This window comes from Streptomyces sp. NPDC091649 (assembly GCF_044756785.1).
In the GTDB taxonomy this organism is placed as follows: domain Bacteria; phylum Actinomycetota; class Actinomycetes; order Streptomycetales; family Streptomycetaceae; genus Streptomyces.
In genome coordinates this window covers 115,343-173,013 of sequence record NZ_JBIVTR010000002.1, presented here as the reverse complement: position 1 = coordinate 173,013, position 57,671 = coordinate 115,343, and the positions used below count along the sequence as shown (strand labels likewise).

43 protein-coding genes, 2 tRNA genes and 1 pseudogene (2 of these 46 running past the window's edge) are annotated in these 57,671 nt (G+C 70.7%); 40 read left to right on the top strand and 6 right to left on the bottom strand.

The window, feature by feature from the left end; all coding sequences use genetic code 11:
• A protein-coding gene (locus tag ACIQMU_RS06020) for an acyltransferase family protein (protein ID WP_402688283.1) crosses the window boundary here: on the bottom strand, window positions 1–925 show its 5' portion. 242 nt of this gene lie to the left of the window's left edge; 925 of the gene's 1,167 nt are visible here — the first part of the coding sequence; the start codon lies at window positions 923–925; the stop codon falls past the left edge of the window.
• A 501-nt stretch (window positions 926–1,426) separates the two neighbouring features.
• Here ACIQMU_RS06020 and ACIQMU_RS06015 point away from each other — a divergent pair.
• A complete protein-coding gene (locus tag ACIQMU_RS06015; RefSeq protein WP_032790970.1) occupies window positions 1,427–1,621 on the top strand; it encodes a hypothetical protein in 195 nt (64 codons plus the stop codon).
• A gap of 121 nt (window positions 1,622–1,742) precedes the next feature.
• Here the strand turns inward: ACIQMU_RS06015 and ACIQMU_RS06010 are convergent.
• Window positions 1,743–1,816, bottom strand: a tRNA-Gly gene (locus ACIQMU_RS06010).
• A 177-nt stretch (window positions 1,817–1,993) separates the two neighbouring features.
• Here ACIQMU_RS06010 and ACIQMU_RS06005 point away from each other — a divergent pair.
• The 5 genes from ACIQMU_RS06005 to clpX all read left to right on the top strand — a co-directional run bounded on the left by ACIQMU_RS06005 (window position 1,994) and on the right by clpX (window position 6,743).
• Window positions 1,994–2,070 (top strand) — tRNA-Pro (locus tag ACIQMU_RS06005).
• Between the two features lie 150 nt (window positions 2,071–2,220).
• Window positions 2,221–3,618 (top strand): trigger factor, encoded by a 1,398-nt coding sequence (gene tig / locus ACIQMU_RS06000; RefSeq protein ID WP_352241505.1) that lies wholly within the window; start codon window positions 2,221–2,223, stop codon window positions 3,616–3,618.
• Between the two features lie 298 nt (window positions 3,619–3,916).
• The gene (locus tag ACIQMU_RS05995) at window positions 3,917–4,522 is read left to right on the top strand and encodes an ATP-dependent Clp protease proteolytic subunit (protein ID WP_030077754.1); all 606 of its coding nucleotides are present in this window, start codon (window positions 3,917–3,919) and stop codon (window positions 4,520–4,522) included.
• Between the two features lie 82 nt (window positions 4,523–4,604).
• Window positions 4,605–5,288: an ATP-dependent Clp protease proteolytic subunit gene (locus tag ACIQMU_RS05990; protein WP_352241504.1), complete on the top strand. Its 684-nt coding sequence runs from the start codon at window positions 4,605–4,607 to the stop codon at window positions 5,286–5,288.
• A 156-nt stretch (window positions 5,289–5,444) separates the two neighbouring features.
• Window positions 5,445–6,743, top strand: a complete 1,299-nt coding sequence (clpX, locus tag ACIQMU_RS05985; RefSeq protein ID WP_352241503.1) for an ATP-dependent Clp protease ATP-binding subunit ClpX — start codon at window positions 5,445–5,447, stop codon at window positions 6,741–6,743.
• A 73-nt stretch (window positions 6,744–6,816) separates the two neighbouring features.
• Here clpX and ACIQMU_RS05980 read toward each other — a convergent pair whose 3' ends face one another.
• On the bottom strand, window positions 6,817–7,815 hold the full coding sequence (locus tag ACIQMU_RS05980) for a hypothetical protein (protein ID WP_352241501.1): 999 nt from the start codon (window positions 7,813–7,815) through the stop codon (window positions 6,817–6,819).
• 300 nt (window positions 7,816–8,115) lie between these two features.
• Here ACIQMU_RS05980 and ACIQMU_RS05975 point away from each other — a divergent pair, with 300 nt between their 5' ends.
• The 19 genes and pseudogenes from ACIQMU_RS05975 (at window position 8,116) to ACIQMU_RS05885 (ending at window position 37,140) form a co-directional block, all read left to right on the top strand.
• A complete protein-coding gene (locus ACIQMU_RS05975; protein WP_402688282.1) occupies window positions 8,116–10,737 on the top strand; it encodes a valine--tRNA ligase in 2,622 nt (873 codons plus the stop codon).
• 124 nt (window positions 10,738–10,861) lie between these two features.
• Window positions 10,862–12,385 (top strand): folylpolyglutamate synthase/dihydrofolate synthase family protein, encoded by a 1,524-nt coding sequence (locus tag ACIQMU_RS05970; protein ID WP_352241499.1) that lies wholly within the window; start codon window positions 10,862–10,864, stop codon window positions 12,383–12,385.
• Between the two features lie 8 nt (window positions 12,386–12,393).
• A complete protein-coding gene (locus tag ACIQMU_RS05965) occupies window positions 12,394–12,747 on the top strand; it encodes a DUF4233 domain-containing protein (protein WP_352241498.1) in 354 nt (117 codons plus the stop codon).
• 204 nt (window positions 12,748–12,951) lie between these two features.
• Complete coding sequence (gene ndk / locus ACIQMU_RS05960; RefSeq protein WP_096631747.1) at window positions 12,952–13,365, top strand: nucleoside-diphosphate kinase; 414 nt, start codon at window positions 12,952–12,954, stop codon at window positions 13,363–13,365.
• 288 nt (window positions 13,366–13,653) lie between these two features.
• On the top strand, window positions 13,654–14,673 hold the full coding sequence (locus ACIQMU_RS05955; protein WP_352241497.1) for a rod shape-determining protein: 1,020 nt from the start codon (window positions 13,654–13,656) through the stop codon (window positions 14,671–14,673).
• A 181-nt stretch (window positions 14,674–14,854) separates the two neighbouring features.
• On the top strand, window positions 14,855–15,907 hold the full coding sequence (gene mreC, locus ACIQMU_RS05950; protein WP_352241496.1) for a rod shape-determining protein MreC: 1,053 nt from the start codon (window positions 14,855–14,857) through the stop codon (window positions 15,905–15,907).
• 11 nt (window positions 15,908–15,918) lie between these two features.
• A complete protein-coding gene (gene mreD / locus ACIQMU_RS05945; RefSeq protein ID WP_352241495.1) occupies window positions 15,919–16,584 on the top strand; it encodes a rod shape-determining protein MreD in 666 nt (221 codons plus the stop codon).
• Window positions 16,585–16,618: 34 nt separating this feature from the next.
• Window positions 16,619–18,841 carry a penicillin-binding protein 2 gene (mrdA, locus tag ACIQMU_RS05940; protein WP_352241494.1) on the top strand — a complete coding sequence of 741 codons (2,223 nt, stop codon included), beginning with the start codon at window positions 16,619–16,621 and terminating at the stop codon, window positions 18,839–18,841.
• The gene (gene rodA / locus ACIQMU_RS05935; protein ID WP_352241493.1) at window positions 18,841–20,034 is read left to right on the top strand and encodes a rod shape-determining protein RodA; all 1,194 of its coding nucleotides are present in this window, start codon (window positions 18,841–18,843) and stop codon (window positions 20,032–20,034) included. Before mrdA ends, rodA begins: the two co-directional genes overlap by 1 nt.
• A 29-nt stretch (window positions 20,035–20,063) precedes the next feature.
• Window positions 20,064–21,605 carry a CHAD domain-containing protein gene (locus ACIQMU_RS05930; RefSeq protein WP_402688281.1) on the top strand — a complete coding sequence of 514 codons (1,542 nt, stop codon included), beginning with the start codon at window positions 20,064–20,066 and terminating at the stop codon, window positions 21,603–21,605.
• A gap of 51 nt (window positions 21,606–21,656) precedes the next feature.
• Window positions 21,657–23,585 (top strand): TIGR03960 family B12-binding radical SAM protein, encoded by a 1,929-nt coding sequence (locus ACIQMU_RS05925; protein ID WP_352241491.1) that lies wholly within the window; start codon window positions 21,657–21,659, stop codon window positions 23,583–23,585.
• Window positions 23,586–23,661: 76 nt separating this feature from the next.
• Window positions 23,662–24,776, top strand: a pseudogene (locus ACIQMU_RS05920) (hypothetical protein).
• Between the two features lie 123 nt (window positions 24,777–24,899).
• Window positions 24,900–25,721 (top strand): TIGR03936 family radical SAM-associated protein, encoded by an 822-nt coding sequence (locus tag ACIQMU_RS05915; RefSeq protein ID WP_352241490.1) that lies wholly within the window; start codon window positions 24,900–24,902, stop codon window positions 25,719–25,721.
• A gap of 228 nt (window positions 25,722–25,949) precedes the next feature.
• Window positions 25,950–30,188, top strand: a complete 4,239-nt coding sequence (locus ACIQMU_RS05910; protein WP_402688280.1) for an Rne/Rng family ribonuclease — start codon at window positions 25,950–25,952, stop codon at window positions 30,186–30,188.
• A gap of 328 nt (window positions 30,189–30,516) precedes the next feature.
• Window positions 30,517–31,635: a DegT/DnrJ/EryC1/StrS family aminotransferase gene (locus tag ACIQMU_RS05905; protein ID WP_352241488.1), complete on the top strand. Its 1,119-nt coding sequence runs from the start codon at window positions 30,517–30,519 to the stop codon at window positions 31,633–31,635.
• Complete coding sequence (locus ACIQMU_RS05900; RefSeq protein ID WP_352241487.1) at window positions 31,632–32,657, top strand: Gfo/Idh/MocA family oxidoreductase; 1,026 nt, start codon at window positions 31,632–31,634, stop codon at window positions 32,655–32,657. Before ACIQMU_RS05905 ends, ACIQMU_RS05900 begins: the two co-directional genes overlap by 4 nt.
• Window positions 32,654–34,267 (top strand): glycosyltransferase family A protein, encoded by a 1,614-nt coding sequence (locus ACIQMU_RS05895; protein WP_352241486.1) that lies wholly within the window; start codon window positions 32,654–32,656, stop codon window positions 34,265–34,267. The genes ACIQMU_RS05900 and ACIQMU_RS05895 overlap by 4 nt, the downstream gene beginning before the upstream one ends.
• Before the next feature lie 4 nt (window positions 34,268–34,271).
• Window positions 34,272–35,555 (top strand): nucleotide sugar dehydrogenase, encoded by a 1,284-nt coding sequence (locus ACIQMU_RS05890; RefSeq protein WP_352241485.1) that lies wholly within the window; start codon window positions 34,272–34,274, stop codon window positions 35,553–35,555.
• A gap of 28 nt (window positions 35,556–35,583) precedes the next feature.
• Complete coding sequence (locus tag ACIQMU_RS05885; protein WP_352241484.1) at window positions 35,584–37,140, top strand: glycosyltransferase family 4 protein; 1,557 nt, start codon at window positions 35,584–35,586, stop codon at window positions 37,138–37,140.
• Between the two features lie 86 nt (window positions 37,141–37,226).
• Here the strand turns inward: ACIQMU_RS05885 and wecB are convergent, their stop codons facing one another.
• Window positions 37,227–38,321: a non-hydrolyzing UDP-N-acetylglucosamine 2-epimerase gene (gene wecB / locus ACIQMU_RS05880; RefSeq protein ID WP_352241483.1), complete on the bottom strand. Its 1,095-nt coding sequence runs from the start codon at window positions 38,319–38,321 to the stop codon at window positions 37,227–37,229.
• Window positions 38,322–38,790: 469 nt separating this feature from the next.
• Window positions 38,791–39,393 (bottom strand): acyltransferase, encoded by a 603-nt coding sequence (locus ACIQMU_RS05875; RefSeq protein WP_352241482.1) that lies wholly within the window; start codon window positions 39,391–39,393, stop codon window positions 38,791–38,793.
• Window positions 39,394–39,692: 299 nt separating this feature from the next.
• Here ACIQMU_RS05875 and rplU point away from each other — a divergent pair, with 299 nt between their 5' ends.
• From rplU to ACIQMU_RS05815, 12 genes are all read left to right on the top strand, one after another.
• The gene (gene rplU, locus ACIQMU_RS05870) at window positions 39,693–40,013 is read left to right on the top strand and encodes a 50S ribosomal protein L21 (protein ID WP_003969204.1); all 321 of its coding nucleotides are present in this window, start codon (window positions 39,693–39,695) and stop codon (window positions 40,011–40,013) included.
• Window positions 40,014–40,027: 14 nt separating this feature from the next.
• Window positions 40,028–40,285, top strand: a complete 258-nt coding sequence (gene rpmA / locus ACIQMU_RS05865) for a 50S ribosomal protein L27 (RefSeq protein ID WP_006124388.1) — start codon at window positions 40,028–40,030, stop codon at window positions 40,283–40,285.
• Window positions 40,286–40,430: 145 nt separating this feature from the next.
• Window positions 40,431–41,867 (top strand): GTPase ObgE, encoded by a 1,437-nt coding sequence (gene obgE, locus ACIQMU_RS05860; RefSeq protein WP_352241481.1) that lies wholly within the window; start codon window positions 40,431–40,433, stop codon window positions 41,865–41,867.
• A gap of 310 nt (window positions 41,868–42,177) precedes the next feature.
• On the top strand, window positions 42,178–43,677 hold the full coding sequence (locus ACIQMU_RS05855; protein WP_402688279.1) for an SDR family NAD(P)-dependent oxidoreductase: 1,500 nt from the start codon (window positions 42,178–42,180) through the stop codon (window positions 43,675–43,677).
• Window positions 43,678–43,902: 225 nt separating this feature from the next.
• Window positions 43,903–46,026, top strand: a complete 2,124-nt coding sequence (locus ACIQMU_RS05850; RefSeq protein ID WP_402688417.1) for a hypothetical protein — start codon at window positions 43,903–43,905, stop codon at window positions 46,024–46,026.
• 177 nt (window positions 46,027–46,203) lie between these two features.
• Window positions 46,204–47,442 carry a glycosyltransferase family A protein gene (locus ACIQMU_RS05845; RefSeq protein ID WP_352241479.1) on the top strand — a complete coding sequence of 413 codons (1,239 nt, stop codon included), beginning with the start codon at window positions 46,204–46,206 and terminating at the stop codon, window positions 47,440–47,442.
• A 181-nt stretch (window positions 47,443–47,623) separates the two neighbouring features.
• Entirely contained in the window at window positions 47,624–50,392 is a 2,769-nt protein-coding gene (locus ACIQMU_RS05840; protein WP_402688278.1) for a CDP-glycerol glycerophosphotransferase family protein, read from the top strand.
• 243 nt (window positions 50,393–50,635) lie between these two features.
• On the top strand, window positions 50,636–51,763 hold the full coding sequence (gene proB, locus ACIQMU_RS05835) for a glutamate 5-kinase (RefSeq protein WP_352241535.1): 1,128 nt from the start codon (window positions 50,636–50,638) through the stop codon (window positions 51,761–51,763).
• A 128-nt stretch (window positions 51,764–51,891) separates the two neighbouring features.
• On the top strand, window positions 51,892–52,383 hold the full coding sequence (locus ACIQMU_RS05830) for a hypothetical protein (protein ID WP_352241477.1): 492 nt from the start codon (window positions 51,892–51,894) through the stop codon (window positions 52,381–52,383).
• A 103-nt stretch (window positions 52,384–52,486) separates the two neighbouring features.
• Complete coding sequence (locus ACIQMU_RS05825; protein ID WP_352241476.1) at window positions 52,487–53,770, top strand: glutamate-5-semialdehyde dehydrogenase; 1,284 nt, start codon at window positions 52,487–52,489, stop codon at window positions 53,768–53,770.
• A 244-nt stretch (window positions 53,771–54,014) separates the two neighbouring features.
• On the top strand, window positions 54,015–54,605 hold the full coding sequence (locus tag ACIQMU_RS05820; protein ID WP_402688277.1) for a hypothetical protein: 591 nt from the start codon (window positions 54,015–54,017) through the stop codon (window positions 54,603–54,605).
• Window positions 54,606–54,830: 225 nt separating this feature from the next.
• Window positions 54,831–55,967, top strand: coding sequence for a hypothetical protein (locus ACIQMU_RS05815; RefSeq protein WP_352241473.1), 1,137 nt, complete (start codon window positions 54,831–54,833; stop codon window positions 55,965–55,967).
• Here ACIQMU_RS05815 and ACIQMU_RS05810 read toward each other — a convergent pair.
• Complete coding sequence (locus ACIQMU_RS05810) at window positions 55,891–57,048, bottom strand: M48 family metallopeptidase (RefSeq protein ID WP_402688276.1); 1,158 nt, start codon at window positions 57,046–57,048, stop codon at window positions 55,891–55,893. The two genes, ACIQMU_RS05815 and ACIQMU_RS05810, sit on opposite strands and share 77 nt — an antisense overlap.
• A 112-nt stretch (window positions 57,049–57,160) precedes the next feature.
• On the opposite strand from ACIQMU_RS05810, the gene ACIQMU_RS05805 reads away from it, so the two are divergent.
• The 3 genes from ACIQMU_RS05805 to nadD all read left to right on the top strand — a co-directional run.
• Window positions 57,161–57,313 carry a hypothetical protein gene (locus tag ACIQMU_RS05805; protein WP_032786343.1) on the top strand — a complete coding sequence of 51 codons (153 nt, stop codon included), beginning with the start codon at window positions 57,161–57,163 and terminating at the stop codon, window positions 57,311–57,313.
• 84 nt (window positions 57,314–57,397) lie between these two features.
• Window positions 57,398–57,559 carry a hypothetical protein gene (locus tag ACIQMU_RS05800; protein WP_352241471.1) on the top strand — a complete coding sequence of 54 codons (162 nt, stop codon included), beginning with the start codon at window positions 57,398–57,400 and terminating at the stop codon, window positions 57,557–57,559.
• A 37-nt stretch (window positions 57,560–57,596) separates the two neighbouring features.
• A protein-coding gene (nadD, locus tag ACIQMU_RS05795) for a nicotinate-nucleotide adenylyltransferase (RefSeq protein ID WP_352241470.1) crosses the window boundary here: on the top strand, window positions 57,597–57,671 show its start. The gene runs 543 nt beyond the window's last position; the window shows 75 of its 618 coding nt (coding positions 1–75); its start codon is at window positions 57,597–57,599; the stop codon falls past the right edge of the window.

Below are 57,671 nucleotides of genomic sequence, written 5' to 3'. Positions count from 1 at the left end.
CCGTGAACCACCGGGTCCCGCCGGGCGCCCAGGCCAGGAAGCCGATCGTGAGCGCCAGGGCGCAGCCGAACATCGCGAGCGTCATCACCGCGCCCGACCACCACGGGGCGCCCATCTCCTGCGCGCTGTTGGCGCGGTAGAGCCAGCCGAGCTGCATGCGCGGGGCGATCCAGTACGCGAAGAGCAGTGCGCCGGCGAACAGCGGCAGGGACAGCAGCCGTACCTCGCGCCGCCTGACCAGCTGGAAGTGCTCGGGCTTCAGCAGCAGGCCGAGCACGAAGAACGGCAGGAACTGCAGCACCCGCTGGAGATCGAGGTCGTCGCCGATGTCGGGGGAGACGGAGGCGAGCGCGGCGACGGCTAGGGCCACCGGCAGCGGATGACGCAGCGTGCGCCAGATCGGCGTGGTCACCCGCCAGATGAACAGGGCGATCAGGAACCAGGTGAGAAAGAACGGGTCGACCAGGCTGATCGCCATGTCGGGCGAATCGTCCGCGTACCGCTTGAAGAGCGAATAGGCCGTCTCGAACAGCACGTACGGCACCGCGACCGAGGTGATCAGCCGTTTCACCTTGGGCGCCGTCATGTCGAACGACCGGGAGAAGTATCCGGAGACGAGGATGAAGGCCGGCATGTGGAACGCGTACACGATCATGTACAGCGCCCGGGTGGCGCGGCTGCCGTCCATCACGGGTTCCCAGGCGTGCGCCACCGCGACGAGGACGATGGCCAGATACTTCACATTGTCGAAGTAGGGATCGCGCTTCCTCGCCGCCGCCGGGGCCGGAGCGGGGGACCCCGGCGCACCGGGCTCGGCGACGGAACGGGGCGCGGTGGCGGTCGGCGCCTGCTCGCGTCCGGGCTCCGGCTCCCGGGTCGCCGGGGGGAGCGGGGCCCTCTGAAATGCGCTCGGAGCTTGGAACATCTAAGGCACCTTAGACCGCCCGATTGCCTCACGTAAAACTCCTTGGGTATATCGCTTGTTCCCCTCTATTCGAATGTGAAACCGTCGAAAACTGCCCGTTATGGCACCTTTGATCCCGCTCAATTGGGGCGTATCGCCAAGGTGTTGACCGGAGTGAATTACACCGCATTCACGTCTCCCGTGAGCTGTGAATGATGTGTGGGGGTGCGGAAAAGATCACTGCGGCGGATTTCCGGACGCAGGAAATCCACAGCGGACGCACAGAAAGAGCGCCGACGGTGGGAGGTCGCGCACTCGCCTCGCGCGGGGTCGGCGCGCGTCGCCCCCGGTGGTTGCCGCGACGGCGGAGTCCGCCCGTGAAGGATGGCGGGATCCCGTCACTCCGTTCCATCACCCGGCCACACCCACGGGGGAGTTGGTGGCACGATGGGGGGCGACGGGGCGCGCGGCGGTGCACGCTTCCGGGCCGGCAAGGCGGACCGACCGAGGGTGTGATCAGACGTGGCTATTTCACTGTCTATGGTGCTGCTGTTCGCGGTCATCCTCGTGGTGATGATCCGTGGCGGCTCCATCAAGGCCGGTCCCGCGATCGTCGCCGCGCTGTTCGGCTTCTTCCTGGCATCGACCGGCATGGCTCCGTCGATCAACAGGTTCATGAACTCGATAGCCGACACCATCAACCAGATCAGCTTCTGAAGCGCCGCCCGGTCACCCGGGCGGGGCGCCGGCTTCCCGGGCGCGTCCCGGTTCTCCACCACACCGCCAACGCGCGAGGGCCGGGCCGGAGAGACATCCTCCGGCCCGGCCCTCGACGCCGTGGAGCGGGCGACGGGAATCGAACCCGCGTAGCTAGTTTGGAAGACTAGGGCTCTACCATTGAGCTACGCCCGCATGCGTCGCACCGCAGGTCCGTGGACCGCGGCACGAAGAGCATCGTAGCGGGTCGACGGAGGTCCCCGCACACCCGCTGGTGCCGGGCGCGTGACCGGACCACTCCGGACCCGGGGAACCGCTGGGGAAAGCGGCGGACCCACGGCTCCCGTGCATGTACCCTACGTGTCGCACCGACGGGGTGTGGCGCAGCTTGGTAGCGCGTCCGCTTTGGGAGCGGAAGGTCGTCGGTTCGAATCCGGCCACCCCGACCACCAGCAAGATCGCATTGTGGGAGTCCTCCCCCTTGCCGTTACTATGCAAAATGCGTGCCCGTGTGTCTGATGTACCGGGCTCGGTCCGCGAAGCCGCCATTCGGCGGCCGAGCAGAACCCCAAGAAGTCAGCCACCAAGGAGACCGAACCGTGAAGAGCGCCGTGGAGACCCTGAACCCGACCCGGGTTCGGCTCAGCATTGAGGTGCCCTTCGAGGAGCTCAAGGACAGCCTCGACGCGGCGTACAAGAAGATCAACCAGCAGGTCACGGTGAAGGGCTTCCGCAAGGGCAAGATCCCCGCCCGGGTCATCGACCAGCGGTTCGGCCGCGGTGCGGTGCTGGAGGAGGCCGTCAACGACGCCCTCCCGAAGTTCTACACCGAGGCGGTCAACGAGGGTGAGCTGAACGTCCTCGGCCAGCCCGAGGTCGACATCACCGAGCTGAAGGACGGCGAACTGCTGGCCTTCACCGCCGAGGTTGACGTACGCCCCGAGATCGAGATCCCGGACTACTCCGGCATCGAGGTCACCGTCGACGCCCTTGAGGTCACCGACGAAGAGGTCGAGAAGGCCGTGGAGCAGCTCCGCGAGCGCTTCGCCGCCACCAACCCGGTCGAGCGCGCCGCCGCCGACGGCGACGTCGTCACGATCGACCTGGAGGCCAAGGTCGACGGCGAGGTCCTGGAGGACGGCGTGGCCGCCGGTGTCTCGTACACCATCGGCTCCGGCGAGCTCCTCGACGGCATCGACGAGGCCGTGACCGGCCTGGAGGCCGGTGGCGAGGCCACCTTCACCTCCGAGCTGAAGGGCGGCTCCGCCGAGGGCAAGGCCGCGGAGGTCACCGTCAAGGTCACGTCCGTCGCCGCCCGTGAGCTCCCCGAGCTGGACGACGACTTCGCCCAGATGGCCAGCGAGTTCGACACGCTGGAGGAGCTGAAGGCCGACAGCCGCAAGCGCCTGGAGACCACCAAGCAGTACGACCAGGCCACCCAGGCCCAGGAGCGGGTCCTCGAGGAGCTGCTGAAGCTCGCCGAGGTCCCGATCCCGGAGAAGCTGCTCGCGGACGAGGTCCAGACCCGCAAGCACAACCTGGAGCACCACCAGCTCGGCCAGATGGGTCTCGACCTCGAGAAGTACCTCGAGATCCAGGGCAAGACCCTGGAGGAGTTCGAGAACGAGACCTCCGAGCAGGCCGTCAAGGGCATCAAGACCCAGTTCATCCTGGACGAGCTCGTCAACAAGGAGAAGCTGAACGTCAACCAGGAGGAGCTCACCGAGCACCTCATGCGGCGCGCGCAGTCCTCCGGTATGAGCCCCGACCAGTTCGCCCAGGCCGTCGTCGAGGGTGGCCAGGTGCCGATGCTCGTCGGCGAGGTCGCCCGCGGCAAGGCGCTCGCCGTCGTCGTCGAGGCCGCCAAGGTCATCGACACCAACGGTGAGGTCGTCGACCTGGAGGACGAGGAAGAGTCCGCCGAGACCGCGGAGACGGCCGAGGCCGCCACCGAGGACAAGGCGGAGGAGAAGGCCGAGGAGAAGAACGAGGCGTGAGCCTCGCCCTGATCCGCTCGACAGCCTCACGCTGATCGGCACGACGGGCCCCGGACGCACCGCGCGTCCGGGGCCCGTCGTCATGGCCCGTCGCATCGCCGTGCGGCCCCGGAACCCTTGTGCCCACTGCGGACCTTGCGCTCCCAGCGAACAGTTGCGGAAGCGGGATGGCGTTGTCCCACCTGCGCGTTAGGGTCCATGAAGGAAGGGTGGGGGCAGTGCCTCCATCCGCCCGGTACGAAGACGCTGAGACGGCCGGAGCCGTCAGAGACGAGCAGGTGGATACGTGACGAATCTGATGCCCTACGCCGCCGGAGAGCCGTCCCTCGGTGGTGGCCTCGGTGACCAGGTCTACAGCCGACTGCTCGGCGAGCGCATCATCTTCCTCGGTCAGCAGGTCGACGATGACATCGCCAACAAGATCACCGCACAGCTTCTCCTCCTTGCCGCTGATCCGGACAAGGACATCTACCTCTACATCAACAGCCCCGGTGGTTCGGTGACGGCCGGCATGGCGGTCTACGACACCATGCAGTACATCCCCAACGACGTCGTCACCATCGGCATGGGCATGGCCGCCTCCATGGGCCAGTTCCTGCTCACCGGCGGCGCCGCGGGCAAGCGCTTCGCGCTCCCGAACACCGACATCCTCATGCACCAGGGTTCGGCCGGCATCGGCGGCACGGCCTCGGACATCAAGATCCAGGCCGAGTACCTGCTCCGCACCAAGACGCGGATGGCGGAGATCACCGCCCGCCACTCCGGCCAGACCGTCGAGACGATCATCCGCGACGGCGACCGCGACCGCTGGTACACGGCGGAGGAGGCCAAGGAGTACGGCCTCATCGACGAGATCATCACGTTCGCGTCGGGCATTCCGGGCGGCGGCGGCACCGGTGCCTGAGCCGGTTCCCACCGGACCGGCGGCCCCGACTCCCGCACGCCTCTCGTACGCCGAGACCTCCAGCCCACAGAACGCCACCAGGATGGTGAACACCCCTATGAACAACTACTCCGGCGCCTCCGCGAGCGGCCTCTACACCGGCCCGCAGGTGGACAACCGCTATGTCGTCCCGCGCTTCGTGGAGCGCACCTCGCAGGGTGTGCGCGAGTACGACCCGTACGCGAAGCTCTTCGAGGAGCGCGTGATCTTCCTGGGCGTCCAGATCGACGACGCCTCGGCCAACGACGTCATGGCGCAGCTGCTGTGCCTGGAGTCGATGGACCCCGACCGCGACATCTCGATCTACATCAACAGCCCCGGCGGCTCGTTCACCGCGCTCACCGCGATCTACGACACGATGCAGTTCGTGAAGCCGGACATCCAGACGGTCTGCATGGGCCAGGCGGCCTCCGCCGCCGCCGTCCTGCTGGCCGCGGGCACCCCGGGCAAGCGCATGGCACTCCCGCACGCCCGGGTGCTCATCCACCAGCCGTCCTCGCAGACGGGCCGCGAGCAGCTCTCCGACCTGGAGATCGCGGCCAACGAGATCCTCCGCATGCGTACGCAGCTGGAGGAGATGCTGGCCCGGCACTCGACGACCCCGCTGGAGAAGATCAGCGAGGACATCGAGCGCGACAAGATCCTCACGGCCGAGGACGCCCTGGCGTACGGTCTCGTGGACCAGATCGTTTCCACCCGCAAGACCACCGCGGGCGCATCGGTCTGACGTCGGTCTTTCCCCTTGGCACAGTCCGTTTCCACAGCCACGGCCGTGTGAACCGTGCCAAGGGGGGCCCGAACGGGGGCCCAGGCAAGGTACCGTCGGATAGAGGCACCAGGAGGCGCTGAACCAGGCGTCTCCCAGGCGAAGGGGAAGCACCTCGTGGCACGCATCGGTGATGGCGGCGACCTGCTCAAGTGCTCGTTCTGCGGAAAGAGCCAGAAGCAGGTGAAGAAGCTCATCGCGGGACCCGGTGTGTACATCTGCGACGAGTGCATCGATCTCTGCAACGAGATCATCGAGGAGGAGCTCGCCGAGACGAGCGAGGTCCGCTGGGAGGAGCTTCCCAAGCCTCGCGAGATCTACGAGTTCCTGGAGGGGTACGTCGTCGGGCAGGAGCCCGCGAAGAAGGCCCTCTCGGTCGCGGTGTACAACCACTACAAGCGGGTCCAGGCCGGGGAGAACGGCGGCGGCGCCAATCGTGAGGACGCGATCGAGCTCGCCAAGTCGAACATCCTCCTGCTGGGCCCCACGGGTTCCGGAAAGACGCTCCTCGCGCAGACGCTGGCCCGCATGCTGAACGTCCCGTTCGCCATCGCGGACGCGACGGCGCTGACGGAGGCCGGCTATGTCGGCGAGGACGTCGAGAACATCCTGCTCAAGCTGATCCAGGCGGCCGACTACGACGTCAAGAAGGCCGAGACCGGGATCATCTACATCGACGAGATCGACAAGGTCGCCCGCAAGAGCGAGAACCCGTCGATCACCCGCGATGTCTCCGGCGAGGGTGTGCAGCAGGCCCTGCTGAAGATCCTGGAGGGCACCACCGCCTCCGTCCCGCCGCAGGGCGGACGCAAGCACCCCCACCAGGAGTTCATCCAGATCGACACGACGAACGTGCTGTTCATCGTGGGCGGCGCGTTCTCCGGCCTGGAGAAGATCATCGAGTCCCGGGCCGGTGCCAAGGGCATCGGCTTCGGCGCCACGATCCGCTCCAAGCTGGAGATCCAGGCGAGCGACCAGTTCCAGGAGGTCATGCCGGAGGACCTGGTGAAGTTCGGGATGATCCCCGAGTTCATCGGCCGTCTCCCCGTGCTGACCTCGGTCCACAACCTGGACCGCGAGGCCCTGCTCCAGATCCTCATCGAGCCGCGCAACGCCCTCGTCAAGCAGTACGAGCGGCTGTTCGAACTCGACGGTGTGGAGCTGGAGTTCGAGCGCGAGGCGCTGGAGGCCATCGCGGATCAGGCGATCCTGCGCCAGACCGGGGCACGCGGTCTGCGGGCGATCATGGAGGAAGTCCTCCAGTCCGTGATGTACGAGGTCCCGTCCCGCAAGGACGTCGCCCGCGTCGTCATCACCCCGGACGTCGTCCGCGACAACGTCAACCCGACGCTGGTCCCGCGCGAGCCGCGCACGATCGGCAAGAACGACGGCGGCCGGCACGAGAAGTCGGCGTAGCCGCGGAGGACCCGCGTATGCGGAAGGGGCGCCCACCGGATGAACCGGCGGGCGCCCCTTCGGCGTTGAGCGATCAGATCTTGGTGCGGGAGGCGTTGTAGAACTTGGCGGCGAGGGAGGCCACGTCCTCCTGCGGCAGGCCCTTGCCCGTCAGCGCCGAGCTGACATCGAGACTGCCGACGATGCCGACCGTGCTGTAGTCGGCCCAGATGCACACCGGCATGGTGAACTCCTTCGGCCCGTTCGCGGCGGTGCCGTCGGCCTTGTCGTTGGCCACCTTCAAGTCCTGGCACTTCATCAGCGCGCCGTCGAAGCCGTCCGGCTTGAACTCCTTGGGACTGCCCACCAGGGTGACCTTGCTGTCACCCTTCGTCATGTTCTTCTCGGCCTTGTCGAAGGCGCCGTCGAGCGTCTTCGCCGGGTCGGAGACCTCACCCCACACGCCCTCGAAGATGAGCATCTTCTGGGCGAGCGGGTTGTCCTTGGTGCCGCTCTGGTACTGAGCCGCCGCCTTGTTGGCGTTCTTGACCCCCATGGCCTCGGCCTCGGCCTTGTCGTCGCCGGTGGCCGGGCCGGACTCCGTGGGCTTGGACGTGTCCTTCTTGAAGTCCTCCACCGTCTCCGGGGGAGTCAGCTTGTACCCCTTCGTGGAGTCGGCCACGTCACTGCTGCCGCCCGAGGTGAAGAAGTACACCCCGCCCGCGACGACCGCCAGAGCCACCACGGCGACGCCGATGATCAGGCCCGTCTTCTTCTTCGGCTGCTGCGGCGGCGTCCCGTACCCCGGCTGGCCGCCGTACGGAGGCGCCGGCGGCTGCTGGCCGTACGGGCCGGGCTGCTGGGCCTGCGGGTAGCCGTAGCCCTGCTGGGGCTGCTGCGGCTGCTGCCCGTACGGGTTCGGCTGCTGCGGCGGCACGCCCTGAGGGGCCTGCTGGGGGTAGCCGTAGCCGGGCTGACCCTGCGGGGGGCCCTGGGGCGGCGGGGTCCCGTACGGACCCGGCTGCTGGCCGTACGGCCCGGGCTGGCCCTGCGGCGGCTGCCCGCCGTACGGGCCCGGCTGGTTGTAGCTCATTGCGGTGTCCCCTCCAGAATTCTCGGACCGACCGACACGTGAAGGGGCGGCGTCGCGGGACTGGGCACGCGCATCTGCGGCGTTGTCGTCAAGCGCCATGGCTCCGCCATGCCTCGATCCTCCGCCTTGCAGCCGCACGCACCCGGCCCCGCTCCTTCTCCCGCCCTCCACGTGCCGGTCGGTCCTTATGCGTTGCGAACATCCTGACGGAAGCCGCCCTGACATGGGGGATCGGGTCGGACACCGTTACTGAACTAACCCGTTTCAGTGCAGACCTGTGACGGCCCTAAACTGTCTCCCGTGACCGAGAACACTCAGCAGCCAAGCGCCAGCAACCCCGAACTGCCGACCCAGTACGCGCCGGCCGAGGTAGAGGGGAAGTTGTACGAGCGCTGGGTGGAGCGCGGGTACTTCGAAGCCGACGAGCACAGCGACAAGCCGCCGTACAGCATCGTCATCCCGCCGCCGAACGTCACCGGGTCACTCCACCTGGGCCACGCCTTCGAGCACACCCTGATCGACGCCCTGGTCCGCCGAAAGCGGATGCAGGGCTTCGAGGCGCTGTACCAGCCGGGCATGGACCACGCCGGCATCGCCACCCAGAACGTCGTCGAGCGTGAGCTCGGCAAGGAGGGCAAGTCCCGCCACGACCTGGGCCGCGAGGCGTTCGTCGACCGCGTCTGGCAGTGGAAGAACGAGTCCGGCGGCCAGATCTCCGGCCAGATGCGCCGCCTCGGCGAGGGCGTCGCCTGGTCCCGTGAGCGCTTCACCATGGACGAGGGCCTGTCCAAGGCCGTCCAGACCGTCTTCAAGCAGATGTACGACGACGGGCTGATCTACCGCGCCGAGCGCATCATCAACTGGTGCCCCCGCTGTCTCACCGCGATCTCCGACATCGAGGTCGAGTACCAGGAGGACGACGGCGAGCTCGTCTCCATGACGTACGGGGACGGGGACGAGACCATCGTCGTCGCCACCACCCGCGCCGAGACGATGCTCGGTGACACCGCCGTCGCCGTCCACCCCGACGACGAGCGCTACCAGCACCTGGTCGGCAAGCAGATCAGCCTGCCGCTGACCGACCGCACCATCCCCGTCGTCGCCGACCACCACGTCGACCCGGAGTTCGGCACCGGCGCGGTCAAGGTGACGCCCGCGCACGACCCGAACGACTTCGAGATCGGCAAGCGCCACGACCTGCCGTTCCTCACGGTCCTGGACGAGCGCGCGGTCATCACCGTCCCCGGCCCCTTCCAGGGCCTGGACCGCCTTGAGGCCCGCTCCGCCATCGTCGCCGCCCTGCGCGCCGAGGGCCGGATCGTCGCCGAGAAGCGCCCGTACGTCCACTCCGTCGGGCACTGCTCGCGCTGCAAGACGACCATCGAGCCGCGCCTCTCGCTCCAGTGGTGGGTCAAGGTCGCCCCGCTCGCCAAGGCCGCCGGCGACGCGGTCCGCGACGGCAGCGTCAAGATCCACCCGCAGGAGATGGAGAAGCGGTACTTCGACTGGGTCGACAACCTGCACGACTGGACGATCTCGCGCCAGCTCTGGTGGGGCCACCGCATCCCCGTCTGGTACGGCCCGAACGGCGAGGTCGTCTGCGTCGGACCCGACGAGACGGCGCCCACCGGCGAGGGCTGGACCCAGGACAGCGACGTCCTGGACACCTGGTTCTCCTCCGGCCTGTGGCCGTTCTCCACCCTCGGCTGGCCCGAACAGACCGACAGCCTCGCGAAGTTCTACCCGAACTCCGTCCTGGTCACCGGCTACGACATCCTCTTCTTCTGGGTCGCCCGGATGATGATGTTCGGCCTGTACGTCAACGACGGCGTCCCGCCGTTCTCCACCATCGTCCTGCACGGCATGGTCCGCGACGAGCACGGCAAGAAGATGTCGAAGTCCTTCGGCAACGTCGTCAACCCGCTGGACTGGATGGACAAGTACGGCTCCGACGCCCTGCGCTTCACCCTCGCGCGCGGCGCCAACCCCGGCACCGACGTCCCGATCGGCGAGGAGTGGGTCCAGGGCTCGGCGAAGTTCTCCAACAAGATCTGGAACGCCACCCGCTTCGCCCTGATGAACGGCGCCACGATCGAGGGCGACCTGCCCCCGGTCGAGGAGATGTCGGTCACCGACCGCTGGATCCTCTCCCGCCTCAACAAGACGGTCGCGGACGTCGACGCGTTCTACGACGACTTCCAGTTCGCCAAGATCAGTGAGTCCCTGCGCCACTTCGCGTGGGACGAGGTCTTCGACTGGTACGTCGAGCTGTCCAAGACCACGTTCTTCGCGGGCGGCCGTCCGGCCGAGGTCTCGGGCCGGGTCCTCGGCGAGGTCCTCGACGTGATGCTGCGGCTGCTGCACCCGATCGTCCCGTTCGTCACGGAGGCGCTGTGGACCGCGCTCACCGGGCGCGAGTCGATCGTCATCGCCGAGTGGCCGGTCGACTCCGGCTTCCGCGACGACGCGGCCGAGAAGGAGATCGAGCTGGTCCAGCAGGTCGTCACCGAGGTCCGCCGCTTCCGCAACGACCAGGGCCTCCAGCCCGGCCAGAAGGTCCCGGCCGAGCTGACCCTGACCGGCACGGAGCTCGCCCCGCACGAGGCGGCCATCCGCCAGCTCCTGCGGCTCCAGCCCGCCGGGGATGGCTTCCAGGCCACCGCGTCGCTCCCCGTCGCCGGAGCCACGGTCGCCCTGGACCTGTCCGGCACCATCGACGTGGCGGCCGAGCGCAAGCGCCTCACGAAGGACCTGGAGGCCGCGCAGAAGGAGAAGGCCCAGGCCACCGGCAAGCTCGGCAACGAAGCCTTCCTGGCCAAGGCCCCGGACAACGTGGTCGACAAGATCCGCGGCCGGCTCGCCAAGGCCGAGGCCGACATCGAGCGGATCGGCGCCCAGCTGGCGGGCCTCCCGCAGAGCTGATGAGCTGAGGACGAGGCCCCCGTACCCCCGACCGACCGGGGGAGCGGGGGCTTCGCCGTACCGCGGGGCGACAGTCTGCCGGGCGCTGCGCGCGATGTCGGTGCCCATCCGTAGACTGGGGCCCGTGAGTGAGCCCCGCCCTTCAGACCGGCACGACGCGTCCGATCCCGACGACACCTTCGAGGAGATCGTCGACGAGGCGACCCAGCGCGACCCCGACCTGGCGGTGATCGAGGCCGGGAGCCGCACCCTGCGCACCCACGCGGGCCACCCGCAGGGCGAAGCGGTCCCGGCCCGCCCGGCCGACCCCGAGACCGACAAGGCACTGCGCGCGGTGGAGCAGGAGCTCGCCGGACGCTGGGGCGAGACCAAGCTGGAGCCGTCCGTCACGCGGATCGCCGCGCTGATGGACGTCCTCGGCGAGCCGCAGCGCGCCTACCCCTCCATCCACATCACCGGCACCAACGGCAAGACCAGCACGGCCCGCATGATCGAGGCCCTGCTCAACGCCTTCGAGCTGCGCACCGGCCGCTACACCTCCCCGCACGTCCAGTCGATCACCGAGCGGATCAGCCTCGACGGCGCGCCGATCGCGCCCGAGCGGTTCATCGAGACGTACGAGGACGTCAAGCCGTACGTCGAGATGGTCGACGCCCAGCAGCCCTACCGGCTCTCCTTCTTCGAGGTCCTCACCGGCATGGCGTACGCGGCCTTCGCCGACGCGCCTGTCGACGTGGCGGTCGTCGAGGTCGGCATGGGCGGCACCTGGGACGCCACCAACGTCATCGACTCCACCGTCGCCGTCGTCACCCCGATCTCGCTGGACCACACCGACCGCCTCGGCACCACACCGGCCGAGATCGCCGGCGAGAAGGCCGGCGTCATCAAGCAGGGCGCCACGGTCGTCCTGGCGCAGCAGCCGGTGGACGCCGCGCAGGTGATGCTGAAGAAGGCCGTCGAGGTGGACGCCACCGTGGCCCGCGAGGGCATGGAGTTCGGCGTCACCTCGCGCGAGATCGCGGTCGGCGGGCAGCTGCTCACCCTGCGCGGTCTCGGCGGCGAGTACGAGGACATCTTCCTTCCGCTGTACGGGGCCCACCAGGCCCACAACGCCGCGGTGGCGCTCTCCGCGGTCGAGGCGTTCTTCGGCATCGGCGCCGAGCAGGCACGCTCCCTCGACATCGACGCGATCCGCAAGGCGTTCGCCTCGGTGCGCTCGCCCGGCCGCCTGGAGGTCGTGCGCTCCAGCCCGACCGTCGTGCTGGACGCCGCGCACAACCCGGCCGGAGCCAAGGCGGCCGCCGACGGCGTCTCCGAGGCGTTCAGCTTCTCCCGGCTGATCGGCGTGGTCGGCACCAGCGGCGACAAGGACGTGCGCGGGCTCCTGGAAGCCTTCGAGCCGATCTTCGCCGAGATCGTCGTCACGCAGAACTCCACCGACCGCGCGATGGACGCGGACGAGCTGGCCGGCATCGCCGTGGAGGTCTTCGGCGACGACCGGGTCCAGGTCGAGCCCCGCCTCGACGACGCGTTGGAGGCGGCGATCACCCTGGCCGAGGAAGAGGACGAATACGCGGGCGCCGGCGTGCTGGTGACCGGGTCCGTGATCACGGTCGGCGAAGCCCGGCTGCTGCTGGGAAGGGGCTGAGACACCCGATGCGGATGCTCTGCTCCTCGACGCTGATCGGTGAGTTCTTCGTGATCGGCTTCGCCGGTCTCGTCGCGATGAAGCTGGACGACGCCTCCATGGCCCTGGTCTGGACGGTGTGCGGCATCGGCATGGCCCTGTCCGTGCTGCTGTGCGGAATGATCACTCGGCCGGGGGGCGTCCAACTGGGCTGGGCGCTCCAGATCGCCCTGGTCCTGAGCGGTTTCGTGGTCCCGATGATGTTCGTCCTGGGGCTGGCCTTCGGCGCCCTGTGGTGGGCCTCGATCCACTACGGCCGCAAGATCGACGAGGCCAAGGCCCACTGGGCCGCCCGGCAGGAAGCCGACGAGGCCACGGCCTGAGGCCCGGAGCCCCGCCGGACGCCTCGGCCCGCGTGGTCCGAGCCCGCCCGGGGCCGCTCGCCCCGGCCCCGGGTCCCGGCCTTCCGGCCCGGCCGTCGAGCGCCCGAAGGTGACCCTGGGTGAACCCGGGCGCAGACCCGTTCCCGTACCCCTGTAATCTCGCCCTCACCGCACCCGTATGCCTGGCCTTGCAAGGAGCCGTACATGACTCAGCGCACTCTCGTCCTGCTCAAGCCCGACGCTGTCCGCCGTGGCCTGATCGGCGAGATCGTCGGCCGCATCGAGCGCAAGGCGGACTGGCGGATCACCGCGCTGGAACTGCGCACCCTGGACCAGGAGACGCTGGAGCAGCACTACGGCGAGCACAAGGGCCGCCCGTTCTACGAGCCGCTCGTCGAGTTCATGGCGTCCGGCCCCGTCGTCGCCCTGGTGGCCGAAGGTGAGCGGGTCATCGAGGGCGTCCGTGCCCTGGCCGGCCCCACCGACCCGATCGCCGCCGCGCCCGGGTCCATCCGTGGCGACTTCGGCACGATCACCCGGGAGAACCTCATCCACGCCTCGGACTCCGAGGAGTCCGCGGAGCGAGAACTGAAGCTTTTCTTTCCGGGACTTTCCTGACCCGATCGGCCAAACAGCGCTGTCCGCCTGGGGCGACCGAAGTAATTCGGTCGCCCTTCGGCATAGGGTTCGGGGTCGCGGGAACGCATCCCTCCGACGTAACGTCACCATGGGTAGAACGGGCACCCGTTCCGCTCGCCATGGCGAAGAACCCTCGCGCTGTGTCCGTGTTTACGGCACTACGATGGAAGCTTCCACGCCCGCAGCGCCAACCTCGCCTACCAGAACAAGCCATTTCCGCTTCTTGGGAAGGCCCGACGCATCCTCATGGGGAACAAGGGGAACTCAATGTCGTTCATCGGCCGTGACATGGCTATCGACCTCGGGACTGCCAACACGCTGGTGTACGTCAGGGGGCGCGGCATCGTCCTGAACGAGCCGTCCGTCGTGGCCATCAACACCAACACCGGCGGAATTCTGGCGGTCGGCTCCGAGGCCAAGAAGATGATCGGGCGCACACCGGGCAACATCGTTGCCGTGCGGCCGTTGAAGGACGGCGTGATCGCCGACTTCGAGATCACCGAGCGAATGCTCCGCTACTTCATCCTCAAGATCCACAAGCGTCGCTACCTGGCCCGCCCCCGGGTCGTCGTCTGCGTGCCCTCCGGCATCACCGGGGTCGAGCGCCGCGCCGTCATCGAGGCGTCCACGCAGGCCGGCGCGCGCCAGGTGCACATCATCGAGGAACCCATGGCCGCCGCCATCGGCTCCGGCCTGCCGGTCCACGAGGCCACCGGGAACATGGTCGTCGACATCGGCGGCGGCACCACCGAGGTCGCCGTGATCTCGCTCGGCGGGATCGTCACCGCCCAGTCGATCCGCACCGCCGGGGACGAACTGGACAACGCGATCATCCAGCACATCAAGAAGGAGTACTCGCTCCTCCTCGGTGAGCGGACCGCCGAACAGATCAAGATCACCATCGGTTCGGCGTTCGAACTGGAGAAGGACGAGCACACCGAGATTCGCGGTCGTGACCTGGTCTCCGGGCTGCCCAAGACGGTCGTCATCTCGGCCACCGAGGTCCGCAAGGCCATCGAGGAGCCGGTCAACGCGATCGTCGACGCCGTGAAGACGACACTCGACAAGTGCCCGCCCGAGCTGTCCGGCGACGTCATGGACCGCGGCATCGTCCTCACCGGCGGCGGCGCGCTGCTGCGCGGTCTGGACGAGCGGCTGCGCCACGAGACGGGCATGCCGATCCACATCGCCGAGGACCCCCTGGACTCGGTGGCGCTCGGCTCCGGCAAGTGCGTCGAGGAATTCGAGGCGCTCCAGCAGGTGCTGGACGCCCAGCCCCGCCGCTAGAGGGGTGTCCCTCGGGACACCACCCGATCCGGCGAGCGGACGCTGACGCTCCGCCCGCCGGATCGTTGATATAGATCGTTGCTGTACGCGTACCGACGCCGGGACACACCGACGCGGACGCCCGTACGCAGACGTACACACAGGCACGAACATTCCGACGAGGAAGGCACGGCCGCCGCACGTGAGGGACACACGAGAGAGCCGGCTGCTCCTGGTGCTGCTGATCGCCATCGCATTCGCCCTGATCACGGTCGATATCCGAGGCGGCGAGGAGTCACCGGTCGACGGCGCCAGGCAGGCCGCGGCCACCGTCTTCGGACCGGTCGAGAACGGCGTGGCGGCAGCGGTCGACCCGGTGGGCAACGCCATAGGCGCCGTCCGGGACTCCGGCAACCGGCACGACCGGATCTCCACCCTGGAGCAGGAGAACGCCGCGCTGAAGGCCAAGCTCGGCAGCGACGACCGCACCGACAGCCGGGTCCGTCAGCTCGACGCCATGCTGAAGAACGCGGGCGCCGGACAGTACGGCATCAAGGGCGCCGAAGTCATCGCCATAGGAGCGGCCCAGGGCTTCTCCTGGACGGTCACCATCGACGCCGGCTCGAACGACGGCATCCGCCGCGACATGACCGTCCTCAACGGGGAGGGGCTGGTCGGCCGGGTCACCACCGTCGGCCCGAGCACCGCGACGGTCCTGCTCGCCAACGACCCCGACTTCACCGTCGGCACCCGGATGGAGAAGACCGACGAACTCGGCTTCGCCACCGGCCAGGGCTCGCGCCCGCTGTCGGTGCAGTTCCTCAACGGCAAGGCCGAGGTGAAGGCCGGCGACCGGCTGGTCACCTTCGGCTCCAGCAAGAACAAGCCCTTCGTGCCCGGCGTCCCGGTCGGCGAGGTCGTCCGCGTCGACCCCTCCGGCGGCGCACTGACCCGGACGGTCTACGTGAAGCCGTACGTCGGGTTCACCAAGCTCGACATCGTCGGCGTCGTCGTCCAGGCCCCCCGGGAGGACCCGCGCGACACGGTCCTGCCGAAGCGGCCCGCGAAGACGAAGCCGAAGCCGACCCCCACGGTCACCGTCACGGTCCAGCCCAACGGGGACCTGGTGGACGGCTCCGGCAAGGTCGTCGGCAACGTCAACGAGAATCCCGACGGCGACGCCGCCGGTGACGCGGCAGGCAACCAGCAGGGCAACGCCCGGCAACCCGACAACGCGGCCAACGACCAGGAGTAGAGCTGATCCCCATGCGCATCAACCGGACTCTGCTCTCCACCGCCCTGGTCGTCATCGCGCTCGTCGTCCAGGTCTCCGTCCTCGCCCGCCTCCAGCTCCCCGGGGCCGTCCCCGACCTGCTGCTCCTCACCGTCCTCGGACTCGCCTTCGTGTACGGGCCCGTCAGCGGCTCCCTCATCGGCTTCGGCGCGGGTCTCCTCGCGGACCTCGCCCCGCCCGCCGACCACGCCGCCGGGCGCTACGCCCTGGTGCTCTGCGTCATCGGCTACCTCGCGGGCCTGGCCCGGCCGGAGAACGGGCAGTTGAAGTCGGCCTTCGCCCCGATGGCCGTGGTCGTCGCCGCCGCGATCGGCTCGACCCTGCTGTACGCGGGCGTCGGCGCGCTCGTCGGCGACACCGCCGCCCGCCACGTGGGCCTGGGCGGCCTGCTGTTCACGGCCGCGATCTACGACCTGCTGCTGGCGCCCTTCACGGTCCCGCTCATCATGGCGCTCGCCAGACGCACCGAGAACGACCCGATCACCGAGGCATCGGCCGGCGGCAACGACGTCGCCGCCGGCTGGCTCGCCTCGGGCACCGGCCTGCGGATCGGCAACCAGCGCGGCGGCCTGCGCGTCAAGGCCGCCCGCAGCCGTGCCGCCCGCGCGGGCAGGATCAAGGGGGTCAAGCGACTGTGAAGCCGTACGCGAACGAGGAGGCCGGGGGCGCTCCGTGAGCAACATTCCCGAGACGGGGCGGACCCAGCGGGTCCAGATCCGGCTCATCGTCATCCAGGTCCTCGTCTTCTCCCTGCTGCTCACCCTCGGCGGGCGGCTGTGGTATCTCCAGATCCGCAACGGTGACGAGTACACCGCCGAAGCCGCGGGCAACGGCGTGCAGCAGGTCGTCCAGCCCGCCGTGCGCGGCTCGATCCTCGACGCCCGGGGCGTGCCGCTCGCCGACAACGAGACCCGCCTCGTCGTCTCCGCCAGCCGCACCGAACTGCTGAAGATGAAGGACGACGGCGTCGGCGTCCTCACCCGCCTCGCGGACGTCCTGGACATGAAGGCCGAGGACGTCCGCGACAAGGTCCGCCTCTGCGACTCCAAGACCCCCCAGCCCTGCTGGAACGGCTCGCCCTACCAGCCGATCCCGGTCACCGACGAGGCCACCACCCAGCAGGCCCTCCAGATCCGCGAGCGCGCCGAGGACTTCCCCGGCATCACCGCCGAACCCACCGCCGTACGCCGCTACGCCGCCCCCGGCAAGGCGAAGACCGCACAGGTCCTCGGCTACCTGTCGCCCGTCACCGACGAAGAGATCCAGAAGGCGCAGGACGGCCCGTCGCCCTACCTGCGCTCCGACCAGGTCGGCCGCTCGGGGCTCGAGCGCACCTACGACCGGGAACTGCGCGGCAAGGCGGGCGTCACCCGCTACGAGGTGGACAACCTCGGCCGTGTCATGGGCGAGGCGGAGAACGACCCGGCGGTGCCCGGCTCCAACCTCGTCACCAGCCTCGACGCCCGGGTCCAGGCGGTGGCCGAGTACGAGCTGGCCCAGGCGATGAAGACCGCCCGCCAGGAGACCGACAAGATCACCGGCCGCAAGTACGAGGCCGACTCCGGCGCCGTCGTCGTCATGGAGTCGAAGACGGGCCGCATCGTGTCGATGGCCTCCCAGCCCGACTACGACCCCAACGCCTGGGTCGGCGGCATCTCCGGCAAGGAGTACGCCAAGCTCACGAGCAAGAAGTCCAACTACCCGCTGCTCAACCGGGGCATCCAGGGCCAGGCGCCCGCGGGCTCCATCTTCAAGGTGGTGTCGGCGAGCGCCGCCGTGCGGGGCGGACACGCCTTCAACGACCTCTACCAGTGCAGCAGCTCCTACAGCCTCGGCAGCCAGACCTTCGCGAACTTCGAGTCCCAGGGCCACGGCCCCATCACCCTCGGCGACGCGCTCAAGTACTCCTGCAACACCGTCTTCTACCGCCTCGGCCACGAGGAGTGGCAGCGGGACGGCGGCATAAAGCCGAAGAAGGACGCCAAGGACTGGTTCTACCGCACCGCCCGTGACTTCGGGCTCGGCTCCGAGACCGGCATCGACCTGCCCAACGAGGTCAAGGGCCGCATCCCGGACCGCGAGTGGAAGCAGAACTTCTGGGAGGCGAACAAGGACGCCTGGTGCAAGGAGGGCAAGAAGGGCGGCACCTACGTCCAGCAGATCGCCTACGAGAGCTGCCTCGAAGGCAACCAGCTCAAGGCATACGACAGCATCAACTACGCGATCGGCCAGGGGGACGTGCTCGTCACCCCCATCCAGATGGCCACCGCCTACGCCGCCATCAGCAACGGCGGCACCCTCCACGCCCCCACCGTCGGCAAGGCCGTGATCAGCCCCGACGGCAAGAAGGTCCAGGAGATCAAGCCCGAGGTCAGCGGGAAGCTCCCGGTCAGCGCCCAGACCATCAAGGACCTCGACAAGGGCCTGCGCTCCGTGGTCGAGCCGGGCGGCACCGCCGCCTGGCGGTTCGGCGGCTGGCCGCAGGACAAGATCCCGATGCGCGCCAAGACCGGCACCGCCCAGGTGTACGGCAAGCAGACCACCTCCTGGTTCGCGACCTACACCGACGACTACACGATCGTCATGACGATCTCCCAGGGCGGCACCGGCTCCGGTGCCTCCGGGCCCGCCGTCCGCAAGATCTACGACGCGCTCTACGGCCTCGACGCCGAGGGCAACCAGGATGTGAAGAAGGCCCTGCTGCCCGAACCCCAGAAGGCGCTGCCCGAGATCCAGCCCGACGGCTCGATCCACGCCCCGAAGGTCAAGCCGTACGACCCCACCCCGGCCGAGCCGGAAGGACAGCCGGCGGAACAGGAACCGCCGCTGCCCCCGCAGCCCGCGGGCCAGCCGGGACTCACCGGATCGCCGGCCGCGACAGGGAGGCAACCCTGATGGCAGGTGGATTCTCCGTCTCCCGCTACGGCCCCGACCAGGGCCCCTGGGCCAGGCTGACCGCCCGGGACTCCCTCGCGCGGCGGCTGGACTGGCCGCTGCTCGGGGCCGCGCTCGCGCTCTCGTTCCTCGGCTCGCTGCTCGTGTGGTCCGCGACCCGCAACCGCGATCACCTCACCCAGGGCGACCCGTACTTCTTCCTCATGAGGCACGCCCTCAACACCGGCATCGGCCTCGTCCTGATGATCGGCACGATCTGGCTCGGCCACCGCACCCTGCGCGGGGCCGTCCCGGTCCTCTACGGCATCTCGGTGCTGCTGGTCCTCGCGGTCCTCACCCCGCTCGGCACCACGGTCAACGGCGCCCACGCGTGGATCAAGCTCCCGGCCGGCTTCTCGATCCAGCCGTCCGAGTTCACCAAGATCACCATCATCCTCGTGATGGCGATGCTGCTGGCGGCCCGCGTCGACGCGGGCGACCAGGCCCACCCCGACCACCGCACCGTCGCCAAGGCGCTGGCCCTCGCGGCCATCCCCATGGCCATCGTCATGCTGATGCCCGACCTGGGCTCGGTGATGGTCATGGCCGTCATCGTCCTCGGCATCCTGCTGGCCTCCGGCGCCTCCAACCGCTGGGTCCTCGGCCTCCTCGGCGCGGGCGCGGCCGGAGGCGTCTCCATCTGGCAGCTCGGCCTCCTCGACGACTACCAGATCGCCCGCTTCGCCGCCTTCGCCAACCCCGCGCTCGACCCGGCGGGCGTCGGCTACAACACCAACCAGGCCCGCATCGCGATCGGCTCCGGCGGACTCACCGGCACCGGGCTCTTCGAAGGCACCCAGACCACCGGTCAGTTCGTGCCCGAGCAGCAGACCGACTTCGTCTTCACCGTCGCCGGCGAGGAACTGGGCTTTCTCGGAGCGGGACTGATCATCCTGCTCCTGGGCGTCGTCCTGTGGCGCGCCTGCCGCATCGCCCGCGAGACCACCGAGCTGTACGGCACGGTCGTCGCCGCCGGGATCATCGCCTGGTTCGCCTTCCAGTCCTTCGAGAACATCGGCATGACGCTCGGGATCATGCCGGTCGCCGGACTGCCCCTGCCGTTCGTCTCCTACGGGGGGTCCTCGATGTTCGCCGTCTGGGTGGCGATCGGACTGCTGCAGTCGATCAGGGTGCAACGGCCGATGTCCGCCTGAATCCCGCGCATGCGGGTAGGTGTCCGAACATGGCGGACACCAAGCGCGAGATCGAGCGGAAGTACGAAGCCACCGACGACACCCGGCTGCCCGACCTGACCCGGGCGGCCGGGGTCGACCGGATGGTCCACCTCGGCCTGACCGAGTTGGACGCCGTCTATTACGACACCGCCGACCTGCGCCTCGCCGCCGACGCCCTCACCCTGCGCCGCAGGACCGGCGGGGCGGACGAGGGCTGGCACCTGAAGTTCCCCGTCGCCACCGGCATCCGGGACGAGATCCGCGAGCCGCTCACGGACACGCTCCCGCCCCCGATGGCCGCCCTGCTGCGCTCCCGGGTCCGCCACGCGGAGGTCATCCCCGTCGTCCGGCTGCTCTCCGCCCGCGACGTCCACCACCTGACCGCCGCCGACGGCGCCCTCCTGGCCGAGATCAGCGTCGACCGGGTGCTCGCCGAGCGACTCGCGGGGGAGGGGGCCGGCACCGCGGCCGCCTGGACCGAGATCGAGGTCGAGCTGGCCGACGACGGCGACCCCGCGATCCTGGACGCCGTCGAGAAGCGGCTGCGCAAGGCCGGGGTGCACCCCGCGAAATCCGCCTCCAAGCTCGCCCACGCCCTCGCCGAGACCGCCCCCGCACAGCCGGAGGAGCGGCCGGAGGAGCCGCCGGGGAAGAAGGACGGGCCGAGGACCGCCGGCGACCACGTCCTGGCCTACGTACGCCGGCAGATCCGTGCGATCGTCGACCTCGACCCCGCCGTCCGCCGCGACCTCCCCGACTCCGTGCACAAGATGCGCGTCGCCACCCGCCGGCTGCGCAGCACCTTCAAGACCCACCGCAAGCTCCTCGACCGCGAGGTCACCGACCCCCTCGGCGCGGAGCTCAAGTGGCTCGCCGCCGAACTGGGCCTCGACCGCGACCAGGAGGTCCTGGAGCAGCGCCTCGGCGCCCGTGTCGAGGCCCTGCCCGCCCCCCTGGCCCTCGGCCCGGTGCGCGGCCGGCTCCGCGCCTGGTCGGCCGCCCACCGCACCGGATCGCGCCGCAGGATCATCGGCGTACTGGACGGTGAGCGGTATCTGGACCTCCTGGACGCCCTCGACGCGCTGAGCGCCGACCCGTCCCTGCGCCCCGCCGCCGCCCACGCGCCCGAGAAGGCCCTGTCCCGCGCCGTGCTCAAGGACTACGGCCGCCTCGCCGCCCGCGTCGAGCACGCCCTCGAACAGCCGCCCGGGCCCGAGCGCGACACGGCGCTCCACGAGGCCCGCAAGGCCGCCAAGCGCGCCCGGTACGCGGGCGAGGCGGCCCGGCCCGCGCTCGGCAAGCCCGCCAAACGCTTCGTCAAACGCGTGAAGGCCGTGCAGAGCCTCCTCGGCGACCACCAGGACAGCGTTGTGGCCCGCGAGGCCCTGCGCACCCTCGCGATCCAGTCGCACGCGGCGGGGGAGACCGCGTTCACCTGGGGACTTCTGTACGGGCGGGAAGAGGCCGCCGCCGAGGCCGGGGAGCGCGAACTGCCCGAGGTCTGGGCCCGCGCGTCCGCCCCGGGACTGCGCGCGGATCTGAACCACTGAGCGCCGGGGTACGCTGGATGGTCACCCCTGCCGGCTACGAAGGTTCGCGAGATGTCTGCCGCATCGGTCTTCCCACAGCTCGAAGCTCTGCTCCCGCATGTGCAGAAGCCCATCCAGTACGTCGGCGGTGAGTTGAACTCCACCGTCAAGGAGTGGGACAGCTGCGACGTCCGCTGGACCCTCATGTACCCCGACGCCTACGAGGTCGGACTCCCCAACCAGGGCGTCATGATCCTCTACGAGGTGCTCAACGAGCGCGAAGGCGTCCTCGCCGAGCGCACCTACAGCGTCTGGCCCGACCTCGAAGCGCTGATGCGCGAGCACGACGTGCCGCAGTTCACCGTGGACAGCCACCGGCCCGTCGGCGCGTTCGACGTCTTCGGGCTGAGCTTCTCCACGGAGCTCGGCTACACCAACATGCTCACCGCCCTGGACCTCGCCGGCATCCCGCTGGAGTCCAAGGACCGTGACGTGGACCACCCGATCGTCCTCGCGGGCGGCCACGCCGCGTTCAACCCCGAGCCGATCGCGGACTTCATCGACTGCGCCGTCGTCGGCGACGGCGAGCAGGCCGTCCTGGAGATCACCGAGATCATCCGCGCCTGGAAGGCCGAGGGCCGCCCCGGCGGCCGCGACGAGGTGCTCTTCAGGCTGTCGAAGACCGGCGGGGTCTACGTCCCGCGCTTCTACGACGTCGAGTACCTCCCCGACGGCCGTATCGGCCGTGTCGTGCCCAACCGTTCCGGCGTGCCGTGGCGGGTCTCCAAGCACACGGTGATGGACCTCGACGAGTGGCCCTACCCCAAGCAGCCGCTCGTCCCGCTCGCGGAGACCGTGCACGAGCGGATGTCGGTGGAGATCTTCCGCGGCTGCACCCGCGGCTGCCGTTTCTGCCAGGCCGGCATGATCACGCGCCCCGTGCGGGAGCGAAGCATCACCGGCATCGGCGAGATGGTCGAGAAGGGCCTCAAGGCCACCGGCTTCGAGGAGGTCGGCCTGCTCTCGCTGTCCTCCGCCGACCACAGCGAGATCGGCGACATCGCCAAGGGTCTCGCCGACCGCTACACCGACGACAAGGTCGGCCTCTCCCTCCCCTCGACCCGCGTCGACGCGTTCAACGTCGACCTGGCCAACGAGCTGACCCGCAACGGCCGCCGTTCCGGCCTCACCTTCGCCCCCGAGGGCGGCTCCGAGCGCATGCGCAAGGTCATCAACAAGATGGTCTCGGAGGAGGACCTGATCCGCACGGTCGCCACCGCGTACGGCAACGGCTGGCGTCAGGTGAAGCTGTACTTCATGTGCGGCCTGCCCACCGAGACCGACGAGGACGTCCTCCAGATCGGCGACATGGCGGTCAACGTGATCGCCAAGGGCCGCGAGGTCTCCGGCCAGAACGACATCCGCTGCACCGTCTCCATCGGCGGCTTCGTCCCCAAGCCGCACACCCCCTTCCAGTGGGCCCCGCAGCTCAGCGCCGAGGACACCGACTCCCGGCTGAAGAAGCTCCGGGACAAGATCCGCGGCGACAAGAAGTACGGCCGCTCCATCGGCTTCCGCTACCACGACGGCAAGCCCGGCATCGTCGAGGGCCTCCTCTCGCGCGGCGACCGCCGCGTGGGATCGGTGATCCGCGCGGTGTACGAGTCCGGCGGCCGCTTCGACGGCTGGCGCGAGCACTTCAGCTACGACCTCTGGATGAACAGCGCCGAGAAGACGCTGCCCGCCTTCGGCGTCGACGTCGACTGGTACACCACCCGCGAGCGCACCTACGAGGAGGTCCTGCCCTGGGACCACCTCGACTCCGGCCTGGACAAGGACTGGCTCTGGGAGGACTGGCAGGACGCGCTCGACGAGACCGAGGTCGAGGACTGCCGCTGGACCCCCTGCTTCGACTGCGGCGTCTGCCCCCAGCTCGACCTGGACATCCAGATCGGCCCGACCGGCAAGAAGCTCCTGCCGCTCAGCGTCGTGAACAAGTAGCCCGTTCCGTGTGACGACACGGTGGGTCGAGGCCCGGTCCGGCAACCCGGACCGGGCCTCGCGCGTCCTTGACGGCATGGACCACGGCAAGCACCAGGCCCCTCAGGAGTACGCGCCCGGCGAAGGCGTACCGGCCACGCTGATCAGAATCCCGGTGCGGATCGTGGTCGTGGTGCTCGTCCTGCCCGTCCGTATGGGCTGGGACGCGCTCACCGCGCTCGGGCACGCCGCCGACCGTGTCCTGCTGCGCCCGCTGGGCCGGTCCCTGGCGTGGCTTCTCGGCGCTCTCGTACTGACCCCGCTGGCCTGGCTGTACACCTGGGTCCTCACCCCGCTGGGCCGGGCAGCCTCCTGGCTGGCCCTCGCCCTCCTCGTCCGGCCCTGGACCGGCCTGTGGCGGTACGTGCCGTCCCCGTCGCCCGCTACGGGATCGCCGCGCCGGCGGTATGGCTGTACCGGGCCGTCCTCACGCCGCTGGGCCACGGCCTGCGATGGCTCGGCACCGCCCTGCTGGCCCCGGCGGCGCGAGGTCTGGGAACCGGCCTGGCCTGGGCGCTCACCACCCTGCTCGTCCTGCCGTCGGCGGCCCTGTGGCGCTACGTGATCGTTCCGGTGGTGCGCTACGGGGTGACCGTCCCGGTGGTGTGGCTGTACGCGTCCGTCCTCGCCCCGCTCGGCCGGGGCGCGGGCCGGGCCCTCGGCCGGCTGGTCACGACGCTGCTCGTCACCCCCGCATCCTGGGTCCACCGCCGGATCCTCACCCCGGTCGGCCGCGAGATCGCCGCGGCGTTCGAGGTCGCCTGGCGGGTCGCCGGGTACGTCTCCCGCGCGATCGGCCGGCTACTCGCCCGCATCGCCCGGCATCTGATCGGCGCACCGGCCTCCTGGGTCTACCGCACCGTGTGCACCCCCGTCGGCCACGTCGTGCGCGACGCCGTCTGGGCCCCGGCCCGGCGCGCCGCCGCCGAGGCGGGCCGGGCGGCCCGAGAGGCCCTCGCCGCCGCCCGGGAAACCGCGCGCCGGGCCCGCCGCGACGCCTGGCGGGCGCTGACCGGCTCCACGGACGGCGCACGGTCCCGGGAACCGGTGGGAGTCCCTGCGCGTACTCTGGGTAGTACAACGACTGTCCCCAGCGCGGCGCAGGCGTCCGAGACCTCTCCGACAGGCGGTAGATTCGCCGAGCGGGGGTGAGCCGGACCGGCACCCGGGGGACGACCCGAATTTCGTGGGCGGCGCGCCACCGCGCCCGCCCCGCACCGAGGAGAAGAACCACTGGGCAAGCGACAGCCCGAAGGCCCGCCGCCCGCACCGGCAGTGCAGCGCATCCGCCTGCGCTACACCAAGCGCGGCCGCCTCCGGTTCACCAGCCACCGAGACTTCCAGCGGGCCTTCGAGCGGGCACTGCGCCGCTCCGAGGTGCCGATGGCGTATTCGGCGGGCTTCACCCCCCACCCCAAGGTCTCCTACGCCAACGCCGCACCCACCGGCACGGGCAGTGAGGCCGAGTTCCTGGAGATCGCCCTCACCGAGGCGCGGGACCCCGAGGTCCTGCGCGGACTGCTCGACGCGTCGATGCCGGACGGCCTCGACATCATCGACGCGGTGGAGGCCCGCACCACGGGCCTCGCCGAGCGGCTCACCGCCTCCGTCTGGGAGATGCGCCTGGACGGCGTCGACCCCGAGTTCGCCCGTGCGGCCGTGGCCGCGTTCAACGCCGCCGGGACCGTAGAGGTCCAGCGCAAGGCGAAGAACGGCATCCGGACCTTCGACGCCCGGGGCGCCGTCGCGGACCTGCGGGTCGTGGACGGTCCGGCCGATAGGCCCGATGAGCGGCCCTGTGCGATACTGCGCCTGGTTGTGCGGCACGTGACACCTGCCGTGCGACCCGACGACGTCCTGTCCGGTCTCCGAGCAGTGGCCGACGTGGCGGACGGGGCTTCCCCTGTTCGAGCGCAGCCGAGAGCTTGGGGAACTGTCCCCGCTGCGGTGACGAGGCTGGCGCAGGGACTCTTCGACGAGGAGTCCGGCACGGTGACCGACCCGCTCGCGCCCGACCGCGAGGCCGCCCCGACCGCACATCCCGCGGTCGCCGGGGCAGCCGTCGCGACGGCGCCGGAAGGTGCAGGTTCCGCGTAAGACGGTCGTTGTAGCGCGGCCCTCCGACTCGGGAGCCACCCAGGTCGGGCCGCGCACTGACCCACAAGACTTTCGCCAGGCCGTACGCACACCGCATACGGAACCGGCGAGCCAGACATCAGTTCCCGTGCGGCGCCCGCGCCCCGGACGGCGGTATCGCACCACTGCGGACCGTGCCGGACCGGAATCAGACGCGGCGCCCGGGAGCACGACGGGAGAACCGCCCGCATGCCTCAGCCGAACGAACCCGGTACGACCGGAAACAACGAAGAGAACGCCCCCGGGGACAAGCTGCCGCCGCGCCGCAGGCGCCGCGCCGCCTCCCGCCCGGCGGGCCCGCCCGGCGGGGCCGCGGCCCCCGTCGAGGACGTCACGCCGGCCATACCGGCCGACGTGTCCGCCGCCCCGGCCGCGGACGACACACCCGGGAAAGCGGTCGCCGAGGCCGCCCCGCCCGCCCGTACGCGCCGCCGCGCCGTGCGTAAGGCCACCGCACCCGCCGGCGCCCCGGAACCGGTGGAGACCACCGCTCCCGCCCCGGCCGCCGAGGCTCCCGAGCAGCCCGCCGCCGAGGAGGAGCCCGCCGCACCCGCGCCGCGCACCCGCCGCCGCGCGGTCCGCAAGGCGACGGCCCCGGCCGGTGCTCCGGAGGCCGCCGAGGCCCCCGCCCCCGTCGTCGAGGCCCCGGCAGCTCCCGTCGCCGAGGAAGTCGCCCCCGAGCCGGTCGACCCCGAGGAAGAGACCGAGGCCGCCGTGGAGGCCCCCGCGCCCCGCCGCCGTCGCGCCTCCCGGAAGGCCACCGCCCCCGCGGGCGCCCCCGGCGCCGCGGAGGCCGCCATCGTGGTCGAGCCCGCTGTCGCCCCCGAGCCGGCTGTCGTCCCCGAGCCGGCCGCCGCCGAGCCCGCCGCCGCCGAGCCGGAGCCCGCGGAGGCCCCTCGCCGACGTGCCCGCCGTCGTGCCTCCGCCCCGGCCGGTACGCCGCAGGCCACCGCGCCCGCCGCCGAGCCGGCGCCCGCCGCCGTGGCCCCCGCCGCCGCGCCGGAAGCCCCGGAGGAGGCCGCGGAAGAGGCCCCCGCCCCGCGTACCCGCCGCCGCGCGTCCCGTAAGGCGTCCGCGCCCGCCGGTACGCCGCAGTCGGCCGCGGCCGAGCCCGCCGAGACTCCCGCGGAGCCCGTCGAGGCCGGCGAGACCCTGCCCGCCGCCGTCGCCGAGGAACTCGCCGCCGAGGTCGAGGAGGTCGAGGAGGCCGCCCCGCGCGGACGCCAGCGCCGCCGGGCCACCGCCGCCGGCCGCCCCGAGTTCACCGCCAAGACCGACGAGCCGGCCCGCAAGGGCCGGCGCGCGGCGCGCCCCGCCGTCGCCGTCTTCCAGGCCCCGGTCTTCGCCGAGCCGATGTTCCAGACCCCCGAGACCGCGGCGGCCGCCGCTGCCGCGGTCGGCTCGACCTCCCCGTACGACGAGGTCGAGGAGGCCGAGGAGCAGCAGACCCCCGAGGCCGAGCAGAGCGCCGCGCCCGCCGAGGCCGCGCCGCAGGGCGGTTCGCGTCGCCGTCGCCGCCGCCGTGGGGAGGCTGCCGAGGCCGAGCAGCAGGCCGCCCGGCCCGCCGCCCCGGTGGAGGCCCCCGTCGAGGAGGCCGCCGAGGAGGCCCCCGAGGCCGAGGCGGACGAGCACGAGGGCGAGGACACCGACGAGTACGGCGACCGCCCCTCGCGCCGCCGCCGTCGCGGCGGCCGTCGCCGCCGTCGCGGCGAGGCCAACGACACGGACGACGAGCAGCACGCCGACGAGGCGCCCGCGCCGTCCCGCGCCGAGGAGCACCGCTCCGAGGACGAGCAGGACCGGGGCCGGGGCCAGGCCCCGGACGACGCGGACGACCACGACGAGGACGACGACTCCTCGGCCTCCGGGTCGAGCAGCAGCCGACGCCGTCGCCGTCGCCGCCGCCGCAGCGGTGACGCCGCCGCCGAGGCCGACCACGGCACCGCCGACGACCCGGAGCGCACGGTCGTCAAGGTCCGCGAGCCCCGCAAGAAGGAGGAGCGCGAGCCGGGCACCGGCTTCGACGAGGTCCAGTCCATCAAGGGCTCGACCCGTATGGAGGCCAAGAAGCAGCGCCGCCGCGAGGGCCGCGAGCAGGGCCGCCGCCGGGTCCCGATCATCACCGAGGCGGAGTTCCTCGCCCGCCGCGAGGCCGTCGAGCGCGTGATGGTCGTCCGCCAGAGCGGCGAGCGCACCCAGATCGGCGTTCTTGAGGACAACGTGCTCGTCGAGCACTACGTCAACAAGGAGCAGGCCACCAGCTACGTCGGCAACGTCTACCTGGGCAAGGTCCAGAACGTGCTGCCGTCCATGGAGGCCGCCTTCGTCGACATCGGCAAGGGCCGCAACGCCGTCCTGTACGCCGGCGAGGTCAACTTCGAGGCGCTCGGCATGGCCCACGGGCCGCGTCGCATCGAGACCGCGCTCAAGTCCGGCCAGTCGGTCCTGGTCCAGGTGACCAAGGACCCGATCGGTCACAAGGGCGCGCGGCTGACGAGCCAGGTCTCGCTGCCCGGCCGCTACCTCGTCTACGTGCCCGAGGGCTCGATGACCGGGATCAGCCGCAAGCTGCCCGACACCGAGCGCTCCCGCCTCAAGACGATCCTCAAGAAGATCGTCCCCGAGGACGCGGGCGTCATCGTGCGCACCGCCGCCGAGGGTGCGAGCGAGGACGAGCTGCGCCGTGACGTCGAGCGGCTCCAGGGGCAGTGGGAGGACATCCAGAGGAAGGCGAAGGGCACCAGCGGCTCGAACGCGCCGACGCTGCTCTACGGCGAGCCGGACATGACCGTCCGGGTCGTCCGCGACATCTTCAACGAGGACTTCTCCAAGGTCATCGTCAGCGGTGACGAGGCGTGGGAGACCATCCACGGCTACGTCTCCCACGTCGCGCCCGACCTCACGGAGCGGCTGTCGCGCTGGACCTCCGAGGTCGACGTCTTCGCGACGTACCGCATCGACGAGCAGCTGATGAAGGCGCTGGACCGCAAGGTCTACCTGCCCAGCGGCGGTTCGCTGGTGATCGACAAGACCGAGGCGATGATCGTCGTCGACGTCAACACCGGCAAGTTCACCGGCCAGGGCGGCAACCTGGAGGAGACCGTCACCAGGAACAACCTGGAGGCGGCCGAGGAGATCGTGCGCCAGCTGCGGCTGCGCGACCTCGGCGGCATCGTCGTCGTCGACTTCATCGACATGGTGCTGGAGTCCAACCGGGACCTGGTGCTGCGGCGGCTCCTGGAGTGCCTGGGCCGCGACCGCACCAAGCACCAGGTCGCCGAGGTCACCTCGCTGGGCCTGGTCCAGATGACCCGCAAGCGGGTGGGCCAGGGTCTGCTGGAGTCCTTCTCCGAGACCTGTGTCCACTGCAACGGGCGCGGCGTCATCGTCCACATGGAGCAGCCGACGTCCGTCGGCGGTGGCGGCGGCAAGAAGTCCAAGAAGCGCGGCCGCGGCGCGGGCCAGGACCACGAGCACGGCCAGGACCACGAGCACGGCCACGGTCACGAGGACGCGGCCGAGCCCGCCGAGACCGAGGCCGAGCTGGCCGCGGAGGTCGCCGCCCCGGTGGCCGTCGAGCCCGAGGCCGCTGCCGACGAGGAGTTCTACAGCAGCCCCGCCGAGGCGGAGGCGGCCGCCACGCGCGGCCGTGGCCGCCGTCGGGCCTCCCGCAAGGCGTCCGCCCCGGCCGGCGCCCCGAAGTCCGAGGCGCCCGCCCCGGCCGTCGAGGCCCCCGTCGCCGAGGTCCGGCCCGAGCCGGTCCCCGACACGCCCGCCGAGGCCCCGGTCGCCGAGGCCCCGGTCACAGAGGCCCCCGAGGCCGCCGAGGCTCCCGCCGAGGCCGCGCCCCAGGGACGCCCGCGCCGCCGGGCGACCCGCAAGGCGACCGCCCCGGCGGGTTCGCCGAAGCAGGCCGAGGCCGCGGAGCCGGTCCGGCCGGCCGAGCCCACGACGGACCCCGTCGCGGTCGAGGACCCGGTCGTCGAGGCGCCGGCCGAGCCCGCCCCCGTAACGGAGGCGCCGGCGGCCGAGGCGCCCCAGGAGGCCGCCCCGCCGCGTGCCCGTCGTCGGGTGACCCGCAAGGTCACCGCTCCGGCGGGTTCGCCCACGGGCGCCGAGGAGGCGGCGGTCGTCGTCGTCCAGCCGGCGGCCGAGACGAAGGCCCCGGAATCCGAGGCCGAGGCGACCGGTGAGCCGGAGGAGGCGCCGGCGGCGAAGAAGACGGCCCGCAAGACCGCCGCCAAGAAGGCCCCGGCGAAGAAGGCGGCGGCGAAGAAGACCGTCGCCAAGAAGACCGCCGCCAAGAAGACGACGGCGAAGACGGCCGCGAAGAAGACGACGAAGAAGACCGCCGCCGCCGAGCAGCAGTCGTCGCCCTCCGTAACGGCTTCCGCGTCCTCCGCGGAGGGCGAGTCGTCGGCGAACTGATGAATCCGTAACCGGTCGTTCATCTTCAGGTGTCCCGCTCCGAGCACATCGGAGCGGGACACCTGCTTTGTTTCTGAATTGATGCAGGAGCCGGTTAACGGGCCCGAAATGGGCAAAGAAATCCCTGATAATGTGACGGGGGTTGCCATGCGTGTGAGCGTTCTTCACGAAAACTACGGTTGGTGACAAGGCCCGGCGAAGACCGGGCCGGATTCCTCGGCAGGGCGTCGGCATCGCGCCGGTGGGGTTACGCGCGACCTCGGTAAGACGTCCCGCACCTCGGAGCTCTGCCTGGTACGAGCTCTTGCGGTGTTCAAGGAGGACGTTCATGACGAGCATCAACGAGCAGCCGATTCCTGCTGCCCGCCCGGTCATCGGGGAAGACGAGATCGAGGCCGCCGTACGCGTGCTGCGCAGCGGTCGCGTCGTGCAGGGCCCGGAAGTCGCGGCGTTCGAGGAAGGCTTCTCGCGTCTGGTCGACGACCGGCACTGCGTCGCCGTCAACTCGGGCACCTCGGCCCTGCACCTGCTGCTGCTGGCCCTGGGCATCGGCCCCGGCGACGAGGTGATCGTCCCTTCCTTCTCCTTCGCCGCCTCCGCGAACGCGGTCCGCCTCGTCGGCGCCGACGTGGTGTTCGCCGACATCGAGCCCGGCAGCTTCGGCCTCGACCCGGCGGCGGTCGAAGCCGCGATCACGCCGCGCACCGCCGCGATCATGCCGGTGCACCTCTACGGCCACCCCGCCGCGATGGACAAGCTCATGCCCATCGCCGACCGGCACAAGCTCGCCGTCGTCGAGGACGCCTGCCAGGCCCACGCCGCGGCCCTGAACGGCACCCCGGTCGGCGCGTTCGGCGCGGGCGGCACCTTCAGCTTCTACCCGACCAAGAACATGCACTCCCTCGAAGGCGGCATGGTCACCACGGCCGACGCCGAACTGGCCCGCACCCTGCGCCTCCTGCGCAACCAGGGCATGGAGCAGCGGTACGCCAACGAGATCGTCGGCGCCAACATGCGGATGACCGACGTGTCCGCCGCCGTCGGCCGCGTACAGCTCGGCAAGGTCGAGGGCTGGACCGAGCAGCGCCGGGCCAACGCCGCGTACCTCGACGCCCACATCGACGCCCCGGCCGTCACCACGCCGCCGGTGGCCGAGGGCGCCCGGCACGTCTACCACCAGTACACCGTGCGGATCAGCGGTGACCGGGACGCCGCGATGGCCAAGCTCACCGAGGCGGGCGTCGGCAACGCGGTCTACTACCCGACGCCGATCCACCGGCTCAAGCCCTACTGGGAGCCGGACCAGAAGGCCGGCCGCACCTGGGACCTGCCCGAGACCGAGAAGGCCGCGGCCGAGGTCGTCTCGCTGCCCGTCCACCCCTCGCTCACCGAGGCCGACCTGGCCCGGATCGCCGCCGCCGTGAACTCCCTGGGAGGGAACCTGTGAGCACCGTGCTCAAGGCCGGACTGATCGGCCTCGGCTCCATGGGCCGCCACCACGCCCGCGTCCTCGCCGGCCTGGAGGGCGTCGAGCTGGTCGGCGTCGTCGACCCGATGGGCGACAAGAACGGCTGGGCCCAGGGCGTCCCCGTCCTGTCCACCGTCGAGGAGCTCATCGCCCTCGGCGTCGACTACGCCGTCGTCGCCTGCCCCACCGGCCTGCACGAGGAGGTCGGCCTCCAGCTCGCCGACGCCGGCGTCTGCGCCCTGATCGAGAAGCCGCTCGCGGACACCGTCGAGGGCGCCCGCCGCCTCGTCGACGCCTTCGAGTCGCGCGGCCTGGTGGCCGGCGTCGGCCACATCGAACGCTGCAACCCGGCGCTGCTCTCGCTCCGCGCCCGTCTGGAGGCCGGCGAGCTGGGCGACGTCTACCAGGTCGTCACCCGCCGCCAGGGCCCCTTCCCGCACCGGATCGCCGACGTCGGCGTGGTCAAGGACCTGGCCACCCACGACATCGACCTGACGGCCTGGGTCACCGGCCAGGCGTACACCTCGATCGCCGCCCACACCGTCTCCAAGTCCGGCCGCCCGCACGAGGACATGGTCTCCGCCGTGGGCCAGCTGGCCGACGGCACGATGGTCAATCACCTGGTCAACTGGCTGAGCCCGCTCAAGGAGCGGTTCACCTCGGTCACCGGCGAGCGCGGCTGCTTCATCGCCGACACCCTCACCGCCGACCTCACCTTCCACTCCAACGCCGCGGTCGCCACCGAGTGGGAGGCGCTGCGCGCCTTCCGCGGGGTCTCCGAGGGCGACATGATCCGCTACGCCATCCCCAAGCGCGAGCCGCTGCTCGTCGAGCACGAGCTGTTCCGCGACGCGGTGCGGGGCAAGCCCGCCGACATCTGCACGCTGCGCCAGGGGCTTCGTACGGTGGAGGTGGCCGCGGCCGTGCTGGCCTCGGCGACCAGCGGCACCACGGTGCTGTTCCCGGCGGACGGGGAACAGAAGCAGGAGCCCAGCAGGTGACCACACCCGATGTCACGGTGGTCGTAGCCGTCTACAACACGATGCCGTACCTCACCGAGTGCCTCGACTCGCTGGTGGGACAGAGCATCGGTCACGAACGGCTCCAGATCGTGGCGGTCGACGACGGTTCGACCGACGACAGCGGCAAGGAGCTCGACCGCTTCGCGCAGCGGTACCCGGACGTCTTCACCGTCGTCCACCAGCCCAACTCGGGCGGCCCCGCCGCTCCGAGCAACCGCGCCCTCGACCTGGCGACCGGCCGCTTCGTGTACTTCATCGGCTCGGACGACCACCTCGGCGAAGAGGCGCTGGAGCGGATGGTTGCCTGCGCCGACGCCAACGAGTCCGACGTGGTCGTCGGCAAGATGGTCGGCACCAACGGGCGTTACGTCCACCAGAAGCTGTACACGGGAAACCGCGACGTCACCCTCGACGACTCCGAGTTGCCCTTCACCCTGGCCAACACCAAGCTGTTCCGCCGCGAGCTGGTCGAGAAGCACGGGCTCCGCTTCCCCGAGGACATGCCGGTCGGCAGCGACCAGCCGTTCACCATCGAGGCGTGCGTCCGGGCCCGGAAGATCTCCGTGATCTCCGACTACACCTGCTACTACGCCGTCAGGCGCGGCGACGCGAGCAACATCACCTACCGGGCGAACCACCTGGCCCGGCTCCGCTGCGTCCAGCGGATCATGGAGCACACGGCCGCCCTGATCCCCGCCGGCCCGCGGCGCGACGCCGTGTTCAAGCGGCACTTCGACTGGGAGCTGACCAAGCTCCTGCAGAAGGACTTCCCCACGCTCGACGCCGACACCCGCCGCCAGGTGTGCGAAGGCGTCGGCGCTCTGGTGAACAGCTACTTCACCGACGGCCTGCGCGACGGCACCGGGGTCAAGCGCCGGGTGCGCTTCGGCCTCGCCCGGAGCGGCGCCGTCGACGAGCTCACCCGCGCCATCGCGGAGGAGACGGAGCACGGAGCGCCGCCCTTCCTGCTGGAGGGCGACCGGGCCTTCGCCGCCTACCCCGGATTCCGTGACGCGGCCGTCGGCCTCGACGACCGGTACTACGAGGTGCTCGGCGAGTCCGTGGCGGGCCGGCTCGCCACCGGTACGCGACTGGAGTCGGCCGACTGGGAACAGCACGGCACGGAGCTCTCCGTCGTCGTGAGGCTGCGCGCCGGCATCACCGGCGACGCCTCCTCGGCCGTCGTCGCCCTCGCCCAGGGAGCCATGCCGCAGAGCGCCGACAAGCCCGGCGCGCGCAGGCTCCCGGAAGACGCCGCGCGCCCGAAGCGCAGCGGCACGCTCACCGCCGACGCGGCGAGTGACGGCGGCACCCTGCTGACCGCCTGTATCCCGCTCCCGCCGGGGCGGGCCAAGAAGGGCGTCCGCCTCTACGTGGACGTGGCGGGCTCCTCGTACGAGATCCCGGTCCGCACCGAGGGCCGGCCGATGCCGCTGGCGCGCCGCTGGGGGAGCACCGACCCCCACCGCGTGGCGGCGACCACCAACACGAAGGGCCGGCTCGTGATCACGACGGCCCCCCTGCGGGAACCGAAGCCCGGCGTGCGCGCCCGGCTGCGCCGCACGCTGACCAGGTCGAAGAGGAAGTAACCCGATGAACATCTGTGTAGTCGCGCTCGGCAAGATCGGGCTTCCGCTCGCCGTGCAGTTCGCCGTCAAGGGCCACAAGGTCATCGGCGCGGACGTCAACGAGAAGGTCGTCGAACTCGTCAACGCGGCCACCGAGCCGTTCCCCGGTGAGCACGACCTCGATGCCAAGCTCAAGGAGACCGTCGGCGCCGGTCTGCTCTCCGCCACGACGGACACCACGGCCGCGGTCGCCGCGTCCGACGCCGTCGTGGTCGTCGTCCCGCTCTTCGTGGACGCCGAGGGCACCCCCGACTTCGGCTGGATGGACGCCGCCACCAAGGCCATCGCGGCGGGCCTCAAGCCCGGCACGCTGGTCAGCTACGAGACCACGCTGCCGGTCGGCACCACCCGCACCCGCTGGGCGCCGATGCTGGCCGAGGGCTCGGGCCTGACCCCCGGCGAGGACTTCCACCTGGTCTTCTCCCCGGAGCGGGTGCTCACCGGCCGGGTCTTCGCCGACCTGCGCCGCTACCCCAAGCTCGTCGGCGGCATCGACGAGGCGTCCGCCGAGCGCGGCGTCGCCTTCTACGAGGCCGTCCTCGACTTCGACGAGCGCGAGGACCTGCCCCGCCCCAACGGCGTCTGGGACCTCGGCACCGCGGAGGCGTCCGAGCTGGCGAAGCTCGCCGAGACGACCTACCGCGACGTCAACATCGGCCTGGCCAACCAGTTCGCCCGGTTCGCCGACCAGCACGACATCGACGTCAAGAAGGTCATCGCGGCCTGCAACAGCCAGCCCTACAGCCACATCCACCAGCCCGGCATCGCCGTCGGCGGCCACTGCATCCCGATCTACCCGCGGATGTACCTGTGGAACGACCCGGAGGCGACCGTGGTGCGCTCGGCCCGCGAGGCCAACGCCGCGATGCCCGCGTACGCCGTCGACCTGCTGGCCGCCGCCTACGGCGACCTGGACGGCGCCGGGGTCCTGGTGCTGGGCGCGGCCTACCGCGGCGGCGTCAAGGAGACCGCGTTCTCCGGCGTCTTCGGCGTCGTCGAGGCCCTCAAGGCGCGCGGTGCGATGCCGTTCGTCTCGGACCCGATGTACACCCCCGAGGAGCTGACCGCCCTCGGCCTCGTCCCGCACGAGCACCAGGCCGTCACCGCCGCGATCCTCCAGGCCGACCACGCCGAGTACCGCGAGCTGGCCGCCGCCGACCTCCCGGACGTCCGCGTCCTGGTCGACGGCCGCCGCACCACGGACCCGGCCAACTGGGCGGGCGTACGCCGGGTCGTCATCGGTGGCTGAACGCCCGTCTTCAGAGAAAAAGGAAGCCATGCCAGAAGGACGCCCCGGACGAGTCGTGATGCTCGTCGACAACACCATCGATGGTGACTCACGTGTGCAGAAGAGCGCACGAGCCATGGCGGAAGCGGGGTGGGAGGTCCACCTCATCGGTCGGGCGCCCTCTTCCCGGCCTGACAGCTATCTGATCGGCGACGCCCAGATCCACCGGCTCAAACTGAGGCGGCTGCCCCCGCGCAAGACGCTCAGGCGGCGGATGTCCAAACTCCGCTACCCCCTGTCCTACCCCAGCCAGGACCGGGCGTTGCTCAAGACCCAGAGCATCAAGGTCATCTGGGCCGAACTAGAGACGAACAAGGCCGCGGTCGACGCGCGCACCGGTATCTCCAAGGAGCCGAACACCAAGCAGCTGCCGCTGCTCGCCCAGCGCGCGGCCGGGAAGATCCGGCGCACCACGATCAAGGTCCGGACGCGGCAGACGAAAGCCCGCACCGAGAGCTGGGGCGACCAGGACGGAGCCTGGGAGGAGGTCGAGCGGCGTTTCTGGAGCACGGCCATGGGAGACCGGGCCTGGCGCCGGCTCGACCCGCTGCCGCTGCGCTACGAGCTCAGCTACCGCGACAAGATAGAGGAACTCCAGCCCGACCTGATCCACGCCCATGACTTCCGGATGATCGGCGTCGCGGCCCGCGCGGCGGTCCGCGCCCGCCGGTCCGGCCGGAAGGTCAAGGTCCTCTACGACGCGCACGAGTTCGTGCCCGGCCTGGCGCAGGCCAAGCGCTCGCGGAAGTGGCTGGCCTCGCAGGTCGCCTACGAGCGTGAGCACATCGGGTTCGTGGACGCGGTCGTGACGGTCTCCCCCGCCCTGGCGGAGATGCTGGAGAAGGCGCACGGTCTCGCCGAGCGGCCGGTGGTGACCCTCAACGCACCGCCGAAGCTGGTGCCGGAGGAGGCGGGCGACGGCGAGGTATGGACCACGGCCGACGGCGCGCGCGACGTCCGTGAGGCGTGCGGCCTGGAACCGGACGTCCCTCTGGCCGTCTACTGCGGAGGGGCGGCGCCTCAGCGGTGCCTGCACACCATCGTGGAATCACTGCAGTACGCGCCCGACGTGCACGCGGCGTTCATGATCAACAATCTCGACGGCGACTACGTGAACTCCCTGCGGGCGCTCGCTGCCGAGATCGGGGTCGCGGACCGCGTCCACCTCATGCCGTACGTTCCGTACGACGTGCTGGTGCGGTTCCTGTCCACCGCGGACGTCGGCATTCACCCGCTGCGCAAGGGCCCGGTCAACCACGAGGTCGCGCTGAGCACGAAGTTCTTCGAGTTCATGCAGGCGCGGCTGCCCGTGGTGGTCAGCGACGTCAAGGCCATGTCCGACGAGGTCACCCGCGTCGGCAACGGCGAGATCTTCCGCTCCGAGGACAGCAAGGACCTGGCGCGCGCCGTCGGCATGGTCCTCAACGACCGGGACCGCTACACCGCCGCGTACGACCGGCCCGGCATGCTCGACGAGTGGAGCTGGGAAGCTCAGGCGGAGAAGTACGTCGTCCTGTACGAGCGGCTGCTGAAGGATCTCGACTGATCACCGCGGCCGTCGGCAGCACCGACCGGCCGTAACGGTGAAGGGCTCATCCACGGCAGCGGATGAGCCCTTCAGCGTTTCACCGCTCAGGCGCGGCGGGCGGCCTGTTCCATGAGCTTGACGACGCGCTGGGCGGCCGTGCCGTCGCCGTACGGGGTGCCGCGTTCGGCCTGCGGCGCGGGGCGGGCGGCCAGGGCGGCCCACTCGGCGGGGGCCATCGCGTGGGGGTCGGGGACGAGGTGATTCCAGCCGTCCTCCAGAGTCTCGACCCACTCGGTCTCCGGCCGGATGGTCGTGCAGACGCGGTCCAGCAGGAACGCCTCCTTCTGGAGCCCGCCGGAGTCCGTCACCACACCGGACGAGGCCAGGACGGCGGCGACGAGTCCGGCGTACGGCAGCGGGCGGCCGACGTGGACGGAGCCCTGCGCCAAGTCGATGCCGTGCTGCGCGGCCCGGGCCGTGAGCCGGGGGTGTGCCAGCAGCGCCACCGGCACCGGCAATGAGGCCAGCGCCCCGATGATGGCGGACAGCCGTTCGGGGTCGTCCGTGTTGTCCGGACGGTGCAGGGTCGCGAGCAGGAACGGCTCGGCGGGGTCGATGCCTTCGGGCAGCGCCGGAGCCGGGTGCTCGCCCGCGAGTACGGCGTCCCGGATCCGCAGGCAGATGTCGACCATCACGTCGCCGGCCAGCGCTGACCTCTCGGCGAGGCCCTCGGCGGCGAGGTGGCGCATGGCCTCCTCGGTCGGCGCCAGCAGCAGGTCGGCGCAGTGGTCCGTCAGCACCCGGTTGTGTTCCTCGGGCATCCGGCGGTTGAACGATCGGAGGCCGGCTTCGAGGTGAGCGACGGGAAGGTGCTGCTTGACCGCCGAAAGAGCCCCGGCGATCGTGGAGTTGGTGTCCCCGTACACCAGGACCCAGTCGGGCTGTTCCGCTTCCAGTACCGGGTCCAGGGCGGAAAGCACCGAACCCGTCTGCACCCCGTGGCTTCCGGAGCCGACGCCGAGATGCACATCGGGGTCGGGGATGCCGAGTCCGGAGAAGAAGACATCGGAAAGGTCTGCGTCGTAGTGCTGTCCGGTGTGGACGATGACGTGCTGGTGATCTGTCTGAGCGAACGCTGCCGCGACAGGAGCCAGCTTCACCAACTGGGGGCGGGCGCCTACGATGCTGATGACTTTCATTGCACGCTCTTCTTCTCAGTCGTTTGACGTGGAGGTACGGGGGCTTCCCGCCAGGTTCACGAACGTGACGGGAAGCCCCCGGCACCCGCATAGACGGATTGCTCCGCGCGAGGGTTGTGGGCGGACCCGCCAGGACCCCGGCCGCGGAGCAGACGTTCGAGTGGATGTTCCGGCCAATGGTAAGCAATCGCGGCCAGGGCCGGACTCGGCACCGGTGTCGTGACCCAGACGCCGACGGTTTCGAGACCTCCCACCGATGCGCCGAACACGCCCATCAGAGCGTCGACCCGGCTTCGTGGAGGTGGGGACGCGCCGGGGTCCGGCACACGACACGCCCCCCGGGCCGGACGAAGGGCTTTCTGCCGCACCTGTCCCAACATGTCACATGGCCTTCACTGCCCCGGCGACGGGAACTGGCCCCTGCGAAACGGGAACTGGCCCTGCGAACGGAAGGGGACAGGCGTGTGGCTCAGCCCTGTGCCTCTTCGAGTGCGCCGTCCCTCTCCTCGTACAGCGCTCCGCTCTGCGGGCACTCCCACACCCCCGGCTCGCCCTCGCGTGCCACCAGCCGGACCCCGCTGCGGCCGACCCATCCGATCCGCCGGGCGGGTACGCCGACGACGAGGCCGAAGTCCGGGACGTCCTTGGTGACCACGGCGCCGGCCGCGACCATCGCCCACCGGCCGATACGGACCGGCGCGACGCAGACCGAGCGCGCACCGAGCGACGCGCCCTCGGCGACCTTGACGCCGACGGCCTCCCAGTCGCCGCCGCGCTTCTGCTTGCCGTCCGGGTCCACGGAGCGGGGGTTGTGATCGTTGGTGAGGACGACGGCGGGGCCGACGAAGACGCCGTCGCCCAGCTCGGCGGGCTCGTACACGAGGGCGTAGTTCTGCAGCTTCACGTTGTCGCCGATGCGGACCCCGGTGCCGACGTACGCGCCGCGGCCGACGACGCAGCCCTCGCCGAGCCTGGCCCCCTCGCGGATCTGCGCCAGCTCCCAGACGCTGGAGCCGGCCCCGATCTCGGCGGTCTCGTCGACCTGGGCGGTGGGCTGGACCCTGTAGTTCACGGCATGCCTTTCGGAGAGCTGATGCGCCCGGAAAGCATAAGGCGGGCCGCCCGCCGCCGCTCCGGCCGGAGGTACGTCTCCGGCCGGCACCGGGTTTGACCCCCACACCCCCGCCCCGTAACCTTGACCCTCGGTGTGTTTCTTCAATGCGCCTACCCCTGAGCACATCCCTCCCGGTAACGGTCGGTGTTCGCGCCGTCCGCCAGGAGAGGCCGCTCATCCTTCCGGATCGACTCGGGCCCCGGCCCGTGCGAGCGGCTGGCATCAGGGGATCCGATCCGAGCGAGAGAGAGATCCGCGTGTACGCCATCGTGCGCAGCGGTGGTCGCCAGCACAAGGTAGCTGTCGGCGACATCGTTGAGGTTGACAAGATTTCCACTGCCAAGGTTGGCGACACGGTCGAGCTCTCGACCCTGCTCGTTGTCGACGGTGACGCGGTCACCAGCGACCCGTGGGTGCTGGACGGGATCAAGGTCACGGCCGAGATCGTGGACCACCACAAGGGCGCGAAGATCGACATCCTTCGCTACAAGAACAAGACCGGCTACCGCCGTCGCCAGGGTCACCGCCAGCAGTACACGGCGATCAAGGTCACCGGTATCCCCGCGGCTGCGAAGTAAGGGACTGAGAACACATGGCACACAAGAAGGGCGCATCTTCCACTCGGAACGGGCGCGATTCCAATGCTCAGCGGCTCGGCGTGAAGCGCTTCGGCGGTCAGGCCGTCAACGCCGGTGAGATCCTGGTCCGCCAGCGCGGCACCCACTTCCACCCCGGCGCGGGCGTCGGCCGTGGCGGCGACGACACGCTGTTCGCGCTGACCGCCGGTGCGGTGGAGTTCGGTACGCACCGTGGCCGCAAGGTCGTGAACATCGTTCCGCTCGCCGTCTGATCCTTCTCAGCGCGCGCAGAACGTCACACAGCACCTTCCGAGGGCGGATCTCAGCTTTCCCGGCGAACGGGGAAGCGGGTCCGCCCTCGGCGTGTTACGACAGAGACAATCCCGTATTTTCCTGCTGTACCTGGAGGCACCAACCATGACCACCTTCGTGGACCGCGTCGAGCTGCATGCCGCCGCGGGTAACGGAGGCCACGGCTGCGCCTCCGTCCACCGTGAGAAGTTCAAGCCGCTGGGAGGCCCCGACGGGGGCAACGGCGGACGGGGCGGCGATGTGATCCTCGTCGTCGAGCAGTCCGTGACCACGCTGCTGGACTACCACCACAGCCCCCACCGCAAGGCCACCAACGGCCAGCCCGGCGCCGGCGACAACCGCTCCGGCAAGGACGGCCAGGACCTGGTCCTGCCCGTCCCCGACGGCACCGTGGTCCTCGACAAGGCCGGGAACGTGCTCGCCGACCTCATCGGCCAGGGCACCACCTTCGTGGCCGGACAGGGCGGTCGCGGCGGTCTCGGCAACGCGGCGCTGGCCTCGGCCCGCCGCAAGGCTCCGGGCTTCGCGCTGCTCGGCGAGCCGGGGGAGAGCCGGGACGTCGTCCTGGAGCTCAAGACCGTCGCCGACGTGGCCCTCGTGGGGTACCCGAGCGCGGGCAAGTCCTCGCTGATCTCGGTGCTCTCCGCGGCCAAGCCGAAGATCGCGGACTACCCGTTCACCACCCTCGTGCCGAACCTCGGCGTCGTCACCGCCGGCTCGACCGTCTACACCATCGCGGACGTCCCCGGGCTCATCCCCGGCGCCAGCCAGGGCAAGGGCCTCGGCCTGGAGTTCCTGCGGCACGTCGAGCGCTGCTCCGTGCTCGTGCACGTCCTGGACACCGCGACCCCGGAGCCCGACCGCGACCCCGTCTCCGACCTCGACATGATCGAGGAGGAGCTGCGGCTGTACGGCGGCCTGGAGAACCGGCCCCGCATCGTCGCCCTCAACAAGGTCGACATCCCGGACGGCCAGGACCTCGCCGACATGATCCGTCCCGACCTGGAGGCCCGCGGCTACCGCGTCTTCGAGGTCTCCGCCATCGCGCACAAGGGCCTCAACGAGCTGTCCTACGCGCTCGCCGGGATCATCGCCGAGGCGCGTGCCGCCAAGCCGAAGGAGGAGGCGACCCGCATCGTCATCCGACCCAGGGCCGTCGACGACGCGGGCTTCACCGTCACCCTGGACGACGAGGGCATCTACCGGGTGCGCGGCGAGAAGCCCGAGCGCTGGGTGCGCCAGACCGACTTCAACAACGACGAGGCCGTCGGCTACCTCGCCGACCGGCTCAACCGCCTCGGCGTCGAGGACGCCCTGATGAAGGCGGGCGCCCGGGCCGGCGACGGCGTCGCGATCGGCCCCGAGGAGAACGCGGTCGTCTTCGACTGGGAGCCGACCGTGACGGCCGGCGCCGAGATGCTCGGCCGCCGCGGCGAGGACCACCGCCTGGAGGAGCCGCGCCCCGCCGCGCAGCGCCGCCGGGACCGTGACTCCGAGCGCGACGACGCGGAGAAGGAGTACGACGAGTTCGACCCCTTCTGACCGGGAGGGGTACGCCCGCACGACCGACGGCCCGGCTCTCCGGAGCGGGGCCGTCGGCGCGTCCGGGCCGGGCTCCGACACCGGTTTCCGCCGGTCACGCCGGGTGCACGTGCCGCGGATGTGCGGATTGAGCAACACATCTGTGGGGTCGGTCACCCCGGGCGACCGTCCGGAAGGGCCCAATCTCCCTGGCCAGAGGGTGAACTGCGGGTATCCGCAGGACGAGCGGCGGACAATGTCCACCTTGCGAGACGGTCACGGAGAGTGCGACCATCACACTGTTCCCCCGTCATAGCAAGGTAGGTCGTCTGTGTCTGTGCCGCATGAAGCCAAGCCCCGGACCACAGCGGTCGTGCTCGCCGGCGGGACCGGTCAGCGCGTGGGCCTGTCGATCCCCAAGCAGTTGCTGAAGATCGCCGGCAAGGCCGTCATCGAGCACACGCTGACCGTCTTCGAGAGCGCCGAGGGCATCGACGACGTCATCGTGCTGATGGCGCCCGGTTTCGTGCCCGAGGTCGAGAAGATCGTCGCGAAGGCCGGCCTGACCAAGGTCACCCGGATCATCGAGGGCGGCAGCACCCGCAACGAGACCACCGAGCGTGCCATCGCGGCCCTCGGCGAGGGCCTCGCCGAGGGTGAGGACCGCAACGTCCTCTTCCATGACGCGGTGCGCCCCCTGCTGTCACAGCGTGTGATCAAGGACTGTGTGGACGCCCTCGACCGCTACCAGGCCGTCGACGTCGCTATCCCGTCCGCCGACACGATCATCGTGACCCGCACGCACGGCGGCGACGGCGAGTTCATCACCGACGTCCCCGACCGCTCCCGCCTGCGCCGGGGCCAGACGCCGCAGGCGTTCAAGCTCTCCACCATCCGCAGGGCGTACGAGGTCGCGGCGGGCGATCCCAACTTCCAGGCGACCGACGACTGTTCGGTGGTCCTCAAGTACCTCCCCGACGTGCCGATCTACGTGGTCGCGGGCGACGAGTACAACATGAAGGTGACCCAGCCGGTCGACGTCTTCATCACGGACAAGCTCTTCCAGCTGGCCTCCACCGCGGCCCCGCGCCAGGCCGACGAGGCCGCCTACCGGGAGCTCCTCACCGGCAAGACCCTCGTCGTCTTCGGCGGCTCGTACGGCATCGGCGCCGACATCGCGTCGCTGGCCGAGAACTACGGCGCGAACGTCTACGCGCTGGGCCGCTCCACCACCGGGACGCACGTGGAGAACCCGGAGCACGTGGACGACGCGCTCTCCAAGGCGTACGGCGAGACCGGGCGGATCGACTACGTCATCAACACCGCGGGCGTGCTGCGCATCGGCAAGCTGGCCGAGACCGACAACACGACGATCCAGGAAGCCCTGAACGTCAACTACCTGGCGCCCGTCCAGATCGCCCGCGCCTCGTACAAGTACCTCGCCGAGACCCAGGGGCAGTTGCTGCTCTACACCTCCAGCAGCTACACCCGGGGCCGCGCCGAGTACAGCCTCTACTCCTCCACCAAGGCCGCCATGGTCAACCTCACCCAGGCGCTCGCCGACGAGTGGGCGGGCGAGGGCATCCGGGTCAACTGCGTGAACCCCGAGCGCACCGCCACCCCGATGCGGACCAAGGCGTTCGGCCAGGAACCCGAGGGCTCGCTGCTCTCCTCGGAGGCCGTGGCGCGCACCTCGCTGGACGTCCTGCTCTCCGCGCTGACCGGTCACGTCATCGACGTACGGCAGCAGGACCCGACGGCGGGGGCCGCCGGATCCTCCGGCTTCGAGCAGGCGCTGGCCTCCGTGCTGGACCGTCAAGCAGATGTGTAATAATTCTTGACAAATGTGCTTTTCCGGGCCTCTGTTGTCGCTTTGTGCGATGACAGAGGCCCGAATGCGTGAATCCGCACCTTCACATTTCCGCCAATACGTGAATCAACCAGCACCCTCTGGAGCAGGTTCCTCGTGATCTCGACAGCCATTCGCCTGGCCCGTGTGGGCAGCAGGTCGGAACTGGCGGCAGCGTTGTTGATGGGGCTGGGATATCCCTGCGTCATGCTCGCCGCGCTCATTCCTCACATCTGGTTCTTCGCGGCGGCCGCCGCTGTCACGTATGTCGCCGACTGGTACCTGCACCAGCGGGGGAGTTACCTGGTCAATCGCCTGGGCAAGGTGCGGGCCGGGCTGTCGATCCGATTCCTGCTGCGGCAGCTGATGCTCATCCTGCTGCTGGCCCGCCTGGATCTCGCCGAACAGCCGCTGTTCTACTCGGCGGTGGCCTGCTTCCTGCTCTTCTACGGGCTCCAGGCGCCGCACGGCGCCCTGACGACCCTCATCCGGCTGCGCCGCACCATGCCGGTCGTCACCCGGAACGTGGACCTGCACGCGGTCCGCATCCCCGACGCCCCGCCCGGTGCGCTGCTGCGGCGCTCCGCCGAGAAGATGCTGCACCTCGACATCCCGGCCGTGGCGGGCATCCTGATCGCCGCCGAAACCGGCGATGACGTCATCGGCTATGCGGGCATCGGGCTGACGCTGCTGCTGGCCGTGCTCTACCTCCTCGCGCTCGTCCCGTACGTGCGCCGAGGCCGGCTGGCGCCTCCGGTGCCGGCCGTGCTCAAGGCCGTCGACAACTGGCTGCGCGACTACCAGCCGACCGTGGTGCTCTACTTCTCCGGCTCCAACGAGTCCGCCTACCAGGGCAACATGTGGCTGGAGACCATGGCCCGGGTCGAGGGCCGCCCGCTGATCATCATGCGCGAGCGCGGCCTCGTTCCCCAGCTGTCCGAGACCTCCGTCCCCGTCATCTGCGTTCCGGCAGGCACCCACCTGATGAACCTGGACCTCTCGACCGTCCGGGTCTGCCTGTATCCGGCCAACGTCGGCAAGAACATCCACATCCTGCGGGTCCCGACGATGAAGCACGTCTTCATCGGCCACGGCGACAGCGACAAGCTCGCCAGCGTCAACCCGTACTCCAAGGTCTACGACGAGGTCTGGACCGCGGGCCGGGCCGGCCGCGACCGCTACGCGCTGGCCGACGTGGGCGTCCTCGACCAGGACATCGTCGAGGTCGGCCGTCCGCAGCTGGAGCCCATCAAGACCTGGACGGGCGCCGCCAAGAACCCCATCCCGACCGTGCTGTACGCCCCCACCTGGGAGGGCTGGGACGACAACGCGGGCAACACATCCCTGCTGCTGGCGGGCGAGAACATCGTGCGCCGGCTGCTGAAGGCCGCCGACCCGGTCCGGATCGTCTACAAGCCGCACCCCTTCACCGGCATCCGCAGCGCCAAGGCCAAGGCCGTCAACGCCCGCATCCGGGCGATGCTGGAGAAGGCCGCCGCCGAGCGCGCCGCCGAACCCCGCTGGGTGAAGGAGGCGTCCTCGGCCGCCGCCGGGCAGAGCGCCGCCAAGGCGGAGCTGGCCCGGATCGAAGCGCGGCTCGACCAGCTCGCGGCCACCGGCCGCGCGGGCGGCGACGACGCGGAGGAGTCCCGGATCTCGCTGGCCGACCCCGCCCGTGAGGCGGAGACCGTGCGGCTGCGTGCCGAGTGGAACGACGCCTACTGGCGTTCCTTCGGCTGGTGGGAGCACCGTACGGTGACCGGCGCGCAGCCCAAGCTGTACGACTGCTTCAACGAGTCCGACGCCATGGTCTCGGACATCTCCAGTGTGGTCTCCGACTTCATCGCGAGCGGCAAGCCGTACGCCGTCACCGATTCGGCCGGGCTCGGGGCCGAGGAGTTCAAGCGCCAGAACACCGCGGTGCGCGCCGCGGTCATCCTCTCCAACACGGCCGAGGAGATCGACGCGCTGCTGGCCGCGGTGGCCGACCCGGGGGCCGACACGCTGGCGGACGCCCGCCGTGAGCTGAAGACCTACCTCCTGGGTCCGGACGAGCCGACCTCCATGGAGCAGTTCAACGCCGCCGTACGGGCGCTGACGGCCAAGGCCGAGGCCCGTAACCGGGGCGTGGCCCAGCGGCTCGGCGACCTGGCGGTGGCGGTGCCGGACCAGGAGGCCGTCACCAGCGGGGTCGGAGCCGGCGATCCCCTGGCGGTGGCCGAGGCCGACGCCACGGCGGACCCGGACGCTCCGGCCGCCCCGGAGGCCGAGGCGGAGGCGGCTGCGGAGGCGGAGACCACTCTCACCGACGGGCCCTCGTCCGTGCGCTGAGGGCCGCACAGGCGAGTGCTGGACACCTGATCGAACTGGCTGAAAAGCAGGCAACCCCGGACGCGACCCGTACGTCTCTCCTGAGGGAGGGATGTACGGGTCGTTCGTCATAGTGATGCACAAAACGTGCAGAGTCGGGCAATCTGCCTTCTTTCGTGATCAAATCGACAGGTGCACATGGCCGACATGCCCAGGAAGAACGACGAGCCCGATGTCAGTGTGATCATCGGAGCTTATGACGCGATGCCCTACCTGGTCCGGTGCCTGGAGTCCGTCGAGGCGCAGACCATCGGCGCCCACCGCATGGAGATCGTCGCCGTCGACGACGGCTCCACCGACGGCACCGGCGCCTGCCTGGAGGAATTCGCCGCCCGGACCGCCATTCCCATGAGAGTCGTCCGGCAGGAGAATTCCGGCGGGCCCAGCGGCCCGCGCAATCGCGGCCTCGGCCTCGCCCGCGGCCGGTACGTCTTCTTTCTCGACGCGGACGACTATTTCGGCGAGGAAGCCCTCGAACGCATGGTCTCCATGGGCGACCGGGCCGGCACGGACGTGGTGCTCGGGAAGATCGTCGGCGTCAACCGCGGCGCCGCGAAATCGATGTGGAAAGAGACCGTCGAGCGCGCCGACCTGTATGCGTCCAACGTCAAATTCACCTTGAGCGCGCAGAAACTGTTCCGGCGCGAGCTCCTCGTACGCCTCGGCATGACGTTCGACGAGAAGCTGAAGACCGGCGAGGACGCCCTGTTCACCATGGAGGCGTACCTCCGCGGCAACGGCATCTCCGTCGTCGCCGACTACACCTGCTACTACCTGGTGGGCCGCGAGGACCGCAACCAGATGACCAAGAAGGGCAGCTACCGCCGCCGCTTCGACTCGGCCCGCGCCCTGATGGGACTCATCGCCGAGCACGTGCCCCCGGGCCCCCGGCGCGACGCCCTGATGGTGCGCCCCTTCGTCATCACGCTGCTGCCCCAGTTCGGCCCCGGACTGGTGAAGCAGAAGGCCGAGGTCCGCGAGCGGAAGATGGCGCTCGCCGCCCCCCTGATGAAGGCGTACTGGACGCCGGAACTCGGCCGCAACCTCAAGGTGAACGAACGACTGCGGCTGATGTGCCTCGCCGAGGGCCGGCTCGACCTGCTCCTGGACATCGCGGCCTTCCTGCGCGCCGGGAGGGAGCCCGAGATCGTCCGCCGCGGGAACCCGCCCCGCCCCCACCTCGCCTACCCCCACTTCGGCGAGAGCTCCGTGCTCCCCGACCGGGCCTACGAGGTGACCGTCACGGAATGGGTCGCCGGACGGCGGATCGAGGCGCCGCACGACCGGCCCCGCCCCTCCCTCGCCCGGCGCGTGGTCCGCAAGGCCCGCCGCACCGTGCTCAACGTCCTGCGCGCCCCCCGCGCACACCGCGTCTGACCGGGCCACCGGACGGCTCCCGGGCGCCCCCACCGCCCCGGTGACGATCGGGGCGGGTTCTTCTGTGAGAGGTGTCACGTCATACTGTTGGGCAACCATGAGACGGTTGGAGTCGTCTCATTAACGCCCCGTCCCCCTGGGGTTCATCATCTGCACGTCCCCCCGGAAAGGCCCTCCCCCCGTGGCGTCCCTCGAAGCGATCCCCGACGAGCTCAGCCGGCTCATGAAGTACTTCCCGGAGACCCCGGTCGAGGAGCGCCCCGAATTCCATCGAGCGGCCAAGGACTTCCTGGCCCGTGCCGCCCCGAAGGTCGTGCGGCAGTTCTCCCCGATGGCCCGCGTCAAGTGGCACCTGGCGGCCAGCGGCCGGGGCGACGAACTGGTCGACCTGCTCCACTACGAGCGCGAGAACCCCGGAGCCTTCTCCGTCCGCGGCCTGCGGCGGGCCCGCATCGAGCTGCCCGGCGTCGAGAGCTCCTCGCTGCCCTCCTCGGTGCGCAACTTCAACCGCAGCGAACTCCCCGTACGCGGCAAGCTCCTCGACCTCGGCTGGGAGGACGGCAAGCTCCTCATCAAGGGCTACGCCTACATCCCCAACGTCCCCTCGGCCACCGGCAAGCGCTCGCTGCGCGTCGCCGTGCTCCGACGCCAGGGCAGCCGCTCCACCCTCCCGCTGCGGATGCGCACCGTCCTGGAACCCCGCGCCACCGCCGAAGCCAAGGGCGCCCTGCACAACTACGACTGGTCCGGCTTCGAGATCGGCGTCGACCCGTCCCGGCTGCGCGTACGCGGCCAGTGGCAGCCCGGCACCTGGCGCCTGGGCATCGGCATCCCGCGCCCCGGCGGCATGTCCGTGGGCAGCATCACCAAGAACAACGCGGGCGCGGCCGGACACAGCTGCACCCGGGTCCTGGACGACGGCGTCCGCCTCGTCGCCGGCTTCGACCGCAACCGGCTCAAGCTCTCCGTGGACGTCGTCCCCGCCGAGATCATCGCCCAGGAAGCCGACGCCGAGGCACTCACGGTCACCCTGCGCTCCCGGGTCACCGCCCCCGCGGGCAAGTACCCCACCGCCCTGCGCATCGACCACGAGCCGACCGGCTTCGCCACCGACCTCCCGCTCCAGCAGGGCGAGGCGGGCGCCGACGGCTGGCTCCGGCACACCGCCCGCCTCGACTTCGCGGAACTGCCCGTCGACGGCGTCGGCCCCGGCAAGCCCCGCAAGTACCGCGCCCTGATCGTCTTCGCGGACGGCACGACCCGCCGTGCCACGTGCGGCTCGAAGCCCGTCACCGGAGTCCACCCGCTGCCGGAGGGACGCGAGTTCGCGATCCTCACCGACGGCGCGGGGAACTTCACCCCGCAGGTGCGCACGGTCCAGCCCCTCGTCGACGGCGTCGAGTGGACCGCCGACGGCGAGCTGGTCCTCTCCGGCGTCTACACCGGCCCCGCCGACCAGATGAAGATGGTCCTGCGCCACACCGGCCGCAACGAGGACCGCCCGCTGCCCGTCGAGTTCGCCGACGGCCGCTTCACCGCCCGCCTGCGCCCGGACACCATGCCCACCTACGAGGGCACCGTGCCGCTGCGCGCCGGGCGCTGGATGCCGCGCCTGCGCCTGCGCACCGAGTGGGACCACACCCGCGACCTCCCCGTCACGATCCGCCCCGACCTCGTGGACACGCTGCCGCTGACCCACCGGGGAGAGCACCGCGCCTACACCGTCGAACGGCTCGACTTCGACCGGATCTTCGTGGAGTCCGGCCCGGTCCTCGACCCGGAGCTGCGCGGCGCCTACCGCCAGCGCCTGATGCGCGACGTCTACACCCCCGAGCAGCGCAAGCTGCCGCTGCGCGAGGCCGTGCTCTACAACAGCTTCGGCGGCAAGCAGTTCTCCGACTCGCCCCGCGCCGTGTACGAGGAGCTCAAGCGCCGCGGCACCGACGTCGAGCACATCGCGATGGTCCACGACCAGCAGGTCGTCCTGCCGCCCGGCGTCCGAGGCGTCGAGTGGGGCAGCAAGGAGTGGTACGAGGCACTGGCCCGCAGCCGGTACGTCGTCACCAACGGCGGCATCCGCGAGTGGTTCGTCCGCCGCGAGGGCCAGGTCGTCGTCCAGACCTGGCACGGCACCCCGCTCAAGCGCATCGGAGCCGACCTGCTCGGCACCCCCAAGGCGAACCTGGCCTACATCGCGAGCCTCCCGCAGCGCTCGCGCCAGTACAGCCTGTTCATCACGCCGAACTCCTTCACCACCCCGATCATGACCAACTCCTTCCGCCTCCAGTGCGAGGTCCTGGAAGCGGGCTACCCGCGCAACGACGTCTTCCACGCCCCCGACCGCGTCAAGCGCGCCGCGGCCGTACGGGAGAAGCTCGGCATCCCCGCGGGCAAGAAGGTCGTCCTGTACGCGCCCACCTGGCGCGACGACCAGCGCTACGGCGGACGCCGCTTCAAGCTCGACAACAAGATCGACGTCGAGGCCGCCCGCCGAGAGCTGGGCGAGGACCACGTGCTGCTCTACCGCAAGCACCACAAGGTCCTCGACTCCATCCCCGGCGCCGGACAGGGCTTCGTCTACGACGTCACCTATTACCCGGACATCGCCGACCTCTACCTGATCGCCGACGTGCTGATCACCGACTACTCCTCGGTGCTGTTCGACTTCGCGCACTCCGGGCGGCCGATGCTCTTCTTCACGTACGACCTGGAGCACTACCGCGACACCCTGCGCGGCTTCTACTTCGACTTCACCTCCCGCGCCCCCGGCCCGCTGATCAAGACCTCCGAGGACCTGGTCTCCGCGATCCGGAACATCGACGAGGTGAGCGAGGAGTACAAGGAGAAGTACGCCCAGTTCCGGGTCGACTTCTGCGAGCCCTCCGACGGCCGCGCCGCCGCCCGGGTCGTCGACCGGATGCTCGCCGTCAAGGACGAGCAGCGGAGCTGAGCCCACCGGCCGCCCCCGCCGCCCGTTCCGTACCCCGCTCACCGGCCGCCCTCCGGCGTCCACCGAGCGGAACGCGCGGGCGGCGGGGGCGGCCGCTCGCGTACTCTGCGGTGCGGGGCCGGCCGCGCCCCGACCGCGCACGCGCGGCACGTCCCCCACGGATGACTGGGGCGAACCAGAGCGAGGAAGCACGTGGCAGAGCACAGGGCGTCGGAGCACCGGCCGTCGGAGCACCGGCCCGGAGTGACCGACGCCCGCAGAGTCGTCGTCAAGGTCGGCTCCTCCTCGCTCACCACGGCCTCCGGCGGCCTCGACGCCGACCGGGTCGACGCCCTCGTCGACGTCCTGGCCAAGGTCAGGGACGGCGGCGAACGCGAGGTCGTCCTCGTCTCCAGCGGAGCCATCGCCGCCGGACTCGCCCCGCTCGGCCTCGTCCGCAGGCCCAAGGACCTGGCCCGCCAGCAGGCCGCCGCCAGCGTCGGCCAGGGCCTCCTCGTGGCCCGCTACACCGCCTCGTTCGCGCGCTACGGCGTCCGCGTCGGCCAGGTGCTCCTCACCGCCGACGACACCAGCCGCCGAGGCCACTACCGCAACGCCTACAGCACCCTGGACAAGCTCCTGGAGATGGGCGCCGTCCCCGTCGTCAACGAGAACGACACCGTCGCCACCGACGAGATCCGCTTCGGAGACAACGACCGGCTCGCCGCCCTCGTCGCCCACCTCGTCCACGCCGACCTGCTCGTCCTGCTCTCCGACGTGGACGGCCTCTACGACGGCCCCCCCGGCACCCCCGGCACCCCCGGCGCCACTCGGATCGCCGAGGTCACCGGCCCCGAGGCGCTGACGGGCGTCACCATCGGCAGCGCCGGGAAGGCCGGCGTCGGCACCGGCGGCATGGTCACCAAGGTCGAGGCCGCCCGCATCGCCACCGCCGCCGGCGTCCCCGTCGTCCTCACCTCCGCCAGCCGGGCCGCCGACGCCCTCGCGGGCCGCGACACCGGCACCTACTTCCACCGCACCGGACGCCGCTCCGCCGACCGGCTGCTGTGGCTCGCCCACGCCTCCACCCCACAGGGCGCGCTCACCCTCGACGACGGCGCCGTACGGGCCGTGGTGGAGCGGCGCACCTCGCTGCTGCCCGCCGGGATCTCCGCAGTCGAGGGCGAGTTCAGCGCCGGAGACCCCGTCGAACTGCGCGATCCGCACGGCGCCCCGATCGCCCGCGGACTCGTCAACTTCGACGCGAAGGAAATCCCCCAACTGCTCGGCCGCTCCACCCGGGATCTCGCCCGTGAACTGGGGCCCGCCTACGAGCGCGAGGTCGTACACAGGGACGATCTCGTCATTCTCGTGCCGCGCCTCACCCCCTGAAACGGCTGAAAGTCCCGCCTTCCTGTGGGGAGCTTCCCCAAAACCACCCCACGCCCGGCTGTTGACTGGTCCACTTTGTAGTGGGGAAACAGGGGTACCGCACAGCAACACATCACAGGAGGCCGCCGGTGAGACGAGCGCGCCCGGGGGCGCCGCCCCGAGGCACGGCCAACCGCGCCCTGACGAGTGTCGGAGCGGGGGCGGATTACGACCGGAATCCACTCCCGGCGGACACCGCCGCACGGGAGCCGGTCACGACGGCGAAGGAGGAGTCCCCGCAGTCCAAGCTCTGGCACATCACCCTCAGCGTCTCGGGCGCCGAGACTCCGCTGGGGGAGGTCAGACGGGGCCTGGAACAGCTCGCGCACGACCATCCCTTCCTGCTGACCAGCCGCTACGCGGGCGACCACGCGGAGATCCGCTACTGGGAAGAGGCCCGCGACCTGCACGACGCGGCAGCGGTCGCGCTGAGGCTGTGGGGCGAGCACCGCTCCAGCGCCCGGCTGCCGCCCTGGGAGATCGTCGGCCTGGAAGTCATCGACCGCGAGACCTACCACCTGCGGATCGCCGAGGGCTACGGGCCGCCGCCCGCGGCCCCCGTGGGCGTGCACCCCTACTGACCCGCCCGCCGGGTCCGCGGCGGTGCGACCGTCCGGACCTCCGGCCGTCTCGCATCACGGGATACGTGACGGATGCCCGCAGAGTGCGCATTACTCTGCGGGCATGACCACGCTCTCGCCCTACGACAACCTCTCCCCGGTCGCGCAGACCGCCTACCGGGCCCGTGCCGCCGCCGCCGACATCGCGCCACTTCCGCGCGCGGCCAAGGACGACGCGCTGCTGGCCATCGCCGACGCCCTCGAAGTGCGCACGAACGAGATCGTCGAGGCCAACGCGAAGGACGTCGAACGCGCCCGCGAGGCCGGGACGAGCGAAGGCGTCATCGACCGCCTCACCCTCACCCCGGAACGCGTCCGCGCCATCGCCGCCGACGTACGGGACGTCGCGGCCCTGCCCGACCCGGTCGGCGAGGTGGTGCGCGGATCGACCCTGCCCAACGGCATCGACCTCCGCCAGGTGCGCGTCCCGCTCGGCGTGGTCGGCATCATCTACGAGGCCCGGCCCAACGTCACCGTCGACGCCGCCGCGCTCTGCCTGAAGTCCGGCAACGCGGTCCTGCTGCGCGGCTCCTCCTCCGCCTACGCCTCCAACGCCGCCCTCGTCCGGGTTCTGCGCGACGCGGTCGGCGGCTCCGGCCTGCCGGCCGACGCGGTGCAGCTGGTCCCGGGCGAGAGCCGCGACTCCGTGAGGGAGCTGATGCGGGCCCGCGGTCTGGTCGACGTCCTCATCCCGCGCGGCGGCGCCTCGCTGATCCGCACGGTCGTCGAGGAGTCCACCGTCCCCGTCATCGAGACCGGCACCGGCAACTGCCACGTCTACATCGACGCGCAGACGGACCTGGCCATGGCCGTCGACATTCTGATCAACTCCAAGGCCCAGCGACCCAGCGTCTGCAACGCGGCCGAGACGCTGCTCGTCCACCAGGACGTGGCGGACGCCTTCCTGCCGCTCGCCCTGGACGCGCTCGCCGAGGCCGGAGTCACCGTCCACGGCGACGAGCGCGTCCTCGCACACGCCGAGGAGGCCAAGGCCACCGTCGTCGCGGCGACGGAAGAGGACTGGGAGACCGAATACCTCAGTCACGACATCGCGGCCGCGGTCGTCGACTCCCTGGACGCGGCGGTCGCCCACATCCGGCTCTGGTCCTCCGGCCACACCGAGGCGATCGTCACCACCTCGCAGGCCGCCGCCCGCCGCTTCACCCAGTTGGTGGATTCGACCACGGTCACCGTGAACGCCTCGACCCGCTTCACGGACGGCGGGCAGTTCGGCTTCGGCGCCGAGATCGGCATCTCCACGCAGAAACTGCACGCCCGCGGCCCGATGGGCCTGCCCGAGCTGACCTCGACGAAGTACATCGTCACGGGGGACGGACACATCCGCTAGCCGGCGCCCCGCTCTCCTCCGCTCTCCTCCCCCCGCCTCTCCCCGCCCCTCCCCGCCCCTCCCCACCCGCCCCCCCAACCCCCACCCCACCTCCATCACGGCCCCTCCGGCGGGACTCATCCGGCCGGCCCCTTCCGAGAGGAGGGGGCCGGCCGGGCGTTCCCCCGTGCCGTTCCCCCGTGCCGTTCCGGGGGAGTTTGCGGGGTCCCTGCCCAAAAGGTCCCGGCCGGGCTACGCTGAATCCGTGCCGGACGACGTGGGGGGCGAGCCGTTTCCTGACGGCAGGGAGCCCGACGACGACCGCGGAGGCGCGGACGAGGACTTCGCCTCCGTGGTGTTCGACGAGGAATTCGTCCGGTCCGCGCCCGTCCACGAGCCCACCGCCGTGGAGCGCCTGCTCGCCGCCGCCGAGGCCCGTGCCGAGGCCGACGCGGCCCGCGCCCGCCGCCGGAGCCGTCACACGGACGACGAGTACGGCCCCTACGGCCGCTCCCGGGGCTACCACGACCCCCAGGACCTCGACTACGACCCCGACCACGGTGTCAGGGGCGACGACGACCACGCCCCGGCACCCTATGGCCGCCACGGCGGCTCCCTGCGCCCCTACCGCAACTCCGCCCGCTGGCACCGGCCGGTCGCCTGGCTGCTGGCTCTGGTGATGGGCGTCGGCATGGTCTCGCTCGCCTTCACCGCGGTCTATCGCGGCGCCTCGAACAACCGCCAGGACCAGGTGCCGCCACCGGCCACCAGCGGCGTGGACAAGCCCGGGGCGGCCCCGTCGCCCTCCGCCGACCACTCCCGCCCCACGGTCTCCGCCGAGCCCCGGGTCCCCTGAGCCCCCTCCTCCCGCACCCCTTTCACCCGTTCGCCGACGGCCGCCCCGCTCACCCCGGCGGCCCGTGCGGTTCTGGAATTCCTCCGCGTTCGCGCACGACGCGATCGACCTACTCTGATGCTGTGACCCCTCGTTCCCAGGGGGGCTTCTCGCTGCCGGACGCCGCTCGGCCGAAGCAGACCGTTGCGCACTGAACGGACCGGGGTGGAGATCGGGAGAGAAGTCATGACAGGCCGCTCAGAACCGCCGGACGGCCCGCCCGAGAACCCCGCGGGCGGCGAGGACGAATACCGCTCCCTCGTCTTCGACGAGTCATTCGTCCGAGCTGCCCGGATGCAGGAGTTCTCGGCGCGGGAGCGGATGGGCGAGCACGCCCGGGCCGTGCGCACGCTGCCCGACGCCCAGGTCTCCGCCCGCGGCGGCGGCTCCCGGGCCGCCATCGCCCTGGTCGTCCTCATCGCCCTGGCCTTCGCCGTGGCCGTCTACGTCGGATTCCGCAGCCCGTACCCCCAACCGGCCATCCGACGCGCCGACCCCCTGCAGACCACCGTCGTCCCCCTGGCCCCGCGGGACGTCGTACCGGGAGGATCACCCGAGCGGCTGTACCGGGCCGAGCCGCTCGCCGGATTCCGCACGGGCGCCGCAGGCATCAACGTCCCCACCGTCGAGCGCACGCGGAACTTCTCCGAAAGCCAGATCACCGCCGCTCTCGCCACAGCCAAGGACTACCTGGTGGAGTCCTCCCTGAACCCCGACGTCCTCACCGGCTCGGTCCGCCGACCCGTCGAGCACCTCCTCGACCCGGACCAGCGCGCCCAGTTCGAACGGAGCCTGAGCAGCCCGGACACCGACGGGAGCCACGCCGCCACCGGCTGGCTGGTGCGCTTCGACCCGGAGCGGGTGGAGCTCGCGGATCCGGAGATTCGGGTCCAGGGCACCCTCCGCTACGAGGAGGAGACGGCGGGCGTCCTCGGCGTCGTCTCCGACCACACCTTCACCTACGCCCTGCGCCCGGCGGACGGGCCCCACCGCGACGACGGAGCCTCCCTGTTCACCGTGCGACGCGAACTGCGCTTCCGCTTCGACCGGGAGGACCTGCGATTGCACCGCCTGGAAGTACGCACCGCCTACGTCCAGGCAGGGCCGCAGTCCTGCTCGGCCGACGCGACCAGGATGCTCCGCCCGCTCCTCGCCGGGGAACGGGCGGACACCCGCGGGCCCGCCGCCACCGACCCCTACGCCACGGGCCCGCCCACGGCGGCGCTGTGCGGGACCCTGGAGGCCGTCAGCTCCCCGACGACGGGCCCGGGCTCCCCTCCTCAGGGTCCTGAGGCCGACCGGGCGTCTCGTCCCCGCCCGTAGCGGAACCGCCGGACGCGTCCGACGCCCCGCCCTTCGCGCCACCGGCTCCGGACCCGGCGCCGGCTCCGGTGAACTTGTCGCGCAGCTTGCCGCCCAGGTCGCCAGCGCCGCCCGCGATGTCGCCCACGAGCTTCATCAGCGGGTCCTTGCTGGTGCGCACCGTGTCGGCGTAGTGCGAGGCGGACTCCCGGAACGAGTCGGTCACCGAGGTGTCCTTGTCCTCGTCGCGCCGCGGGTAGTGGCCGTCCATGATCCGCTGGAAGTCGCGGGTCTCCGACCACTTCTTCAGCTCGGCGGCCCGCACGGTGGTGAACGGGTGCGTCCGGGGCAGCACATTGAGGATCTTGAGGACGGAGTCGCGGAGGTCGCCGCCCTTCTCGTACTCGTCGGCCTGGGCGAGGAAGGCGTCCACGTTCATCTCGTGCAGGTGGTTGCCGCCCGCGATCTTCATCAGGCCGCGCATGGAAGCGGTGATGTCCTGGCCGACCAGCAACCCGGCCCGGTCCGCGGACAGCTCCGACTTGCGGAACCACTCGCGCAGCGCCGTCACTATCGCCATGATCGCCACATTGCCCAGCGGGATCCAGGCGACCTTCACGGCCAGGTTGGTCAGGAAGAGCAGTATCGTCCGGTACACCGAGTGGCCGGAGAGCGCGTGGCCCACCTCGTGGCCCACCACCGCCCGCATCTCCTCCTCGTCGAGCAGCTCGACCAGGCCGGTGGTGACCACGATGATCGGCTCGTCCAGCCCGATGCACATGGCGTTGGGCTGCGGGTCCTGCTTCACGTACATCGGCGGGACCTTCTCCAGGTCCAGGATGTAACACGCGTCCCGCAACATGTCGTTGAGATGGGCGAACTGCGCGTCGCTCACCCGGACGGAGTCGGAGAGGAAGAGCAGCCGCAGGCTGCGCTCCGGGAGCAGCCCGCTGAGCGCCTTGAACACGGTGTCGAACCCGGTCAGCCTGCGCAGGGCCACCAGGGCCGAGCGGTCGGCGGGGTGCTCGTAGGCCCGGGAGGAGATCCCGGGGAATCGCCGGCGCTGCCTGCTCGGCACGTTCTCGTGACTGTTGTCGGTCATGGATGGCCCCCTGTTCGTACGAGACGTTGCTCGTCCCCCGGACACAGGCCAGCGTATGCGCTGGCGCTACGGTGTGCGGGGGGCTGTGGATAACTTTGAGGAGCGCCCGGAAATGCCGCACACCGCCGTACTGCTCGCCGCTGTGTCCGAGGAGCAGGGACCGGGTGACACCCTCCGGATCGTGCTGCTCGTCTCGATCCTCGGGGCGGTGCTGCTCGCCTGGTTCCTGCTGCGTGGATACCGCAACGACGACAACAACGACTGAGTCGCCGTGAGCGTGCCCGAGGGTCCCGCATACGATGTGACCGACGTCTTCCTTCCGATTCACGATCGATAGGTCCTGCCGAAGATGAGCCTCACGAGCACCGCACACCAGCTGGTCACTCTCGCCTCCGGGGGCGGCGAGGGCGGCAACCACGAAAGCCTCAACCCCTACCTCGTCGGCGCCGGAGCCTTCCTCGCGCTGATGTTCCTGCTGTGGGTCACCACCCGCTTCAACCGCGACCGCTGAGCCGGGGCGTACAGCTGTGCCAGTAGGCTCTGCACGCATGGGAGAGCAGGAAGTGCCTACCGGCCCCGGAAAGCGCCGTATCGGCGTGATGGGCGGGACATTCGACCCGATC

What these genes read in the sequence shown, in the direction of transcription:
- ndk (WP_096631747.1), top strand. Translation starts at nt 12,952, where the DNA reads ATGACTCAGCGCACTCTCGTCCTGCTCAAGCCCGACGCTGTCCGCCGT.
- ACIQMU_RS05925 (WP_352241491.1), top strand. Translation starts at nt 21,657, where the DNA reads ATGTCTGCCGCATCGGTCTTCCCACAGCTCGAAGCTCTGCTCCCGCAT.
- ACIQMU_RS05980 (WP_352241501.1), bottom strand. Translation starts at nt 7,815, where the DNA reads ATGAGCTACAACCAGCCGGGCCCGTACGGCGGGCAGCCGCCGCAGGGC.
- obgE (WP_352241481.1), top strand. Translation starts at nt 40,431, where the DNA reads ATGACCACCTTCGTGGACCGCGTCGAGCTGCATGCCGCCGCGGGTAAC.
- ACIQMU_RS05990 (WP_352241504.1), top strand. Translation starts at nt 4,605, where the DNA reads ATGGTGAACACCCCTATGAACAACTACTCCGGCGCCTCCGCGAGCGGC.
- rodA (WP_352241493.1), top strand. Translation starts at nt 18,841, where the DNA reads ATGGCAGGTGGATTCTCCGTCTCCCGCTACGGCCCCGACCAGGGCCCC.
- rpmA (WP_006124388.1), top strand. Translation starts at nt 40,028, where the DNA reads ATGGCACACAAGAAGGGCGCATCTTCCACTCGGAACGGGCGCGATTCC.
- ACIQMU_RS05885 (WP_352241484.1), top strand. Translation starts at nt 35,584, where the DNA reads ATGCCAGAAGGACGCCCCGGACGAGTCGTGATGCTCGTCGACAACACC.
- ACIQMU_RS05910 (WP_402688280.1), top strand. Translation starts at nt 25,950, where the DNA reads ATGCCTCAGCCGAACGAACCCGGTACGACCGGAAACAACGAAGAGAAC.
- ACIQMU_RS05845 (WP_352241479.1), top strand. Translation starts at nt 46,204, where the DNA reads ATGGCCGACATGCCCAGGAAGAACGACGAGCCCGATGTCAGTGTGATC.
- ACIQMU_RS05995 (WP_030077754.1), top strand. Translation starts at nt 3,917, where the DNA reads ATGCCCTACGCCGCCGGAGAGCCGTCCCTCGGTGGTGGCCTCGGTGAC.
- ACIQMU_RS05815 (WP_352241473.1), top strand. Translation starts at nt 54,831, where the DNA reads ATGACAGGCCGCTCAGAACCGCCGGACGGCCCGCCCGAGAACCCCGCG.
- wecB (WP_352241483.1), bottom strand. Translation starts at nt 38,321, where the DNA reads ATGAAAGTCATCAGCATCGTAGGCGCCCGCCCCCAGTTGGTGAAGCTG.
- ACIQMU_RS05800 (WP_352241471.1), top strand. Translation starts at nt 57,398, where the DNA reads ATGAGCCTCACGAGCACCGCACACCAGCTGGTCACTCTCGCCTCCGGG.
- ACIQMU_RS05805 (WP_032786343.1), top strand. Translation starts at nt 57,161, where the DNA reads ATGCCGCACACCGCCGTACTGCTCGCCGCTGTGTCCGAGGAGCAGGGA.
- ACIQMU_RS05850 (WP_402688417.1), top strand. Translation starts at nt 43,903, where the DNA reads ATGCTCGCCGCGCTCATTCCTCACATCTGGTTCTTCGCGGCGGCCGCC.
- mreD (WP_352241495.1), top strand. Translation starts at nt 15,919, where the DNA reads ATGCGCATCAACCGGACTCTGCTCTCCACCGCCCTGGTCGTCATCGCG.
- ACIQMU_RS05930 (WP_402688281.1), top strand. Translation starts at nt 20,064, where the DNA reads ATGGCGGACACCAAGCGCGAGATCGAGCGGAAGTACGAAGCCACCGAC.
- ACIQMU_RS05905 (WP_352241488.1), top strand. Translation starts at nt 30,517, where the DNA reads ATGACGAGCATCAACGAGCAGCCGATTCCTGCTGCCCGCCCGGTCATC.
- ACIQMU_RS05955 (WP_352241497.1), top strand. Translation starts at nt 13,654, where the DNA reads ATGTCGTTCATCGGCCGTGACATGGCTATCGACCTCGGGACTGCCAAC.
- ACIQMU_RS05825 (WP_352241476.1), top strand. Translation starts at nt 52,487, where the DNA reads ATGACCACGCTCTCGCCCTACGACAACCTCTCCCCGGTCGCGCAGACC.
- ACIQMU_RS05810 (WP_402688276.1), bottom strand. Translation starts at nt 57,048, where the DNA reads ATGACCGACAACAGTCACGAGAACGTGCCGAGCAGGCAGCGCCGGCGA.
- ACIQMU_RS05890 (WP_352241485.1), top strand. Translation starts at nt 34,272, where the DNA reads ATGAACATCTGTGTAGTCGCGCTCGGCAAGATCGGGCTTCCGCTCGCC.
- ACIQMU_RS05965 (WP_352241498.1), top strand. Translation starts at nt 12,394, where the DNA reads ATGCGGATGCTCTGCTCCTCGACGCTGATCGGTGAGTTCTTCGTGATC.